Consider the following 53,151-nt stretch of genomic DNA (forward strand, 5'->3'; position numbering starts at 1 on the left):
GAAGGGGTCGCGGGAGAGCTTCCAGATGTGGTCGAGCTCGCGGGTGCGCGCGTCGACCGTCGAGGCGAGCTCCTTGTTGGCTTGCGCCAGCACCTCCTGGCTGCGCCGCAGGTCCGTGATATCCAGATTGACGCCGACCACCCGTTTGACCACGCCGTCGGCGTCCCGCAGGGGCATGCCATGGGATCTCAGCCACCGCGCCTCGCCGGTGTCGGCCCTGCGGATCTGCAGGTCCATGTCGATAGGCTCGCCGGTTAGGGCCCGCTCCACCGCGCGGGCGGCGGCCTCCTGGGAGTCCGGCAGCAACAGGCTCATCCAGAGGTCCAGCAGCTCCGGGCCTGGCGGCCGCGGCTCGGCTCCGACCAGCCGGAACAGCTCCGGGGACCACTCGACGACGTTGTCTTCCAGGTTCCAGTCCCAGAGTCCGGCCCCGGACGCGGCGAGCGCCAGCGCCTTGCGTGTCTCACTCTCGGCGAGCGCCGCCTCGCGGGCCTGCAGCCGGGCCACTGCGTCGGTGAAGGCCGTGGCGAGGGCGTCGGTCTCGCGCAGGCCCGCCACGCGCGGCGTCTCCAGCACGCCGGTTTCGGTCCAGCGGCGGGCGGCGTCCGCCCAGGCGGTGACCGGGCGTTCGATGCGCCGCGCGGCGGCGGCCGCCAGCGCCGCGCCAGCGCCCAGTATGAATAGCGCCAGGGCCGAGCCCCACAGCACCTGGGCCGCTGCGATGCTCATCTCCTGGCGTGGCACGCCGACGATGGCGGTCCAGCCGTAGCCCGGCAGCCGGCTGAAGGCGGAGTGGGTCTTCACCCCATCGAGCGTCTCGGTGGTCACAACGCCGGCAGGCTGATGCTCCATGGCCTGCAGCATGTCGGCCGACGCACGCCGGCCGCGCAGCTTGTCGCTGTCGCGGCTGCGGGCCATCAGCACGCCGCGGTCGTCGAGGATCGCGCCGGTCCAGCGGTCGGGCAGGCGCTGGTCGCGGAAGATCCGCTCGAAGTCCGCAGCCAGGGTGACGATGCTGAGCTCCACCTCCCGGCCGCTCGCCAGCGGCACGCGGCGCAGCACGGCGACCACCGGCTGCCGGGCCACCGGGCCGTAGAGCATGTTCGAGATGCGCACGCCGGGCTCTCGCGCGCCCGCCCAGTTCGGGCCGAAGGCGCCCGTGGGCGTGGAGGGCAGGGTCGCGCCCAGCGGGGCGCGGGTGTTGATCCGTTGCTGGCCGTCGATCTCGTTGACCACCACCCAGCTGTTCGGGCCGGCGACGGCTTCGCGGGCCTGCCGGTCGAATCCCGCCCAGTCCTCGCCGCGAAGCAGGCGCGAGGTGGAAAGCGCCCGCAGCAGGGCGGCGTGTTCGCCCACCTGCCGGTCGGCGACCAGGGACAGGGCGCGGGCGGTTTCGGTGAGCTGGCGTTGCTGGGCCTGCCGGGCCGCCGTCTCGGTCTGCCAAAGCAGCATGCCGGCCAGCAGCAGGGCTGGGATCAGCACCGCGAAGACGGTGAGCAGCAGCCGCCCGTGCACGGTGGACGGGCTCAGCCTGGCGACGGCGCGAGGCAGCGCGGCGGTCGGCCGTCCGGTCAAAACCTGCTCTCCTCGCGTGAAGAGGCAGTTCTACTCCGTCTTCGCGCCTGGCGCGAACCGAAACGGCGCCGCTTCGCGCAGACTCGCCATTCAGCCTTCGGTGTCGATCGACGCCTGCAGCGCCGGCGGGTAGCGGTGGCCGGCGACTGTCCCCTCGTTCACGACGGCGTCGACCTTATCCACCATCTCCGGCGCGAGGCGCACCTCGGCCGCGGCGGCGTTCTCGCGCATGTGGTCCGGGTTGGCCGTGCCGGGGATGGGCACCAGCGTCTCGTCCTTGGCGAGGAGCCAGGCCAGGCACAACTGGGCAGGCGTGCAGCCGGCCTCCCGCGCCAGGTCCTCGAACCGCGCCAGCAGCTGCAGGTTCTGCGCGAAGTTCTCGCCCTGGAAACGCGGCATGTTCAGCCGCAGGTCGCCGGCCTCCAGTTGGGCGGTGTCGCGCACCCCGCCAGCCAGGAAGCCGCGCGCCACCGGCGAGAAGGCGACGAAGGTCACGCCGAGCTCGCGGCACGCCTCCAGCACGGCGATCTCGGGATTGCGGGTCCAGGGGGAGTATTCGGTCTGCAGGGCGGTGATCGGGTGCGTGGCGTGCGCCCGGCGCAGGGTGTCGGCCGAGACTTCCGACAGGCCGATGGTGCGGATCTTGCCTTCCCGCACCAGGTCGGAAAGCGCGCCGACGCTCTCCTCGATCGGCACGGTCTTGTCCCAGCGGTGCAGGTAGTAGAGGTCGATCACCTCGGTCTGCAACCGGCGAAGGCTGGCCTCGCAGGTGGCCTTGAGAACCTCGGGGCGGCCATTGATCTCGCGCTTGTCGCCGTTGGTGAGGCCGCACTTCGACGCCAGGACGAAATCCGCGCGGCGATCCTTCAGCACCTCGCCGATCAGGGTCTCGTTGTGGCCCATGCCGTACACGGCGGCGGTGTCCAGAAAGGTGTAGCCGGCGTCCAGCGCCCCCTTCAGCACGGCCTCGGCCGTCTCCCGCGGCGGCGGCGTGCCGTAGGCATGGGACAGGCTCATGCAGCCCAGGCCGATGGCGGAGACCTCGAACGGGCCCAGGCGACGCGTGTCCATGTGCATTCCTCCGTGCGCCGCGGTCAAAGCCCGCGCCGGCCGGCGGGTCAAGCCGGGGAGGGAACGAAGCTCTACCTAAGTAGTTGTTCCTCCCGTGGGAGATGCCGCCATCGCCGACGCGAGGACGCACGCCGACCGGCGGGCGGGCCTTCGGCTGTGCGCATGCGCCTCCTTGGACAAGTCTAGCGTGAGGGTGGGGCGATGAGCGTGGCTGTGGCCGAAGAGCCTGTGATGCGGGCCGCCGTGCTGGCGGGACCGGGCAAGATCCAGCTGGACGAGGTGGCCCTGCCGCAGCCCGGCCCCGGCGAGGTGCGGGTGCGCCTGGAGGGATGCGGGGTCTGCGCCTCCAACCTCACGCCGTGGGAGGGTCCGGAGTGGATGACCTTCCCCACCGAGCCGGGCGCGCTCGGGCACGAGGGCTGGGGCGTGGTCGACGCCGTGGGCGAGGGGGTCGAGGGCCTGTCGGTCGGAGACCGGGTCGCGGCGCTGAGCCATAAGAGCTACGCCGAATGGGACATCGCCGACGTGGGCGCGGTGGTGAAGCTGCCGCCGCAGCTGGACGGCAAGCCCTTCCCTGGCGAGCCGCTGGGCTGCGCCATGAACATCTTCCGCCGGGCCGACATCCAGGCGGGGCAGACCGTCGCCATCGTCGGCATCGGCTTCCTGGGCGCCATCCTCACCCGCCTGGCCACGGACGCCGGCGCCCGGGTGATCGCCGTGTCGCGCCGGGAGTTCTCTCTCGACGTCGCGCGCCAGTTCGGGGCCGCCGAGGTGGTCCCGATGCTAGACCATTGGCAGATCATCGAGCGGGTCCGCGAGCTGACCGGCGGCGTCTTCTGCGACCGGGTCATCGAGGCGGTGGGCAAGCAGTGGCCCCTCGACCTGGCCGCTGAGCTCACCCGCGAGCGCGGCAAGCTGGTGATCGCCGGCTACCACCAGGACGGCCCCCGCCAGGTGAACATGCAGCTGTGGAACTGGCGCGGCCTCGACGTGATCAACGCCCACGAGCGCGATCCGGAGGTCTACGCCCAGGGAATCCGCGACGCCGTCGACGCCGTGGCCTCGGGAAGGCTCGATCCAGCCCCGCTTTACACTCACAGCTACCCGCTTGAACGCCTCGACGAGGCGCTGAACGCCACCCGCGACCGCCCCGACGGCTTCCTCAAGGCCCTGGTGACCTTCCGATGAGCGAGACCCTCGCCGCCCCGACCCCTCTCGTGAGTACGACGCCGAGGCCGCGCATCGGCTTCCTCGGCGTCGGCTGGATCGGCCGCCATCGCATGGAGGCCATCGCCGCCACCGGGGCCGTCGAGATCGCCGCGGTCGCTGACCCCTCCGCCGAGATGGCGGCCGAGGCGGGCAAGCTCGCCCCCGAGGCGGAGCAACTCTCCAACCTGGACGAGATCCTCGCCGCCGGCGTCGACGGGGTGGTCATCGCGACGCCCTCGGCCCTGCACGCGGAGCAGTCGATCAAGGCGCTCGCCGCCGGCGCAGCCGTCTTCTGCCAGAAGCCGCTCGGCCGCACCGCGGCCGAGGTGGAGGCCGTGGTGGACGCCGCCCGCGCCGCCGACCGCCTGCTGGCGGTGGATCTGTCCTACCGTTTCACCGAGGGCATGCGCCGGATCCGCGAGCTATTGCAGGCGGGCGAGCTGGGTCGGGTGCACGCCGTCGACCTCGTCTTCCACAACGCGTATGGCCCGGACAAGGCGTGGTTCTACGACCCCCAGTTCTCGGGCGGCGGCTGCGTCATGGACCTGGGCGTACACCTGGTCGACCTGGCGCTCTGGGCGCTGGACTTCCCCGAGGTGACGGAGGTCTCCAGCAAGCTGTTTGCGGGCGGCGAGCCCCTGGCGGGCCGGAACGACCGGGTGGAGGACTATGCCGTTGCGACGCTGGAGCTCGCCGGCGGAACGGCAGTGCGGCTGGCCTGCTCCTGGCGGCTGCAGGCCGGCTGCGACGCGATCATTGAGGCCAGCTTCTACGGGACCGGCGGCGGGGCGGCGATGAAGAACGTCGGGGGCTCGTTCTACGACTTCACGGCGGAGCGCTATCGCGGGACCGCACGCGAGACCCTCGCCACCCCGCCCGACGCCTGGGGCGGCCGGGCCGCGGCGGACTGGGCGGAGCGGCTGGCGGCGGGCCAACGGTTCGACCCGTCGGCCGAGCGGCTGGTCGACGGCGCCCGGGTGCTGGACCGCATCTACGGCCGATAGCCCCCATCACGGACAGCAAGACGCCCGGGGCCACGGCCCCGGGCGTTTTCTGTCTACCGACGTTCAGGCGGCGGAGCGGCCGCGGCGGAGGCGGTCGAAGTCGTCGATGATCGCCTCGAGGGGGGCCGCGGCGCTGGGCTGCGGCGTGGTCCGGCCCTCGAAAAGGATGGAGGTCAGTTCGTCGCGGGCGCGGCGGACCCGGCTCTTCACGGTGCCGACGGGGCAGCCGGCGATGTGGGCGACCTCCTCGTAGGACATGCCGCCGGCGCCGACCAGGATCAGGGCCTCGCGCTGGAAGTCGGGCAGCATGGACAGGGCGCGGCGGACGTCCTCGAGCTCGACGGTCACGGCGGGGTCGTCCGGGGCGACCAGGGTGCGCTCCATGGCCTCGGCGTCGTACTCGCCGCGCCAGCGGAGGCGGCGCTGACCGGAGTAGAAGCGGTTGCGCAGGATGGTGGAGAGCCAGGCGCGGAGGTTTGTACCCGGCTGAAATTGGTGGCGGCAGGCGAGGGCCTTCACCAGGGTCTCCTGGGCGAGGTCTTCGGCCTGGTCCGTGTCGTGGCAGAGCGTGCGGGCGAAGGCGCGCATGAACGGCACTGCGTCCAGCAGGGCAGCTTCGAAGTCGTCGCGGACTCGTCTTGTTGTCTGGCTCATCTGGCCCCCCTTTCGGGCGGCGTAACGCGCCATGGCCGAGCTTGGTTCCCGCCCGGGAACCGTTCTCATTTTGTTCTTGACGGCTGCGCGCGTTTGCGCGATGATCGGCGCAGGCTCCAGACCTGCGCCGATTGCGCAGCCGTCAGCTCTGGCCCATGCCCTGGCCGGAGGATTGCTGGCTGTCCTGGGCGATCTGGCGGCCGCCCTCGGACTCCCCGTCCTTGCGGTCGACCTGAGGGTTCAGGTGGCCGTCCTTGTCGGTCCCGCCGAGGTGGTTCGGCTCGCCGCGACGGCCGCCGCCGTCCTCGGACGACTGGGAATTGTTCTGGTCTGCGCCCTGGGTCATGACGATGCGAGCTCCCTTGTGTCGGTGTCCATGGCCAACGGGGGGCGAGGCGTGCGGGTTCCGGCGCGCCGGCCGGCTGCGGGAGAGGGCGACCGCAACCGGGCGCGGCGCCGGGAACCTTGGCTGTCAGCGACCGTTGAGCGTTTTCGCTAGACTAACATTTGACGGTGGTCCGTGGCGCCGCACATTCTCCTGGTGGAAGACCTGCCGAACGAGCGCGAGATGATCGCCGCCGCCCTTGAACAACGCGGCGCGAAGGTCACCGTCGCGGCCTCGGACGAGGAGGCCTACGCCGCCCTCCGCGGCTCGCCCGCCCGAACGTTCCAGGCGCTGGTCACCGACCTCAACCTGGGAGAGGGGACGACAGGCTTCGACGTGGCCCGCGCGGCGCGCGCCATGCAGCCCGGCCTGGCGGTCGTCTACATCACCGCCTACGACATGGAGACGCGGCCGCACGCGGTGCCGGACAGCCTCACGTTCCGCAAGCCGCTGCGGTGAGCGAACTGGCCCGGCGGATCCTCGACCACCTGGCGGGCGACGGGATGCTGTCCCGCGACTGGGAGAGCCCCGCCGGGCAGGCTTCGGCCGGCTAAACCCTTCGCCAGCTACCGATAGGAACGCGTTAACGCCGGTGTCTTACCCCTGGGCGCCAGTCGGGGGTGAGTGACAAGTGTCCGTCGTGTTCTGGGTCGGTTTGGCGTTTCCGGTGGTGATCACCGTCGTGGGCGCCGTCATCCTGGCCGCCCGTCCTGGCGATCGCCCTGAAGAGTAGCGGGCCGACGCCTCAAGCCCCTTTGCGCCGCCGGTAGACGCGCACGGACTCGCGCCAAAGCTCCACTTCATCGGCGAGCTCGAGCGCGGCGTCAGCCTGGGCGCGCGCCTCGTCGAAATCGGCGGCCAGCACCTCACGGCCGAACAGGACCTGGCCTTCCTCGCTGAGGCCGTAGAGCTTGTAGCTGTGCACGGTCGCCCTCCCGAGCGGCGCGAGGGCTTAGCATGAGGCCCGGCGGCGCATAGTCCGGCGCCCGACTTTGGGCCAATCGGTCGCACGCGCTGCGCGAGCGATCGGCAAGTCAGGCCCGTTGGGCGGCGTCAGGGCCGGAGGGCCAGGCGTCGACGGCTCTCCTCGAGGAGGAACTGGGCCGAACCAGCCAGATCGGGGGGAAGATCGGCGTGCCCGCCGCAGCCGTCGTTCGGACAAAGCAGCCGCGTCACGCCCGCGACCGTCGCCACCGGTGCGCGGCAGGCGGCTCCACAGGCGCGACAGCAGATCTCAACGAGCCAGTCCGACGCCATCGCTTCCTCAACCTCACGGTGTCGGGCGCAACCTCGCCGGGCGCGGGTGAAGAACCGGTGAAGGGCGAGGGTGAAGGAAGGGTGGAGGCGCCCGGACGGCCCCTGGTCCCTCGCTGGGCCCAGGGGCGCTATTCCAGACCTGCGGGACGACTGTTGGGCTCGTCATGACTCCCGCAGGCGACCAGGTATTCGGCATCCGTGTGTCGGTCGAATGCCTACCGGTAACGGCCGAGCTACTGTCGAGGTTCCGACAGTTCAAAAAAGGGGGGGAGCCACGGAAAACCCCCGGTCCGGGGGGGGAGGACCGGGGGCGGCTAGCTTCCGATGCTACGGCCGTGTCGCTCTAGCGCCGTTGGCAACCTGAGACTCACGGGCCGTCAGGATTGTTCCCGGCCCGCGAAGCGGGCGCTTCCTGCTGTGCGAGCTGGTCGGCGATATCGCGCAGCGCGGCGGCTCGGCGCAGCAGATCCTCTCGGTGATAGCCTTCCGGCGCCGCTTCGGCCTGTTGCTCGGCGGCTTCCGCCCGGCGCAGGTATTCGGCGCGATCCGGCATGATCAGGCTTCCGCGTTCTCGCCGGGGTCCTCGGGCCTGAGCCCTGCGGCGTGCAGCTGGAGGCGATGCTCCTCCATGCGCCGCTTCACTGTCTCGAGCTGCCGGCGCAGATTGGCCAGGGCGGCGTCGCCGCCGTCATCGTCGGCCCAGGATTGCGGTTCGTCGTGTGCGCCGGACATCGGGTGCGGAACGGCTGAACCTGACGTCGGGTTGCCGACGTGGTGTGTCGTTCCACGCAGGGTTGTGGCGGAAGGCGCGCGTTGCGGCGCTTGCCGTTCCCATCGCCCGCTCGGCGGTCACCTCGCCCACTGTGTGGGGAAAGGCGGGCGGGTTCAGCGGCGGGAACGGTCCGCCTGCTCGGCGGCGCGGCGGAGTTCGGCGGCGCGCTGGAGGAGAGCGTCCTTGTCCTTCTGGTAGCTGACCAGGGCCGCCATGCGTTCGGCCTCTTCGGCCTCGGCCAACAGCTGTTCGGGCGTCTTCATGCGGGCGGAGAGGGACAGGGCTTGGCTCCTGCGCGATCGATCCGGCGGCGAGATGCCGGATTCTGCCGTGCGCTGTCAAAAGACGGTGCGCAGGCGGCGAGTTCCTACAGCCACGCATGCGCGGCTGGCGCATAATGTACGAGATGAAAGATTTGATCGCGGCCAAGCTTGGACGTGCGGCGAAACGCCCATATGGGCGCACGCGCCGCACAACGCCGGCATCTGGGGCAAGGACTTGAGCATCTACACCTTCCACAGCCGCCGTCGCGACGGCTCGCCCGTGTCCATGGACGCGCAGGCGTTCGACGACGACGACACAGCGCTCGCCTGGTCGGCGAAGGTGGTGGCGGCGCACCCGAGCTGCGACCTGGTGGAGGTCTACCACGACGACCGGCTGGTGGGCGTGACCCGGCGCGAGACCGTCTGAGCCGAGGTCGGATCGTCATGGCTCGCGACACCGCCACCTCTCCGTCCTACCAGCTGCTCACCGAGATGGGGCGGCGCATGGAGGCCCACGACTGGGCCGCTTCGCCCGTTGGCCCGCGGCACGCGTGGCCGGAGTCGCTGAAGACGCTGGTGAGCGTCCTGCTGGGCTCCAACCAGCCGATGTTCGTTGTCTGGGGCGAGGCTCAGACGACGATCTACAACGACGCGTACATGGAGATCCTCGGCGACAAGCATCCGGCGGCGCTGGGGCGGCCGTTCTTCGAGGTCTGGTCCGAAATCCGCGACGCCCTGGAGCCGATTGTCGAGCGTGTGTACGGGGGCGAGCCGGTGCACATGACCGACATCGAACTCTGGATGAACCGCCGGGGCTTCGTGGAGGAGACGCACTTCGCCTTCTCCTACACGCCGGTCTTCGCGGAGGCCGGACGGGTGACAGGCTTCTTCTGCGCCTGCATCGAAACCACGGCCCAGGTCCTGGGCGAGCGCCGCCAACAGGAGGAGACCGCCCGGCAGCGGCGGCTCTTCGAGCAGGCGCCAGGCTTCGTCGCGATCCTGCGCGAGCCGACCCACACCTTCGAGTTCGTCAACGAGAGCTATCGCCGCCTGTTCGGCGACCGCGACTTCAAGGGCCGGGCGGCGAGGGACGTGTTCCCGGAATTGGAGGGCCAGGGCTTCTTCCGCCTGCTGGACCAGGTGTACGCCACGGGCGAGCGCTTCGTGGCCCACCACATGCCGGTTCGGCTGGAGCAGCCAGGCGGCGGGCTGCAGGAGCGGTTCGTGGACTTCATCTACGAACCGGTGAAGGACGAGGCTGGCCGCGTCACCGGCATCTTCTGCGAGGGGCATGACGTCACCGACGCCCACGCGGCGCAGCTGGCGTTGAGCGCGAGCGAAGCGCGGTTCCGCACCGCCCTGCAGATCCAGACCGTCGGGGCGATCTACTTCGACATGGACGGGCGCCTGACCGACGCCAACGACGCCTTCCTGCGGATGAGCGGGTACAGTCGCGAAGAGCTGGAGCGGGGCGACCTCACCTGGCAATCGCTCACGCCGGCGGAGTGGATGGAGCGGTCGGAGCAGGCGTTCGCCGAGCTCAAGGCGCGCGGGGAGACCACGCCCTACGAGAAGGAATACATCCGCAAGGACGGCAGCCGCTGGTGGGCGCTGTTCGCCGCCAAGCTGCAGCCAGACGGCACCGGCTTCGAATTCGTGCTCGACATCACCGATCGCAAGCGCGCCGAGGCGGCGCTCCGCGAGACGGAGACCCGGTTCCGGACCCTGGCGGACCTGAGCCCCGACGCCATCGTCATCAACAAGGACGGTCGCTACGTCTACGCCAACCGCGCGGCGCTGCGGGTCTATGGCGTGCCGCGCAGCGAGGACCTGATCGGCCGCTCGCCGTCCGAATTCCACCCGCCGGAAGACTACACGGTGGTGCAAGGCCGGGTGGACCGCCTGAAGCGCGGAGAGGACGTGGGACCGGCCGAGATCGACCTGGTGCGCCCCGACGGCAGCCGGCTGCATGTGGAGACCAAGGCGGGCCTGGTGGAGTGGGAAGGCGGCCCCGCGGTGCAGGTGCTGGTGCGCGACGTCACCGAACGCCGCGCGGCCGAGGCGGCGCTGCGCGAGAGCGAGGAGGACTACCGCCACGCCGCCGAACTGAACCCGCAGGTCGCCTGGACCGCGCGGCCCGACGGGCAGCTGGACCGTGTGGCGCAGCGCTGGATGGACTGGACTGGCCAGACGGGGCTGGGCTCGACCTATGCCGAGGGCCTGCATCCCGACGACGTGCCCCGGACCTTCGAGGTGTGGGGGCGGTCGGTGGCCACCGGCGAGCCCTACGACATCGTCCACCGGGTCCGGCGGCGCAGCGGCGAGTTCCGCTGGATCCGCTCGCGCGCGTTCGCCCGGCGGGACGCCGAGGGTCGGATCGTGCGCTGGTACGGCACTACCGAGGACATCCACGAGCAGAAGACCGCCGAGGACCACCTGAAGCTGATGGTCCTCGAGCTGAACCACCGGGTGAAGAACAACCTGGCGACGGTGCAGGCCATCGCCATGCAGACGCTGCGCGGCGCCGAGAACGCCCAGGTGCGCGAGGCTTTCCTGAACCGGATCAGCGCGCTGGCCGCGGCGCACGACATCCTGACCCGCGAGCAGTGGGAAGGCGCCGGCGTGGGCGAGATCGCGCACGGGGTGCTCGACGCCCTGACCGGGGCGGCCGGGCGGGTGCGGGCGGCAGGGCCGCGCCTGGCGCTATCCCCCAAGGCGGCGCTGGCGCTGTCCATGGCGTTCCACGAGCTGGGCACCAATGCGCTGAAATACGGCGCGCTGAGCCGGCCGGAAGGGGCCGTGGACCTGACCTGGACGCAGGTGGGCGGCGACCTCGAGCTCACCTGGACCGAGCGGGGCGGCCCGCCCGTGACGGCGCCGACGCAGCGCGGTTTCGGCTCGCGGCTGCTGGAGCGGGGCCTGGCGGCCGAGCTGCGCGGGCAGGTGCGGCTGCGCTACGACCCCGAGGGACTGGTCTGCTCGATCCGCGCGCCGCTGGCCGAGCCGGACGAGGGCTGAGCGGGTGGGGCGCGGGTGCGTCCGGCTGGGTGCGCCTGTTGCGGCTGGGATCAGATGAGCTGACTCAGCTTGGGTCCCGGCTTTCGCCGGGATGAGCGGGGTTTGGAGGGAGGGGGGAGGCTTGATCTTGGGTGTTTCCAGCCCCTTCTCCGCTCTTCCCGGCGAAAGCCGGGATCCAAGCGGCGGCTGGGCCGCGCACTAAGGCACGCTTTCCGCCCCTCGGACGGACGACCTCGGGACGGCTGCGAGCAACCGGAGACTCAGCTTGGGTCCCGGCTTTCGCCGGGATGAGCGGTGGGTGGTGAGGTCGAATGAAGGATGAGGTCGGCGGAGGTTTGATCTCGATTGTCCCAACCCTTCTCCGCTCTTCCCGGCGGAAGCCGGGACCCAAGCGGGGTCAGCGGCCCACGAACGGTAGGAGGTTGTTGAGATCCTGACCGAGGTCACGCCAGGTGGGGTTTTCGGCCTCGATCAGCTGGATCTTCCAGCGCCGTCGCCACTCCTTGATCTGCCGTTCCCGGCGAAAGGCGTTCTCGCGCAGCTCAAAGGTCTCGAACCACACGAGCTTGTCCACATCGTACTTCGCAGTGAAGCCCCGCCGCAGCTTCTCCTGGTGCTCGTAGACCCGGCGGGCGAGGTCATCCGTGTGGCCGGTGTAGAGCGTGCCGTAAGGCGCACTCGCCATGATGTAGACGAAGAAGCTCAATGGCGGCGGAGCCTCCGCTTGGGTCCCGGCTTTCGCCGGGATGAGCGGAGAATAAAATAGGAACATCAGAGGTCAAGCGAAGCCTTCACGGACAACCGCCTCGGCCCCTCGGAAGATAGGAGTAGGAGCCTAGCTGCGGGTGGGGGCGCGGAAGACGCAGACGGTTTCCTGCCAGAGTTCGACGCGGGGGAAGCGCTCCAGGCGGCGGTGGGCGACGGCCAGGGCGGCGTCGAGGTCGGGGACCACGATGTGCTCGGAGGAGAGCACCGCACCCGCCTCGTCGAGCCCGTAGAGCGTGAAGTCCTGCACCCGTCCGTCCGCGATGAGACCGCGGCCGCGCGTGCGGCCGCCCTGCAGGTGCAAACGCCCGCGGTGACGCAATCCATCCCTGATTGAACGGAGCGCCGCGGGGCCCGCGGCGGCGAACATCCATGCCGGCAAGGAAGAGAACGCGGCCGCCACGGCGGCCGCGCGCCAAGGGCTGTGTGATCCGCGCGCGCTACACGGCCGACCTCGGCCGCGAGATCTGCGTCCGCCTCGCCGCGGGAGAGCGGTGGGCGCACATGGCCGGCCGCGGCCGGATGCCCTCGCAATCGGAGCTCTACGCCTGGCGCGACCGCTATCCGGCCTTCGCCGAAGCGCTGGCCCAGGCGCGCGAGATCGCCGCCGAGGGCGGCGGAGACCTGCCCAGCAACCTGGACGACCTGGAAGGAGACCTGATGAAGGACGAACCCATGACCCCGGCCGCGCGGCGGCCGCGGGGGAAGGCGCCGCGCCCGGACGGCTCGGTGACCCACGTGCGGTACGGCAAGGACGTGGTCCGCAGGATTTGCGACCACCTGGCCGCCGGCAAGACGTGGCGCGCCGTCTGCAACCTGCCGAACATGCCCGCGCACAGCACCTTCTTCGAGTGGCGGAAGAAATACCCGGACTTCGAGCATGCCGTCCGGGCGTCTCGCGCCATGGCCGCGGAAGACCGTTTCGAGGAGGCCTATGAGCGCGCCATGGCGGCGGCGCCCGAGACGGTGCAGGCCGACAAGCTGAAGGTGGAGACGCTGATGAAGCAGGCCGCGGCGCTCGACCCGTCGCAGTTCAGCGAGCGGCGACGCGAGACCGGGCCCGGCGGCGCGACCCAGGTCCAGACCTTCATCATCCGCCGGTTCGACCGCATCGACCACCGGGACGGTTCCGTGGAGTTCGTGGCGATCGACCACGAGCAGGTGGTGGAGCGATGAGCGGTCGCAGGAAGGCCGCGGCGGCGGCGGATGGCGCAGATCCCAACGCCATCATGGTCGGCAGCGGCTGGCAGCCCCGGCCTCACCAGGACGAGCTTTGGCGCTACCTGCAGGCGGGCGGCCGGCGGGCCGACGTGGCGGCCCACCGGCGTTGGGGCAAGGACGAGGTGGCGCTGAACTGGGCCGCGGCGGCGGCCACCGCCAAGCAGGGGACCTACTGGCACCTGCTGCCTGAGGCGACCCAGGCGCGCAAGGCGATCTGGGACGCGGTGAACCCGCACAGCGGCAAGCGGCGGATCGACGAGGCGTTCAAGCGCGAGCACCGGCTGAGGCGCTGGGACAGCGACATGAAGATCGAGCTGAAGAACGGCTCGATCTGGCAGCTGGCGGGATCGGACAACTACAACTCCCTCGTGGGTTCGCCGCCGGTGGGGGTGGTGTTCTCGGAATGGTCGCTGGCCAAGCCCGACGCCTGGACCTACCTGCGGCCGATCCTGGCGGAGAACGGCGGCTGGGCGCTGTTCCTTTGGACCCCGCGGGGGCTGAACCACGCCACCCGGGCCTTCGAGAGCCGCAAGCTCAGGCCGGACGAATGGCTGACCATCCAGGCCTCGGCGCGGCACACCAACGTGTTCACGCCGGAGCAGCTGGAACGCGAGCGCACGGAGCTGATCGCCGAACTCGGCTCGCGGGAAGAAGGGGAGGCGAGGTTCGCCTCGGAGTACCTGGTGGACTTCAGCGCCGCCGTCCCGGGCAGCTATTTCGGCAGCGCGCTGCGCGAGGCGGAGGCGCAGGGCCGGATCGGCCGTGTGCCGTGGGACCCGGCGCTGAAGGTGGACACCGCCTGGGACCTGGGGGTGAACGACGCGACCGCCATCTGGTTCTTCCAGCAGGTGGGCCAGGAGGTGCGCGCCATCGACTACTTCGAGACCAGCGGCGAGGGGTTCGACGCGATCGTGCGCGAGGCGGTGCGCTCGAAGCCCTATGTGTACGGCCGCCACCACCTGCCGCACGACGTGGCGGTGCGGGAGATGGCCGTCGGCCGCAGCCGCTATGACACCCTGTGGAACCTGGGCGTCTCGCCGATCGAGGTGGGGGTCGCGATGAACCCGGAGGAGCGGGTCAACGCAGCCCGGCTGATGATCCCGATCACCTGGTTCGACGCCACGAAGTGCGCCCTGGGGCTGGACCGGCTGCGGGCCTACCGCAAGCGCTGGGTGAAGGCGACACGCACCTATGGCGGACCGATGCACGACGACGCCAGCCATGGGGCCGACGCCTTCGGCGAGTTCGCGGCGAACCGGCGCGGCGCGACCAAGCCGAACCCGCGCGGGCCGCGGCGGGAGCTGGGCGAGTTCAGCTGGATGGCGTGAGCTTGTCCCTCAGCCGCCCTCGGTAGGAGCGGGGGCCCCTTGGGCGATCCCGGCGCTGGCCCGGGACGGGAGCCGAGGTGGAGAGCGTCGCCGGGCAGCCGTGGCTTCTCTCCACCCGCCTGCGCTTCGGCGGGCGATCCCCCGCGCCCCGGGTCGCGCCACAGGAAGCGCCGGCATTGCCAAGCCGGCGGGGTTGGTGTGAGGTCGCCGGCCGTTCCGGAGCCTGCCAGTGACCTTTTCCGACGACGCCCTCCACAATCCGTGGACCGACGCCGGCGCCGCCGCCCTTCTGAAGGCCGTGTTCGAGGCCGCCGACGTGATGGCGGGGGTCTTCGAGCTGCTCGACGACGACTACCGCTATGTGATCGCCAACCGGAACGCGGCCGCCTTCTACGGCCTGCCGCCGGAGGGGCTGAACGGGCGTTGCGGCCGTGAGCTGGGCCTGAGCGAGGCGCAGATCGCCCAGCGGATGTCGACCCTGCGGCGCTGCTGGAAGAGCGGCGAGACGCTGACGCGGGAGTACGAGTTCACCGGGCCCGACGGCCGGCGGGGCTGGTTCCTGGGCACCTTCTCGCCGCTGGCCGGGCGGACGCCGCGGGTGTCGTTCGTGCTGATCGACGTGACCGCCCGCCGGGCGGCGCAGGAGGAGGCGGAGCGGCAGGGCGCGCGCCTGCAGCTGGCGCTCAGCGCGGCCGGGCTGGGGCTGTGGGAATACGATATCCGGGCCGACGCGGTGACCTGGGACGCCCGCACCCGCGAGCTGTTCGGCGTCGAGCCTGACGCCGCGATCGACTTCGCCAGCTACATGGCGCGGCTGCGGCCGGACGAGGCGCCCATGATGAGGGCCGCCTACCAGGCCGCCCTGCGCGGAGAGAATGGCGGCCGCTATTCGGTCGAGCACCGCACCCGGGCCCGGGACGGCAGCGAGCGCTGGGTGCGCAGCTGGGCGCAGGTGCTGTTCGGCGCCGACGGCCAGGCGACCCATGTGCTGGGCACGATCCAGGACATAAGTGAGGAGGTGGCCGCCCGCGAGCGCCAGGCGCTGATGGTCGCCGAGCTGAACCACCGGGTGAAGAACAACCTGGCCACGGTGCAGTCCATGGCCGCCCAGACGGCGCGGGGGGCGCGCGACCTGGCCAGCTTCAAGGCCGACTTCGAGGGGCGATTGGTGGCCCTAGCCCGGACCCATGACGTGCTGACCCAGAACGCCTGGACCGGGGCCGAGCTGTCGGTGCTGGCGGCGCGCGAGCTGGAGGCCTTCCGCGGGCGGGTGGGCGTCGAGGGCGGGGCGGTGCAGCTCACCGCCGGCCAGGCCCAGGCCATCGGCCTGATCCTGCACGAGCTAGCCACCAACGCGGCCAAGTACGGGGCGCTGAGCCGGCCCGCGGGGCGGGTGGAGGTGTCGTGGGGCGTGGCCGGCGGCGTGCTGCGGCTGACCTGGCGCGAGGCGGGCGGGCCGGCGGTGAGCGCGCCGGCCCGCACCGGCTTCGGCACGCGGCTGATGCAGAAGCTGGCCCGGGGCGACCTGCGGGGCGCCGCGCGCGCCGAGTGGGCGGCCGACGGTCTGCGGTTCGAGCTGGAGGCGCCGCTGTAGCGGCTAGACGCGGATGTCGACGAGGCGGCCGGTCGCCTGCCCGCCGAGTGGGCGGGCCGGGGCCTGGGCCGGGGCGGCCTCGGCGGCGCGGGACTTCTCCGGCAGCTGATCGCGGTCGAGCGCGATCGCCCGCACGGGCGGGACCGGGAAGAACGTCACGGGCTGGACGCTGAGCGACATGCTCCAGAGCCTGCCATGCGGAGGTTTAACTCCGCGTTACCGCGTGCAACCGGCGCAGCGCGGTTCGCATTTGTGGCCCAGCGACACCTTGAGGAGAGAGAAGATGAGTGGCGTTGGACTGATCATGGCGATCATCATCGGCATCCTGGCCGGGTGGATCGCCGAGAAGGTGATGCGGCGCAACCACGGCATCCTGACCAACCTGATCGTCGGCGTGGTCGGCGCCTTCCTGGGCGCCTTTATCGCCAACATGCTGGACATCGAATTCGGCGGCATCCTGGGCAGCCTGCTGGTGGCCACCGGCGGGGCGATCCTGCTGCTGTTCCTGCTGGGCCTGTTCACCGGCCGCCGGCGCGCCACGCACTGAGGCACGCGCGCGTTAGCGGGGCTCCTGCGTCCGCCCGGACGCGGGGGCCTTTCGCCGATTCACCGGCGATTCACTTCAGGTGGAGTAGACGAGGCCGTGCACCCGGCAGGGTAGCGGCCAGTAACGAAGTGTTCACCGTGAGCATTCGAGCTTAAGAAGCACGGTAAACGTCCTTGGCCGCAAAATAACTCGCTCGCTAACCTTGTTTGTTGGCGGGTTCGAAATCATGCCGGGCCTATCCCCCACCCAAAATAAGGTGGTGGGACTATCAAGATGGCTGTGGGATCTGCTCGGGTCGTGAACCCGATGGATGCGGCGTTGGCCGCGATCGAGGCGATCAAGGCGAAGAAGGCCAAGGCGGAGGCGGCGGCGAAGGCCGCCGCTGCGCCGGCGACCTCGCCGGTCAAGAGCAGCGGAACGCCCGCGACGGCGCCGGCCGTGGCGCCGGCCGCGACGCCGGCCCCGGCCGCGCCCCTGGCGCCGCCGACCATCGCCGCCCTGGCCGCCGAGGCTGGCAAGGCCGCCCAGGCGGTCGCCGGGCAGTTGAAGGACAAGGTGGAGGCGGCGCAGGCCAAGGCCGCCACGCCGGCCGCTCCCGCCGCCCCCGCGGCTGCGGCGGCGACCCCTGCGGTCCCGGCGCCTGCGACGCCTGCCGCGCCCGTGGTCTCGGCGACGCCACCCGCCGCCGCCGCCGCCGCTCCCGCCGCGCCGGCGCCGGCTGCGGCCGGCCGTCCTGCGGCGGCCAAGGCTGGACAGGAGAGCCGCAAGGCCAACGAGCGCTTGTCGCCGGCGCTGATGTCGATGCTTCTGAAGGTCCAGGAGGCGGCCAAGCAGGCTGCGGCGCACGACCCGAAGGGGCCGCTCGCCGAGGTGATGCACGCCATCCTGCACCTGGCCGAGCGCTACGGCCACGGCCCGGGGCACACCCCGGGCCAAGGGTCTGGCCAGACCCCGCCGCCGCCTCCGCCGCCTCCCCCTCCTCCGCCGCCGCCTCCGCCGCCGCCTCCGCCCGCTCCAGGCGCGGGCCAGGGTGCGGGTAATGGCGGCGGCAATGCGGGCGGCGGCGCCGGGAACGGCGCTCCGGGGCAGACCCCGCTTCCGGTCCCGCCGCTTCCGGTCCCGCCGCTGCCGGTCCCCGGGGTCGGCAACGGCCAGGGCGGCGGCAATGCGGGCGGCACCGGGAACGGCGCTCCGGGCCAGGCTCCGCTTCCAGTCCCGCCGCTGCCGGTCCCCGGGGCGGGCAACGGCCAGGGCGGCGGCAATGCGGGCGGCACCGGGAACGGCGTTCCGGGCCAGACTCCGCTTCCAGTCCCGCCGCTGCCGGTCCCTGGGGTCGGCAACGGCCAGGGGACCGGCAACGGGGGCGCAGGCAACGGGAACGGCTCGGGCCAGGCTCCGCTGCCGGTCCCGCCGCTGCCGATTCCTGGGGTCGGCAACGGCCAGGGGAACGGCAACGGGGGCGCAGGCGCCGGGAACGGCGCTCCGGGTCAGAACCCGCTCCCCATTCCGCCGCTGCCGATCCCGGGGTTGGGCAACGGCCAGGGCAACGGCAATGGCGGCGTCGGCAACGGGAACGGCAACGGCGCCGGCCACGGCCACAATCCGCCGGTTCCGGCTCCGCCTCCGCCGCCGCCGCCTCCGCCGCCGCCGCCGCCTCCGGTGGTGACGCCGCCGCGGCCCACCACGCCGCCGCCGGTCACCGCTCCGGCGCCGGCGACCCCGCGGCCGCCGGCAACCTCGGGTCCGGTGACGCCGCCGCCCTTCCTGTCGTTCGTGCGCGATCGGATCCGGGAGCAGCCGGCGCCGGTCTACCCGACCACGCCCTTCTCGAAGCGGCAGGCGGCGAGCGCGGCCAAGACGCGCCAGAACCTCCAGGTCCAGCGGGCGGCCAACCTGCAGAGCGCGGCGACGCGGACCGTGCTGAACAGCCAAGCCGCCCTGCCGCTGATGCAGATGCTGCAGGTGCAGTCGAACCAGTTCCAATCGACGTTCTCCGCGTCCGCCTACCGGACGCGGTTCACCAGCTTCGGCGGCGGACGGATCATCTGACCGCCTTCTGAACGGTCATCCGGCCAGCCCCGGCGCGCCCCGCGCGCCGGGGCTTCGCTTTTCCGGGAACCCCATAGCGGCGTTGCGGCTTTTCGGGCCGGAAGGTGGCCGGGCGCGTGATGCGTCCGGTCCAAGCGGCCACGCATGACACGCTTCGGAGACCCAGATGAGCAACATTGACCCGACCATGGGCGGCCAAGCCGGCGCGTCCCCGGACGAGGGCGGCGGCGCGACGAGCACCACCAAGGAGATGATCGGCAAGGCCCGCCAGGAGGCGGCGCACTTCGCCTCGCAAGCCCAGCAGCGCGCGGTGGGCGAGATCGAGAAGCACAAGTCGACCGCCACCGAGACGCTGGGCCAGTTCGCCAACGCGATCCGGCGGGCCGGCGACGAGCTGTCGGGCTCCGACCAGTCGATGGCGGCCCGCTTCGTGGGCCAGGCGGCCGACGGGCTCGAGAATTTCGCCCGCGCGCTCGGCGACAAGCGGCCCGAGGAACTGGTGGACACGGTGCGCGAGTTCAGCCGCCGCAACCCGACGGCCTTCGTGGCTGGCGCAGTGCTGGCGGGCCTCGCGCTCGGCCGCTTCCTGCGCAGCACCGAGACCGGCGGGCAGGTGGGCTTCGCCGACAACAGCGGCGGTGAAGACTGGGCCGTGAACGAGCCGGCGGTGTTCACCGGCGTCGGCGAGGACACCGGCGCGGTCGGCAGCGCCATGGCGGCGGACGACGTGGACGTCGGCGCGGCCGAGAGCCTCGAGACCCAGGTCTCCGGCGGCATCGGCGGCGTGGCCGGCGCCACGGACGAGACCCTGACCTCGGACATCGACGCCTCCGAGGACACTGCCCGCGGCGGCGACACCGACCGGTCGCGTTTCGGCGGCCCGGGGATCTGACGCCATGGACATGACCCCGCGCGAGGACCCGCGCAGCATCCCCGAGCTGATCTCGGCCCTGACCGGCGACCTCGCCAACCTGGTCCGCAAGGAGTCCGAGCTCGTCCGCACCGAGGTGGGGGAGAAGCTCTCCCACGCCGGCAAGGCGGGCGGGAAGATCGCCCTGGGCGCCGTGCTGCTGCTGGGCGCCCTGATGGTCCTGCTGCAGGCGGTGGTGATCCTGCTGTCGAAGGTGATGGACCCCTTCTGGGCGTCTCTGATCGTCGGCGTGCTGGTGGGCGTCGCGGGCCTGCTGCTCGTGAAGGCCGCCGTGGCCGCCTTCAAGCCCGAGAACATGGGCCCCAACCGCACCGTGCGTCAGCTCAAGCAGGACGCCGAGATCGTGAGGAAGACCTAGATGACGAAGTCCGCAGAGGACGTGGAGCGCGAGGTCGAGGCCTCGCGCATTGAGCTGGAGCGCACCGTCGAAGCGCTCAAGGAAAAGATGACCCCTGGCGAAATCTTCCGCGAAGCGAGCGGGGCCATGGGCGCAAGCGGGAACAGGATGATGATGAAAGTAAACGAACAGGCGAAAGAGAACCCGGTCCCGGTGGCGCTCATCGGGCTCGGGCTGGCCTGGCTGGCGGTAAACCAGTCGCGCAAGACGTCCGGCTACAGCGGCGCCTACGCCGCCGGGTACGGCATCGACCGGTCGGCCACCGACGGGGACTACTATGACGACGCCAGCCGCGGCCCAGGCCTGAAGACCCGCGTCTCCGACGCCGCCCACGGCATCGCGGACAAGGCATCGGGCCTGGTCGGCTCGGCCAAGGAACGGGTCGCCGGCGCCGCCAGCGGCGCCAAGGACACCACCCGCTCGGCCTTCATGGGCGCCAAGGACACCACGCGTTCCGCCTTCGCGGGCGCGCGGGACACCACCCGTTCGGCCATGGACGGCGTTTCGCAGCGCGCCGCCCAGGTCCGTGAGCGGGCCGGCGAAGTGGGCCAGCGGGTGAAGCAGCGGGCGACCGACGCCTATGAATCCGAGCCCCTGCTGCTCGGCGCGCTCGGCCTCGTGGTCGGCGTCGCCATCGGCGCTGCGCTGCCGGCCACCCCGGCGGAGGCTCGCGTCCTTGGCCCGACCCGCGACAAGCTGCTGGGCAAGGGTAAGGACCTCGCCCGCACCCAGGTGGACACCGTCAAGGGCGTCGCCCAGACGGCCTACGGGCGGGTGAAGGAAGAACTGCAGCGCGGCGACGGCGAGGGCGGCGACCTGGGCGAGCGCGTGGGTGCGGCGGCCACCGCTGGCATCCAGGCGGTGCGCGACGGCGTGCAGGACCAGACCGCCAACGGCGCGGGCACGACCCACTGACGCAAGGCGTGGCGGCGGCCTCCGGCCGCCGCCAGCGCTACTTTTGGTCGGGCTGGCGGACCTTGCACAACCGACCCTGGCAAGGCTGCAATCGCGAATGCGTTGCAGCGGCCGCCTTACGGCGTAGATTTCCCGGATGGATGCAAACGAACAGCAGGTGTTCGCCCTCGAGCTGATCGTCGCCTGCCGCCTGGCCATGGACCCGCCGGAGACGCGACGCCAGCTCGCCGATTTCATCGGCCGCGAGCCGCCCGAATGCGGAGAGGTGGAAGCCGCCATCCGCCGCCGCGCGGTGGAGATCATCCGAGGCGCCGACGGGCCCGATCTCGTCTGACGTCGAGAAGGGAAACGCCGGGTGGCGACCTTCTTCACGAGCGACACCCATTTCGGGGACCATCGCACCCTGAACCTCTACCCTCGGCCGTTCGCCACGGTGGCCGAGATGGACGCGGAGCTGGTTCGGCGCTGGAATGCGACGGTCGGCGCCGACGACGAAGTCTGGCACCTGGGCGACTTCGCCCGCACCACCCGTCGCGCCGCCGAGATCCTGGCCCAGCTCAACGGCCGCAAGCACCTGATCGTGGGCAACAACGATCCTGAGCCCGGCGCGGGCGCCGGCTGGGAGAGCGTGGCGCCCTACGCCGAGATCGAGCGTGATGGCAGGTTCCTGGTGCTCTGCCACTATCCGTTCCGCAGTTGGAACCGGCAGCACCGTGGCGGTCTCAACCTGCACGGCCACAGCCACGGGCGCATGAAGCCGTTGCCGCGGCAGTTCGACGTGGGCGTCGATGTGCGCGACTACCGCCCCGTCACCCTGGCGGATCTGCTGGGCCGGTAAGGGCGGAGATCACCCCTCCCACTTCGTAGACAGTAAAGGGGTCGGCTAGAGCAGCCGGCCCTGGGGCTCGTGGACGGTGAAGGCGTGCTGGGGGACGTCCGGGACGCGGACGGTGAAGACGGCGCCGCCTTCGCCGCTCACCTCCAGGCTGCCGCCGATCTGCTGGACCATGGAGCGGACCAGGCGCATGCCAAGCCCGGCGCCCGGCTCGCCGGGCAAGCCGCGCCCGCGGTCCGCCACGGACAACACCAGGGAGCGGTCAACCCGTTCGAGGCGGACGCTGATCTCGCCGGCGGCCGGAGGCGGATAGGCGTGCTTGGCCGCGTTGGTGACAAGCTCGTTGACCACCACCCCCACGGCCACCGCACGGTCGAGGGGTAGGACCGCGGGCTCGGCCAGGAGGCTGATGCGGATACGGTCATGCTCAAGCAGGGAGCTTTGGAGCCGCTGACAGAGGTCCCCGAGGTAGGCGGCGAAATCGACATCGTCCTTGCGGCTCGACCGGTAGAGGCTCGCATGGACGTCGGAAATGGCCTGGATCCGGTCGACCGCCTTCTGCAGGTGCCCGCGCACGTCGGGCGGCGCGGTGCGGGCCTGCAGCGCTAGGAGCGAGGAGACGAGCGCCAGATTGTTCTTCACCCGGTGGTTCAGCTCGTCGAACATCTCGGACTGGCGCGCCTCGGCCACCTTGCGGTGGGTGATCTCCTGGACCAGCTGGGCGAGCTGGTCGTCCGCGACGCGCGCGAGCTGGATCTCGAACCAGCGACTGCTGCCCGGGCTGTTGTACTCGAAGGTCAGCGGCTCGCCGTCCAGCGCGCGGCGGCAGGCCTCCATCCAGTTCGCTGGCGCGCTGGGGATCACCTCACTCTGGCGGCGGCCGATGATGGTCGCGTCGGTGTTGAGGATGCGGAGCATCGCGGGATTGGCCTCGAGGATCACATAGTCGACCAGGGCGCCCTCGGCGTTGCGTACGCCGCGCACGAGAGCGAAGCCCTCCGAGACCGTGTCGAACAGAGTGCGGTACCGCAGCTCACGTTCGGCCAGGCGGGCGGAGTTGAGGCGGAGGCGCCCGACGAGATCGCGCAGGTGCACGCCGCCCAGGGCGATGCACAGGCCCGACAGGCTATATAGCGCGAGATTGACCAGGGTGGCGGGGGAGGGGACGGCCAGCGCCCCCGCTGGGGGCAGGAAGAAGTACCAGCCCAGCAGACCGCCCCCCAGCAAGGTGAGCAGCGCCACAGGCCAGCCGCCCGCCAGGGCGGCGGCCATGATCACGGGATAGTAGAGGCTGAAGGCGACCAGGTTCTGGAAGGTCTCGCCGAGCTCCAGGCGGACGAGGGTGGCCAAGCCCAGGAGCGCCGCGGCCGCCAATTGTGCGAGCAGCCCCTGCAGGGCCGAGACGCGCGCCCCAGACGGACGGCCCTTCGAGCCTTCCATCACCCGCCCCACCTTTGTTGTTCACCTGTCAGGCGAATTGTTGGCGCCGATTTGAGGGAATGGCGACCCATGTTGTCACACGCCTAGGCAGTGTCCGAGGCCGCGCTTAACAAAAGAGCCGAGCGGGCGCCTGTGAACGCCCGCTGAGCGCGCGCCGCGGTCGAAAAGAAGACGCGCGAACACCCGGACCAGGCGACGGGTTCGCGCCTCGTTTGCCTTGCGAAGACTTCCTTCGGCTTCCCGTGGTGCGTGCGAATGGTCGCAGGGGCTGCGGCTACGCTTGAAAGCGAGAACGTCGGTCGTCTACAGCCGCAGCGAGAGTTCGGCGGCGCGCACGTCCAGTGCGCCAACCCGCCGGGGCCCTGGGGCGGCGACGGGCGCGGCGGCGGGCCGCCGCGCCCGCTTCCCCTGTGGGCGATCTCCGGGGTTGCGGCGCCGATGTTGCTGCCGTCCCGGGAGAAACGTCCGCGAGGCCCCACATGCGCCACATCGAGACAGAAACGCCCCTGTCGCAACAGCCGGATCCCGCGGTGATGCGCCTGGTGCGGCGCGAGATGCACGCCGGAGAGGCCATGGCCCTGGCGCTGCTGGCCCGTGACCACCTCCGTCGCCTCACGCCGGCGAACGACCCGCAGCCGCGCCAAATACAGGCCGCCTGAGCCCGCGGCCGCAGCTCTGCTCTTGCAGCCGAACCCGCCGGCGGCTTGTTGAGAGCCGAAGAGGAGGCGTGGCCCATGGATGAAGCGGGGAGGATCCTGTCGCTTGAAGCGCAGCTGGAGGACGTGAAGCGCACGCTGGTGGCGCACGATTTCCTGCTCCGCGCGTTGCTGACCCACCTGGCGCTCTCGGACCCGGAGGCGTTCGGCGGCCTGATCGGCGGCTTCACCCAGTCGGGGCTCTACCGGGCGGACATCTCGGCAGGGGACCTGACCCGGGAGGTCGCCCACGAGCTGACCGGCATGCTGGAGGAGGTGGCCGCGAGCGTCGAACGGCGGAGGTAGGCGATGCGACCCATGACCATGCTGCTGGTAACCCTGGCGGCGCTGGCCCTGACGGCGGTGATCTGGATGGCGAGCGGAGGCCGCGCCTTTGTCTTCGTCCTGCCGCTGGTGGCGCTGCCCTTTCTGATGCGGCGGCGTGGCTGATCACATCTGACTGTTACGTAGAAATCCTCGGAACGGCGATGGGCCCGTGGCGTTGGCCGAGAAAGCCTGGAACTCCCGCCATGATCGACCTGAACGCCGCCGCCGCGGACGACCTCGTCGCGTTGCCGACCGTAGGCTACGCCGCCGCCTACGACCTGATCCTCTACAGGCCCTACCTGACCTGGGAAGAGGTGGAGTACGTGCCGGGGTTCACGCCCGAGCGGGTGGACGAAATCCGGTGCGCCGGGGCGACATTGGGCGCCCCGCCGGCGCAGCAGCCGCTGGTGGAACGCGACCGCAAGGACCTGCTGGCCTGAGGCGGGCGGCGCCTCGGCGCCTCACCAATTGCAGTGGTTGTCGATCCACAGGGTGATGGATCCGACGGCGTCGGCGGCCTGGCGCTGGTGCATGCAATCCGCAAACGCGGTCCGGAACCGCGAGAAGCCGGCCGCGCCGCCGCCCAGCATCACGGGCGTGGTGGCCGTTTCGCCGGCTGCCGCGGCGCAGCTGCGGGCGGTCGCCACGAGGTGAGGCGCAGGGGCGGGGCTGAGGAACTCGCCGATCAGCTCGCCTCGGCGCTCTTCGACGGCATAGCGCTGGCGCGGCAGGAGGAGGCTCAGGGCGCGACGGCGCCGCGGCGAGACGCACTGCTCGGTGATCATGCTGCCGGTCCACAGGCGGTCCGCGGCGCCATGGAAGCCCACCTCGACCCTGGGCCTGGGCTGGAGCGGCGCGTCGGCAGCGTCAGCCGCGGTGGCGCAGCCGAGAGCCATGAGAGCTCCGACCCCCAAGGACCAGAAACGCATCGATATTCCCCCTACCGGCCGGCAGGGTCGCCAGAGCGTGGCTGTAGAGTCAACGAGATCTTAAGCCCGCAGGGTTAACGAGCGGGATGGATGTTCGCATTTTGTTCTTGACGTCCGCGCGCGTTTCTGGGTGCATATCTCCTTCGACCCGCGGATGCGGCGCCAGGTGCTGACGCGGCGGGCCGGGGGCTATGGCCTGGGGCTGCCGTCATGATCCCCCGCTGGTGGATGGCTGTGGCCGCCGTGCTGAGCCTGCTGGCGGCCGTGAGCCTGCTCTACTGGTCGGGGCGGAGGGACGGTGCGGCGGTTGAGCAGCGAAAGACCGCGGCCGCGAAGGCGGAGGCGGCGGTCTCCGCCCTGGAAACGGAGGGCGCGCGCGCCACCGTCCGGCGCGTGGACGTCATCGTGCGCCAGACGGCAGCGGCCACTCAAAGCGCCGCCCGCGCCACTCAAGAGGCCCTGAAAGCGGAGGACGCCCATGCGCCCCTGGATCCACACCGCGCTGACCGGCTGCGCGCTCATGATCGCGAGCTGTGCCTCGCTGCCCCCGAGCTCGCCGGCTGCGCCGCAGATTGAGATGCCGGCCCAGGCGGCCGCGCCGTGCAGCCTCTACGTGCTGCCGGAACGCCCGACCCAGGCTGACCTGGAGGCCGGCTACGCGACGCGCGGCGCACAGATCCTCGCCTGCGACGCAGCCCGCCGCCTAGCGGTGGAGACGCATGCGGCGGAGCATGCGCTGGAGGCGGAGCTCAGGCGTCCCACGCGCCGGCGCTAGAGGCGCGCGCCGCGCTCCACCGTCGCAAGCCGCTGCAGGTAGCTGCGAACCCCCTGCGGCCAGTCGGCGACCAGGCCGTCGAAGCGGACGTCGTCCCCGGCGAACAGGGCGCGCGACGCTTCCTCGAACCCGGGGAGATCGCCGGCCAGCGTGGACATGACGCGATAGAGCGCGTCGCGGGCGGTCCGGGCGCGGCTGGCGTCCTCGCTACTCCGGCGAGCCTCGTCGACCAAACGCCGCAGGGCCGCCGAGGCGCCCCCCGGCTGGGCGGCGAGCCAGTCCCAGTGGCGGGGCAGAAGCGTCACCTCCCGGGCGACCACCCCCAGCGTGGGGCGGCCGCGACCCTGCCGCGGGGGCTCCGGCGGGGGCGGCGCGCCCTCGATGGCAAGGGCAGGGGGATCGGCGAACGGATCGAGCTCGACCTGCCGACCCGTGGCGTCATCGAAAATAAGCACGGTCGAACCGGCCAGCGTTGCGGACCGGGCCGCCTCAGCGACCCGGTCAGCCGAACCGGAGGCGAGTTCTCGACCGCCCGACAGGACGGTGTAGGTCGGTTCAACGGACATGCCGACGGCGTAGCGCGCCGACGGCGCCAGGTCAAATTTGCCCGGGTGAAATCATTCAGCCGCCATGCTGGCCGCCGTGCCGCGCACCGAGATCGGGAACTGGGCGGTCGGGTTGCGGTGGCCGCCCAGGACGGTCGGCAGGGAGCTGGCCCCATCGTGCGCGGGAGTCAGGAGAAGCCCCCGCTCGGCGAAGGCGTCGCCGGTGCGGCGGCGGGAGGTCCAGACGGCGAGCGGCGCCGCGAACAGCAGCGGCAAGACGATCGGGGCGAAGCACAGGAACAGGTCCGGGCGGAAGCAGAGGCCCGCGGTGAAGCCCACGCCGGCGATCATCTGAGGCCGCATGGCGCGCCAGGCGTCCGCCCAGGAGATGCCGTCGGCGTCGCGCTGCTGCGGCCGCCAACCCACGTCACGGCCCCGAAGGATCTGGATCACGGCGTTGGTGTTGGCGACCATCAGGACGGGCGCCAGCACCGCCGAAAGCGCGACCTCGGTAGCGACGCTCTTGAGAACCGCGGTCGCGCCGCCAAAGGCGCGGCGCTCGCCCGGGCGGCTCAGCACGATGAAGGCGCCCATCAGCTTGGGACCGATGAGCAGGAAGGCTGCGAGCATCGAGCCCAGCATGAAGGGGGTGAACTCAGGCGCGAGGAAGTACCACAACGAACCCCAGTCGACCGGGTGCTGCAGCTGCAGGGCCATGCCGATGGCGAGCGCCGCCAGCCAGAGGGGCGAGGCGAGATACGCCAGGGCGCCCATCCCGAGTTGCAGACGGCTCATCGGGTGCAGGCCTGACGCGCCGAGGAGCTTGATGTGCTGCAGGTTGCCCTGGCACCAGCGGTGCTCGCGCCGGATGAAGTCGAGCAGAGTGGGCGGAGTCTCCTCGCAGCTGCCATCCAGGGCGGCCGTGACGTGCACGGCCCAGCCGGCGCGGCGCAGGAGGGCGGCCTCGACCACGTCGTGGCTGAGCACGTCGCCGCCGAACGGCTTTTCGCCCGGCAGGATCGGCAGACGGGCGCAAGCGGCGAACGCCTCCACCCGGACGATGGCGTTGTGGCCCCAGTAGCTGGACTCCGCGCCCGTCCACCAGCCGTAGCCCGCGGCGGCCACGCGACCGTACATGCGCACGCTGAACTGGGAGACGCGGGCGAACAGCGTCCTCGCGCCGACGATGACAGGGGCGGTCTGGATGAGGCCGACGCCGGGATTGCGCTCCATGGCGTCGACCAAGCGCAGGACGGTCTCGCCGGCCAACACGCTGTCGGCGTCGAGGACGATCATGCACTCGTAGGCGCCGCCGAAACGGCTAACCCAGTCGGCGATGTTTCCCGCCTTACGCTCGGTGTTGCGGACCCGGCGGCGCATGTAGACCCGGCTGTGGGCATGAGCGCGGAAAGCAAGGAACGCGGCTTCTTCGGCCGGAGCGACGCGATCGCTGGAGTCGCTGAGCACGTAGAAGTCGAAGGCGTGGGATGCGCCCAGCCGCGCAAGCGAGACGTCGATGGCGGCCAGCCTGCCGAAGGCCGCCGCGGCGTCCTCATTGCAAAGCGGCATCAGCAGAGCGGTGCGCGAGCCGGGCAGAACAGGGCGGGGCGAAAAAGAGAGATCGTCCTGCTCGCGGCCCTTCAGAAGGGCGACGAAGCCGAACAGCGCGCTGCAGAACCAGCAGGCGATCGGGGACGCGAGCAGCAGGAACACGCCTAGCCCGAGCACCTCGAACGGCTCGAAGCCGCGGCGTGCGTAGAGCACGTACGGGCCGATCGCCACCAGGACAGTGAAGAACAGGGTTCCGAGCGCCAGGGCGAAACGCCGGCGCGCGACGCCCGCCGGTGAGGTGGGGAGCACCTGCGAGATCGCAGGCGCGTCGGCGTCGAACGCCTGCCGCGGCATGGCGAGCGGGGACTCGTCCGGCAGCCAAGGGCGTGCGTCGAACTCGGCGGTCTCCAGAGGCGCCGCCAGCTGACGTGCAAGAATGCTCATTCCGCGTCCACCCCGCCCCGAAGGCCCCAGACCGGCTCCGCTGCAGGAGCAGAGTCAGCCTCGTGTCAGATTCCCCGCTGATCAATCACGGACTTGTGAATGCTGCAATAACGAGACGCGTCTGTGCGTCACTTAGGCGTCGCGTGCGTGTTCCGCTTGCACCTGTAGGCGGCGCTCCAGAACGATGGCGGCCACCGCCACCCAACCCACGAGCACAACGGCGTAGGCGCGTTCCCACCAGCCGACGTTCGCGTCGTTGACGGTGCCGGGGAACACCAGGTGCTTGGTGATCACGGTCAGCGTCGCCATCAGGATGAAAACGATGCCCAGGAACAGCTTCAGCCGGGGCAGGTCGCGCTGATGACGCAAGCCCCAAAGCAGCAGAAGCGGAGCAAGCTGAATCCCGAGGCCGAGGTTCACTGCGACGTGCCGCGGATCCGGCCAGGGATAGAGCGCCGCCGTCACCAGACCCGCCCCCGCGATCGCGAACGCTAGAGCGGTGAGGGCCGCGCTCACCCGCGCTCCGGTGATACCAGCCAACGCAAACCCGAACCCGGACCCGGCCAGGGCGGCCATAAGACCGGCGGCAAGCACGCCGCCGTTGAAGAAGATGGGAGCTGGCGAGCCGGCCCCGCCGAGTTCGCTGAGGAACTGGCGCGCGTGGTTGTAGTCGGGATAGGCAGCCATCGAAACCGTGACGCTTGCGAGCGCAACTACCGGGGCGGCCACCCCGAACCCTAGAAGCAGACGCCGCCGTGCAAAGCGCGTGCGTTCGCTGTCATCGGCTGAGGGCGCCTTCAGGCCCCAGAGGGTGCGGACCACCGGAAGGCGACGCACGGCCTCATAGGTCAGAAGGCTCCCGCCGAAGGTGGCGATGATCAGCAGCAACGCTTCGGCGAGGGCGGGCAGCTTTGCGGGCCGCACCAGCCAAACCGCCACCACGAGGATGGTCTGGTGAGCCAGGTAGCAGGGGAAGACAGCCTGGTTCAGATACGCGAGGCGTGGCCCCGACGCTCGCCGCAGGTAGCGGCCGGCGTAACCCAGGGCGGCTGCGATGGCCGTCCATTGAAAGAGGCCGAAGACTATCGCCCGCGGCACGCCCAACCAGGCGCCGCCGCCGGGATGGGCGTGCTGGATGACGACGATGGGGAAGGCCACGCAGGCGAGGGCGAGGCTGGTGCGCCGAAGGCCTTCGAGATCTTTCCACAGCGAGGCATGGCCCACCATGAGGTAGCCGAAGAGGAAGGCGGCGAAGGACTGCGCGTGATTGTACCAGTCGCCAGTCAGGTTGTTGGTGACCCCGAACAGCGGGAACAGCGTGATGCGGATAGCGATGAGGTAGGCGGCGGGGACGACGAGGGCGCGCCAGCCGTGCAGGTGGCGCGCAAGGTGATCGCCGAGGCGCCGGATCGAGGCGGAGGCGGTCAGCAGCGGGCTCGCCAGCACAGCGTAGACGGCGACGTACACAACGAACCAAAGATGATTGACCGGTACGCCATCGGCGAGACCTGCTGGACTGAACTCCCGTGCCGCCCACGGGATCAGGCCCCCAGTCCACGACCCCTTGTCCATGGCTTCGATCCAGGACTGGACGGGCACGAGCACAAGCACCCCGAAGATGAGCGGCGGCGCCAGCCGTCTCAGACGCTCCAGGGCGAGTTCTCCCGCCGAGCGGCCGGCGGCCACGAAACGTAGAGCAGCGCCGGACACCAGGAACAGGAGAGTGAGCCGCCACGGCCCGGTGGCCAGCAGCGCCTCTTCCATCCAAGGAAAGGTGTGGGTGCTCTGTACGTGCCAGTCCAGCGGACCATAGACGAGGCCTACGTGGAAAAGGATCAGCAGTGCGAACGCGATGATCCGGATCCAGTCCAGATCGTACCGGCGGCCGCCCTCGGGACGGTCGAGCCGGGCGCTGCCAGACCGCATAGCTCCGGGCGCACGCTCCGCGCCCCCGCCCAGATGGGCGCGGCGGGCCAGCACGGCGGCCGCCCATGACGCGGAACTCGGTGCGGTCATGTCCCCTCCGAACGAGCCGACCAAAAGCGCAACCGACGCCATTGCGCAATCGCGATCCGTGGAACACGGGCGCAATGCCGCAATCGCCTCAGGCGGCAGCGGGGGCGAAGGGTCTCGAGGGAGCGCCTGCAGGCCATGCCGTAGAGGCGGGTTTAGCTGGATTGGCGACCCCCTAAGCTCGTCCGAGCTTAGGGGGTCATGGTGCCGCCGGGCAGGATTGAACTGCCGACCTCAGCCTTACCAAGGATGCGCTCTACCACTGAGCTACGGCGGCGAAAGGCGAGGCGGGGCATATAGCGGGACGACTCGGACTCGGGAAGCCCCCATGGGCGGCAAATTTGCTTGACCCCCCAATCTGGTGGCTGCACCCCTCAAGCATGGCCCGTGACGAAAAGCCTGCCCTGTCACCTCCGAGCGACCGAGAAGCCAAGCTTGCCCAGGCGTTGCGGGCGAACCTGCGGCGCCGCAAGGCCGGCCCGCCGAACGCCTCCACGCCACCTGCACCGAATGAGGATCCGAACCCCTGAGCGTCGCCCTTTGCGCCGCCGGTCCCGCACGCTAGATAGCGCGCCGAAGGGCTGACCCCCGCGACTCCCCGCAACAGCGTCGCCTCGAAGGATTGGGATTGGACCGCATCGCCATCACCGGCGGCGCGCGCCTGAAGGGAGAGATCCCGATCAGCGGCGCCAAGAACTCGGCCATCAAGCTGATGGCCGCGAGCCTGCTCACGGACGAGCCGCTGCGGCTCACCAACATGCCACGCCTGGCGGACACCCGCTTCCTCGGCAAGCTCCTGCAGCGGCTGGGTACGGACGTAGTCGAGGCGGAGCCGCCGAGCGGCTCTGAAACCGTGCTCACCACCCGCGAGATCGTCTCCGGCTTCGCGCCGTACGACCTGGTCCGCCAGATGCGCGCATCGTTCAATGTGTTGGGCCCGCTGCTGGCCCGCAGCGGTCAGGCGAAGGTTTCGCTCCCCGGCGGGTGCACGATCGGCGCTCGTCCGGTGGACCTGCACCTGAAGGCGCTGGAGGCTCTGGGCGCAAAGATCGACCTGCACGAAGGGTACGTCTATGCCCAGGCCCCCCGCGGGCTGAGGGGCGGCGAGATCGACTTTCCATTCGTCTCGGTGGGCGCCACAGAGCACGCGCTCCTGGCCGCGGTGCTCGCGAACGGTGAGACCGTGATGACGAATGCGGCCCAGGAGCCGGAGATCGTCGACCTCGCCGACTGCCTCAACAAGATGGGAGCAAAGGTAAGCGGGGCTGGGACTTCGACGATCCGGGTGCAGGGCGTGACCAGCCTGACGGGCGCCACCCATGCCGTGCTGCCGGATCGAATCGAGACGGGCACCTACGCCCTGGCGGCCGCAATGGCCGGTGGCGAAGTCCGCCTGACCCGCACGCGTTGCGATTTCATCCAAGCGCTGATCGACAAGATGGTCGAAGCGGGCGTGGAAGTAACGTCGCACAATGATGGTTTGACCATCCGGCGCAACGGTGGGCGGCTCCGCGCCGTTGAGATCGGAACCGATCCCTATCCTGGGTTTGCGACTGACCTGCAGGCGCAGTTCATGGCCCTAATGACCCTTGCCGATGGCGAGAGCGTGATCCGCGAGACGATCTTCGAAAACCGCTTCATGCACGCGCCAGAGCTGAGCCGGCTCGGCGCCGACATCACGGTGCAAGGGGGCGAGGCCCGGGTGCGGGGGGTCGACGCCCTGGAAGGCGCTCAGGTGATGGCCACCGATCTCCGGGCTTCCGTGAGCCTGGTGATCGCCGGCCTTGCCGCCCGCGGCGAGACGGTGGTCAACCGCGTCTACCATCTCGATCGTGGTTTCGAACGCCTGGAAGAGAAGCTCGGCGCGTGCGGCGCCGAGATCCGTCGCATCAAGGGCGACAGCGAGGCGGAGGACTAGATTCTGAATGGCTGACCCCGCCCCGCTTCGCCTTCTGGCGCAGGACGAGCAGGATCTCGCGGTCATCTCGGCCGCGTTGCAGGACGCCGTCGCCAAGGTCGGCGACATCCAGTTCGAACCGAAGGCGCGGCGCTTGACCATCGCGTTCAACCGCTTCCGTTGGGAAGCCGGCAAGGGCGAGCGCGTTCGCGCAGCCCTGCAGCTGGGCGGCGTGCTCAAGGTGCAGACCCGCAAAATCCGACGGGATGCGCCGGGCGCCGTGATCGAGATCCTGGCGCTCACCTTCGAACCGGGCGAGGCGCCGGGCGGTGTCATCACGCTCAGTTGCGCGGGGGGCGGGGACCTGCGCGCGAGCGTGGAATGCATCGAGGCCGTGTTGGCGGATGTCTCGAAGCCTTGGCCCACGCCCAGAACGCCGACCCACGAAGTCTAGCCGCGGCATGGCGCCGAGCGCCGCTCGCCGGTAAAGAGCGCGCCATGCGCCGCTTCCACTTCTCTGATCCTGAATTCGAGACCGCGTTCGCCGCCTTCGTCGACGAGCGGCGCGACACGCCGGAGGAGGTCGACGCCATCGTGCGCGACGTCCTCGCCGCCGTTCGCGGTGAGGGCCTCGAGGCCCTGCTGAGGTTCGCCCGCGACTTCGATAAGGTCGAGCTCGACGCCGAGACCATCCGGGTTACCGAGGCGGAAATCTCGGAAGGCGCGGACGCATGCGCCGCCGATGTGCGCGACGCCATCGCCTTCGCGGCTGCCCGGATCCGCGCTTACCACGAGCGGCAGCGTCCCGCCGACCAGCGCTTCACCGACGAAGCGGGGGTCGAGCTCGGCTGGCGCTGGGGCCCTCTGGAAGCCGTCGGCATCTACGTGCCCGGAGGGCGCGCGGCCTATCCCTCCACCGTCCTGATGAACGCGGTGCCGGCCGCCGTCGCGGGCGTCTCACGCATCGCCATGGTCACCCCGCCAGGTCGGCTGCAGCCGGCGGTGCTCGCCGCCGCCCGGGCGGCCGGCGTCACGGAGATCTGGCGCGTTGGCGGCGCACAGGCTGTGGCGGCCCTGGCCTATGGCGCTGGCCCTATCAAGCCGGTGGACAAAATCGTCGGCCCTGGGAACGCCTTCGTCACCGCAGCCAAACGCCGGGTCTACGGCGTCGTGGGGATCGACGCGCTCGCCGGCCCGTCCGAGATCGTGGTCGTCGCGGACGGCGCCAACGAGCCGGACTGGATCGCGGCCGACCTGCTCTCCCAGGCCGAGCACGACCCCGCCGCTCAATCCATCCTCATCACAGATGACGAAGCCTTCGCGGCGCGCGTCGAAGCGGCTGTCGAGGCGCAACTCACCACACTCTCCACCGGCAAGGACGCGGCGTTGTCCTGGCGCGACCATGGGGCGGTGGTGATCGCTCCGCTCGACGAGTCGCCGCGGCTCGTGGACCTGATCGCGCCCGAGCACGTGGAGTTTGCGGTCGCCGCGCCGGAGCAACTTGCAGACCGGGTCCGCCACGCCGGGGCGATTTTCCTGGGACGGCACGCTCCGGAGGCGATCGGCGATTACGTGGCCGGCTCCAACCACGTGCTCCCGACGAGCCGCGCAGCCCGATTCTCCTCGGGCCTGTCCCTCTACGACTTCCTCAAGCGCACATCCTTCGTGAAGTGCGATGAAGCCGCCTTCGCCGTCTTGGCGCCTGCGACGGTCGCCCTGGCTGAAGCGGAGGGGTTGCCGGCGCACGCCCGTTCCGCCGCGATCCGACTGCGCCCGCGTTAGGCCGGCCACGTCGGAACCGCCGCATTGCAACCTTGTTTCTGGAGCACGGCACGCCACGCCGCCTCCATTGGATAGATTGATGCCTGCAGACGCGACGACCGCCAGCGCCTGGTCCAAGAAGCTTGCCCCCTACAAGACGCCGCAAACTGCGCGCAGCATCTTCGAGATCGTGATTACCGCTGCCCCGCTGCTGGCGCTCTGGGGCCTTGCCTGGTTCCTGCATGCTCGAGGGTTCTGGTGGGCGGCGCTGTTGCTAGCCATCCCTGCAGCGTTGTTCCTGGTCCGGCTGTTCCTGATCCAGCACGACTGCGGCCATCAGGCGTTCTTCGCCAACCGGCAGGCGAACGATTGGGTCGGCCGCATCATCGGCGTCTTCACCCTGACTCCCTATGACTATTGGCGGCAGACGCACGCGATCCACCACGCTACGTCAGGCAACCTCGACCGCCGGAGCCTCGGCGCGATCGAGATGCTCACCGTCGAAGAGTACCGGGCGCTGCCGGCGCACAAGCGGCTGGGCTACCGGCTCTACCGGCACCCTGCGGTGATGTTCGGGCTGGGGCCGGCCTTCGTCTTCTTCCTGATGAACCGGCTGCCCATCGGGATGATGCGCCAGGGCTGGCGCCCGTGGGCGAGCGTTCTCGGCAACACAGCTGCGGCTGCCGGAGGGCTGGCGGCTCTGGTCTGGCTGTTCGGGCCGATGCCGGTGCTGCTGGTCAATGCACTGACCATGCTGCTCGCGGCCACGATCGGGGTCTGGCTGTTCTATATCCAGCACCAGTTCGAGGGCGCCAGCTGGTCCCGCAACGGTGTCTGGAAGCGAGACGAGGCGGCCCTCGCGGGCAGCTCGCACTACGACCTGCCGCCTGTGCTGCGCTGGTTCACGGCCAACATCGGCATCCACCACGTGCACCACCTGTCGAGCCGCATCCCCTACTACCGCCTGCCCAAGGTGCTGCGGGACCATCCCGAACTGGCTCCGATGAGCCGGGTTGGGCTGCTCGAGAGCTTCCGCTGCGCGCGGCTGGCGCTCTGGGATGAATCGCAGGGGCGGCTAGTGTCCTTCCGCGAGGTCCGCGCCTGAAGCTGGCGGCGGAACCTCGCCTACGGTGAAGGCGTTCGCCGCCGGGGACGTAGTTCGACAGGCTCCGCATGCTTTCATCTCCCGCCGCCGCCGAAACGGCGGCGCCGGCCGCCGACGCGGTCCAGCCCTCCTTCGCCGAGCAGATCACCGCCTTCGGCCGAAACGCCTGGGCTCACTTGGTGCAGCTCGATCCACGCGAGACGGGGCTCAACTTCCTCGTCTCCGCTGCAGTGATCATCGGCGCGTTGGCCGCGATCTGGCTGCTCGGGCGGCTTTTCAACCGCTGGGTCCAGCGGTTCTCCGATAGCTGCAACGTCGAGGTGGCGCCCGAAGAGCAGCGGGCGTCTCGCGCAGCCGGCGTGACCTGGAGCCTGCTGCGTGTGTTCATCCTCGGCGCAGCCGCGCTGCTGATCCTAAGCGTGTGGGGCATCGATCCCTGGGCGTGGATCTCGCGCGGCGCCGGGGCGCGGCTGTTGCGGCTCGCGCTGATCCTGGTCCTGGTCACTGCCTTGGTGGAGGTCGCCGGGTTCGTCACACGGCGCTTCGTGGAAGGCTTCGCCAGGCGCAGCCGCGACGAGCGCCGCGCCAATCAGATCCGATCACTTGGACCGCTGCTCACGGGCTCCATCCAGGCCGTGCTGCTGGTGGTCGGGCTGCTCACCTTCCTGTCGGAGCTCGGTCTACAAGTCGGACCGCTCCTGGCCAGCGCCGGGGTGGTCGGCCTAGCCGTCGGCTTCGGGGCGCAGACCCTGGTGAAGGACTTCCTTACCGGCGTTTTCCTGATCGCCGAGGACGCGGTGTCGGTGGGCGACAACGTGCGGATCGGCGACGCCAGCGGCACGGTCGAGGCCATGACGCTCCGCACCATCCGCCTGCGCAACATGAACGGCACGCTGCACATCTTCCCGTACAGCGAGGCGCAGGTGATCCATAACCGCACGAAGATCTTCTCGTCTTATGTGGTCGCTCTGCCGGTCAGCTATGACGCAGACGTAGACCAGGCGCTGGCCATCATGCAGCGGGTTGGCGACGAGCTCGCGGCCGACCCCGCCTTCCGCGATCAGATCACCCGTCCCTACGAGCCGCTGGGCGTCGACCAGCTCAGCGAAAGCGCCGTCACTCTGAAGGGGCGGCTCACGACCCGGCCGAAGGACCAGTGGAAGGTCGGCCGCGAGTACAATCGCCGGATCAAGCGCGCCTTCGACGAGGCGGGGATCTCGAGCCCCTTCACCAGCGTCCAGATGCTGCCCATGGAGCAGGCGCCCTCCGACGACGATGCGCCGACGGCAGTGGCCCGGTCGGCGCGCGCCTTCCGCTCGCTGCAGGACCGTCCACAAAGCTGAACAGTTCCTGTCACGCCGGCCCAAAGGACGTTCAGGCTCGGCGCTCTACGTTCGGGACACACACCCACCGGGCGACGGGCTCAGGGTGACAATGTGAAACGACGGAGACCGAGATGCGCACTTCGAAGACCAACAAGCTGATCGGCGGCGGCGCGGCCGCGGCTGTTCTGGCGGGGGCGCTGGCCGTGGGCGTGGGCAGCGCCCAGGCTGCGGGCATCAACGGCGTGACCAACTGCTCGGCAAACGGCGGCAAGCAGGAAGCCGGCGCGGCCATCGGCGCGGTCGTCGGCGGCCTGATCGGCAACAAGGTGGGTGGCCGCCACCCCACCGGCGAGACGGTGCTGGGCGCCGCCGCTGGCGCCGCCGCTGGCTCGGCCATCGGGTGCCAGATGCAGAAGAACACGGCCCGGGAGCACGCCTACGGCTCGACCTACACCCGCGGCGGCTATCGCCTGTCCTCCTCGATCGCGCCGGCGAGCTACAGCCGCATCGGCGACACCTTCGTGGCGAACCGGACGGTGAACCTGCGGTCCGCGCCGACGACGGGCTCGGGCCGCGTGGGGAGCCTGCGGGCCGGCGAGCGCTTCCAGGCTCTGGCCCAGGTGCGCGGCTCCGACTGGATTCTGGTGGGGCAGGGCGGTGTCGGCGTGGGCTATGTCCATCAGGCCTATGTCCAGCCGGAAGGCTACCGCTACGCGCGCTACTAGCCGCGAGGCCATCGTGGAAAACGCCCGGCGCACCCCGCGCCGGGCGTTTTTTCGTATCCGCCGCGGCGTTCGCGTCGCGGCGGGATGACGTGCCCCCCCGGAATGCCATAAAGCTCCGCAAACCGGACCCATGGCCGCCGACGAACGCACCAAGCACCGCCTGCAAAGCGTCGAGCTCGACGAGGAGTCGCTCGCGGCGGTCTCGCGCGACCAGGAGCAGGAGCGCCAGATCGCGATCTTCGACCTCCTCGAAGAGAATTACTTCGTCCCGGAAGGCGCGGAGAGCGGGCCCTACGATCTGCGGATGGGCCTGGTTGAGAATCGCCTGGTCTTCGATGTGCGGGGTCCCGGCTACGAACGCCGGCACATCCTGTCGCTCTCGCCGTTCCGCACCCTCATCAAAGACTACTTCATGATCTGCGAGAGCTACTACCAGGCGATCCGGAACTCGACTCCGGCGCAGATCGAGGCGCTCGATATGGGCCGGCGGGGGCTGCACAACGAAGCCTCGGAGCTCCTGCAGGCGCGGCTGAAGGGCAAGGTCGAAACCGACCTCGACACGGCGCGGAGACTCTTCACCCTGATCTGCGCGCTGCACTGGCGGGGCTGAAGTGACGACCCAGGACGAGCGTTCCCCCTTGCCGGGCGCGGTGCTGTTCGCCTGCAACCTGAATCGGGTCCGCTCGCCCATGGCCGAGGCGATCCTGAAGCAGTTGCTGGGAGACCGGGTCTTTGTGGACAGCTGCGGACTGAAGCGCGAGGCCGGCCCCGGAGAATCCGACGTCGACCCCTTTGTCGAAGCGGTGATGGGCGAGATCGGGTGCGACCTGGCTAGGCACCGCGCCAAGACCTTCGACCAGCTGGAGGACGACTCCTTCGACCTGGTCATCTCGCTGACCCCGGAGGCGCAGCACCGGGCTGTCGAGATGACCCGAGGCCGGGCGGTGGAGATCGAGTACTGGCCGACTTTCGATCCGACCGTGGCGGAAGGTTCGCGCGAGGCAAGGCTCAGCGCCTACCGCGAAGTTCGCGACGCGCTGGCGCGCCGTATCGCCGAGCGCTTCGGCCGCTGAGCGGCGCCCATCGACCGGGCCCGCGCCTCTGCGCTATATTTCGCCGCTGTTCACGGCTCGCGGCCTCGTTTAAGGCGCGAGCCGTCGTTTTATCCTCCTCGCGGGAGCCGGCATGGCGAAGGAAGAGCTTCTGGAATTTCCGGGCACGGTCAGTGAAGTCCTGCCCAATGCGACATTCCGCGTGAAACTCGAAAACGACCACGAGATCATCGCCCACACGGCCGGCAAGATGCGCAAGAACCGCATCCGTGTGTCGGCGGGCGACAAGGTGCTCGTGGAGATGACGCCCTACGACCTGACCAAGGGCCGCATCACCTTCCGCGTCCGCTAGCCGGCCTTGACCGCCCAGCCGCAACGCCTGGTCCTTGCATCGGCCAGTCCCAGGCGGCTCGACCTCCTGCGCCAGATCGGCCTCGTCCCGGACGCCGTCTTCCCCGCAGAGCTCGACGAATCTCCCCTCAAAGACGAGACGCCACGCCAGCTCGCGCTGCGACTGGCGATGGCGAAATGCGCCCATGCCGCGGCCGCTGAGCCCGGCAGCTTCGTGATCGGCGCTGATACGGTCGTGGCTGTTGGCCGCCGCGTCCTGCCGAAGGCCGAGACCGAGGCCGAGGTCCGCGCCTGCCTCGAGCTGCTGTCAGGCCGCGCCCACCGTGTCCTCACGGGCGTGGCTGTCACGCGGCCCGGCGGGCGCACGGGTCAGCGGCTGGTGGAAACCAAGGTTCGGTTCAAGCGACTGTCGCACCAGGAGATCGAACGCTACCTGGCGAACGGCGAGGGGCTCGGCAAGGCAGGGGGCTACGCCATCCAAGGCCGCGCGGCGGCCTACGTGCTCAGCTTGCAGGGCTCCTATTCCGCGGTGGTTGGCCTGCCGCTCTACGAATCGGCCAGCCTGCTCGGCGGCCTGGGGTACGTCCTGCCATGAGCGAACGGCGGCTCTTCCTCGACCGCGGCGTGGGCGAGAGCCGGGGCGTGGTCACCCTCGACGGCCGCCCCGAGCGATTGATCATTCGTCGCCGCGGTGACGATCCGAAGCTTGTCGTCGGCGCACGCTGCGTCGCGCGGGTCGCCAGCGTCGAGCCGGCCCTTGCCACCGCCTTCCTCGACCTGGGCGGCGGTGCTGAGGCCATCCTGCCGTTCAAGCCTGACGCGCGACCGGTGCGCGGCCAGCCCGTCGAGATCGAGATCCGCAGCGAGCCACGCCGCGGCAAGCTCGCCATCGCCCGCTTGATCGGGCCCGCCGAGGGCGCGCCGCGGCTGCTGGGGGCGGCGCGCGACCTCGCCGACGAGCTGCGCGGCTATGCCCGCGACGCTGCGCTGGTGGAAGGCGCTGCGGCCCGGGACGTGGCCGATGAGGCTGAGGCGGAGGCGCTCGAGGTTCTTCACCCGATCCCCGGCGGCGGCGTGCTCGCCGTGGAGCCCACCCGCGCGCTGACCGCCATCGACGTCGATCTGGGAGAGCGGAAAGGCGCCGACGCCAAACGCGTGACCCGCGCCGCGAATCTCGCCGCGCTCGCCTTGGCGGCCCGGCTCCTTCGTCTGAAGGGGCTCGGCGGGATCGTGGTGATCGACCTCGTCGGGCGTGGCCACGACGGCGCCGCGCTCATGGCCGCCGCCCGGGCCGCTTTCGGCCCGGACAATCCTGGCGTCGCCATCGGTCCAGTCGGCCGCTTCGGGACCATGGAGCTCTCGCTCCCGCGACGGATCCAGCCGCTATCCGAGGTGCTCTGCGGCGAGGACGGCCAGCTCAGCGATCGCACCCTGGCCCACCGGTTGATCCGGCAGATCGAGCGCGAAGCGGCCGCCCAGGGCGGGGCGAGAATCACGGCGCGCTGCGCACCGGCGGTGGAGGCGGCGGCGGGGCCGCTGGCGCGCGAACTTGCCGGGCGCATCGGCGCACGATTCATCGTCGCCGCCGATCCGGCATTTCCGCGTGCACGGATCGAGGTCACGGCCACATGAGCACGCCCGCATGTGCGATCTGCGGCAAGCCAGCCACACCGGAATACCGGCCCTTCTGCTCCCGGCGATGCGCCGATGTCGACCTGCAGCGATGGCTGAGCGGGCGCTACGCAGTGCCTGCCGTGGAGAGCGAAGAGCCCTCTGATGAAGTCCCGCAGCCGGATTGAAAGGCTCGCTGGACTTCCGAAAAAGCCTCCCCTATAGACGCGGCTCCCGCGTCGGCGGCTTGCAGCGCCTGGGTAGCTCAGTTGGTAGAGCAGCGGATTGAAAATCCGCGTGTCGGTGGTTCGAATCCGCCCCCAGGCACCATCTCCCCCCGCCCTCCGAACGGCGGCGCGCAGCGCCCGCAACCGGTCCGCCACAGCAGATAAAGTCGGGAATGACTGCGCGGCGGCCAAGCAACGCGCTCGCCGCGCCTTTTTTCAGGTTCGCAGAGTCAGTTATTCCAGACCTGATCTTCGACAACGCGGTTCCGCAGAACATTGCTGCGGTGCAACAGCAAATTTCCCGGCAGAGTGGAAAAGGCTGCGTAGCTTCAGCGGGCGCCGATTGTGCGCTGCAGCGTCATAGGCGGGCGAAGAGATTTCACAAGTCTGTCTAAGCCTATCGCCCCTTGACGGCTTAATAAGGGGTTGCCAAAGGGTCGCAGCCGCACGTCTAAGATAGCGGTAAGACTTCGGGTTCCTTCGGGAGTTCGGGGTCGCCTCGCGCCTTCGAAACGCCAAGCTTCCACGAGCAGTTGGGAGTATGCGTTGCGGGTCGGGCGTAAGCGACAGCGGCTCTGTCGTTTCGGTCCGGTAACACGGGTCGGGACGGCGGGCTTGTTTCAACTAGGGTGGAGACGCTCTCGCGCGACGACCCTCCGGCCAATCGTGCTAGACCAACCAGGAACTGGCGACAGATGCTCGACAACAAACTGAAGACCCCTTTCATCGCTCTCGTCGGCGCGATCGCGCTGGCGGCGAGCGCGCCGGCGTTCGCCCAGGACGCCGCCGCCCCGGCCGCTCCGGCCGCTGACGCCGCCGCCGCTCCGGCCGCTGGTGGCGCCGCCCCCACCGCCGCTCCGGCTGGCGACCCCGCCGCCGCCGCTCCTGCGGCGGGCGCCGAAGGCGGCGATCCGCCGACCATGAAGCATGCCGGCAAGCTCGGCATCGGCACCATGTTCATGGACGCCGACCCGGTCGTGAAGGTGATCATGATCGGCCTCGTGCTGGCCTCGATCTTCTCGTGGACCCTGCTGCTCACGAAGATGCTCGAGTTCCGCAACCTGAACCGCGTGACCGACAACTTCCTTGAGCAATTCCGCGGCGCGAAGTCGATCAACGACATGAACCGCATCGCCCTCTCGGAAGAGTTCGACGGCAACCCGCTGGCCGATATGGCCGCCGCGGCCGCCCAGGAAATCGAACTGTCGCGTCAGGCTGGCCTGCAGATCGCCGGCGAGCACCGCGACACCACCGTGATGCGCGCCCAGGCCGCCGTCGGCGCCGTGCAGGCCTCCCTGGCCCGCCGTCTCTCCAGCGGCATGCAGTTCCTGGCCTCGGTCGGCTCCAACGGTCCGTTCATCGGTCTGTTCGGCACCGTCTACGGGATCATGAACTCGTTCATCGGGATCGCGAACACGAACACCACCAACCTGGCCGTCGTGGCGCCGGGTATCGCCGAAGCCCTCCTGGCCACCGGCCTGGGCCTCTTCGCCGCTATCCCGTCGGTTATCTTCTACAACTACTTCCAGACCCGCATCTCCGCCTACGGCGCGCGGACGGAAGGCTTTGTGGCTGAGCTGATGAACGCCATCTCCCGGCAGCTCGACAAGGGGGCGTAAGCCACATGGCAGCCAAACTCTCGGGCTCCGGGGGCGAAGGCAAATACCAAGAGGAGCAGAACGCCGAGATCAACGTCACGCCCTTCGTGGATGTGATGCTCGTGCTCCTGATCATCTTCATGGTGGCGGCCCCTATGGCGGCCGTCACTGTGAAGGTGGCCCTGCCCCCCGCGGTCGCGCCGCCTTCGACGAACCCGCCTAAGCCCGTCTACATCTCCCTCCAGGAGAACGGGCGGATCTTCATCCAGGACTTCCCGTCCGACCTCGCCACCCTCGGTGACGACCTGCGGACGAACCTGGGCGAGAGCCGCAATCCGACCAAGGAGCGGATCTTCATTCGGGCCGACAAGAACGTGCTCTACGGCGACTTCATGGGCGTTATGAACATGCTGCAGGACAATGGGTTCTACAGCGTGGCCCTCGTCGGCGAAGAGCAGTGAGGACGGTGACGCATGGCTGATACTCAGGAAGCCGTCCACGTCCGGCACAACCCGTTCGACGACCCGAAGCCGAAGCGCAGCAAGGGCGTCACGATCGCGATCATCATCTCGATCGTCGTCCACGCCGCGGTCGGTATCTACCTTTGGAAGACGCGGTTCGAGCCGAAGTACAAGGAGTACTCGGACGAGGTGACGGACGTGGCGATCATCAAGCCCGTTCCGCCGCCGCCGCCGCCGCCTCCGCCGCCGCCGCCGCCCAACACGCCGCCGCCGCCGCCGCCCAAGCTGCAGCCGCGTCCGCCTGTTGCGGTGCCGGACGTTCCGTCGATCCCGCCGCTGCCGGTTCCGCCGGTGGAGCGCCGGATCGAGGAGCCCAGGCCGCCGGCTCCGCCGCCGCCTGAGCCGCCGCGTCCGTCGGTGATCACCCAGCCGGATTGGCTGCGCCGCCCCTCGCCCGAGGACATGGCGCGGTACTATCCGGAGCGCGCCCAGCGGATGGAAGTCGACGGCCGGGCTACGCTCAGCTGCACGGTCAACGCCCGCGGCACGCTCGACAACTGCTCGGTCTCGTCGGAAGACCCGGCGGACATGGGCTTCGGCGACGCAGCGATGCGTCTGGCGCGTCTGTTCAAGATGCGGCCGCAGACCAAGGACGGACAGCCCGTCGACGGCGGCACGGTGCGGATCCCGATCCGCTTCCAGCTGCCGAAGGGCTGATCGCTCGCAGACCTGACGACGAAGGCCCCGGAAGCGCCTGCTTCCGGGGCCTTTTTCTTTCCTGCGCAGCCGCTTGATCCGGAGCGACGGCGCGACTAGAACCGGCCCTCGCGATGCGCCGCCCTAGCTCAGTTGGTTAGAGCGCCAGATTGTGGCTCTGGAGGTCTCCCGTTCGATCCGGGAGGGCGGTACCATCGCAAGCCCCTTGAAAGGACCGGGAAATTTCTCGGTCCTTTTTCGTTGGCGGCTCGCGTTTTTCCACTTTTTTCCACTTCGTTTTCCACTTTTCCGCTCCGCCTCCGTTCACGCGCGGTCGCGAGCCGGTCAGCGGCCGTGTCGGAAAGGCGCACGCGATCGGCCTGGCGGCGGTACTGGGCGAAGCTGTGGGCGCTCTGGTGACCCATCATCGCCGCCCCTTCCGCGTCGCTGCAGCCGGCCAGCGCGAGCTCGACGCCGCGGGTGTGGCGAAGGCCGTGAAGGTCGTACCGGTCGCTGTCCAGGCGCCCGCGCGCGTGCAGGGCGCCCACGAGCTTGGCGAGCTCCTGGCCGATCCCGTCTTCGGTGTAGGGACGGCCGGCCAGGTTGTAGACGAGCGTCGCCGTCGGCGCGGGGGGCGCGCCCGTGGCGATCTTCCGCCCCCGCCGGGCGCCGGACGGCGCCTCGTCGGGCGTGGCGTCCAGCCAGCGGGAGAGCGCCGGATCCTCCGGGATGTCGACGCGCACGCCGCGTTTGCCGGAGTGGAAACGGAAGCGGCCGTCCTGGCGGGCCGAACGCGGCAAGCGGACCAGGTCCCCCCGCCGCGCGCCGGTGTAGCGGGCGATCGCCACCGCCCGGGCAAGGCCCGGACGCCCCGCCCCAAGCGCGGCCTCGATGACGGTCGCCAGGACCTCGTCGGACCAGATCAGGTGCGGCTCGCGCAGCGTCCTGGGCCGCCGGACCTGTCCCACCAGCGGGAAGGGGTCCTGCCGCAGCGTTCCGGCCACGAGGCAGGGCTTCAGGACGTTCCTGAGCACCTGCAGGCGCAGGTTGGCCGCCCGGTGACCGCGCCGCGCCCAGAGCGTCTTCAGGCGGTCCACGTAGGCCGGCGTGAAGGCGGCGATCGCCACCCGGCCCAGGTCCTCCTCGAACTCCTTCAGCAGCAGGCGGTACTCGTACTTCGTGGAGGGCGCGAGCCCGTTGAACTCGGCGCTCTCCAGCTCGTAGGCGCGCACGGCGGCGCCGAGGGTCGCCGGGGTTGGCGGCAGGAGAGGGGAGGCGCCGGCCACAAGCGCATCCACGTGCGCCTTCAGGGCAGGCTCCGTGAGGCCGGCGGGCAGCCGCAGGCGGGGATAGCCGCGGCGGCTCAGGTACAGGTAGGTGGATCCGTCCGCGCCGCGGACCTGCTTGACGTACTTCATGGCCGTCCAGACGCGCCGGGGCGCCGGCGACCCTCGCGGCGGGCGACGCAGGCGAGCGCGTCCTCGGCGGCGGCGGCCTGGCCGGCGTAGGGCCCCGCGCCGAGGCGTTCCGCCACCGCGTCCAGGTCCGTCCGCCGCCACCTGAGGGTTCGTGGACCGAGAACCACCGGCGCCACCCGTTCCCTGAGCAGCAGCCGCCGGGCCGCGCGCGGCGAGAGCTGCAGATAGGCCGCCGCCGTGTGGCGGGCCATCAGGGCGGGCCAGGAGGCCAGGGTGTCGGGCGTGGGCGAGGCGTCATGCACGGCTGAGCATGGAAGCGCTGCGGGCGGCCCGCCGGCAAGGCGTAGGCCAACCCTCGCGGGGGACGACCTACCAGATCGGTCGGAGCTCCGCCTTGGCCAGGGTGCGCACCGTTCGTGGCCGCGACAGCTCAGCCAGGCTCCGGGAGACCGGTCGCCAGCCTCTGCTGCCGGTCGGGCGCATAGCCGGCCTGGGCGTAGACGGCCGCCATGCCGCCGAACCGCTTGCGATAGACGTCGGCGGAGAGGAGCTCCGGGTCCGCGTTGATCAGCGCAACACTGATGCGCCCCTCCCTGGCCAGCAGGCGCCGCAGGCCCTGGATCAGCGCCTCGTCGGTGGGTGTTGGAGCGTGCGCCGGGCGCGCATCGCACGGACGCACGCGCCGCGCGCCGGCGGCCGCGGCGCGCTGTTGTGCGGAGGCGGCATAGCCGATGCGCTCGTACGCGCGGGTAAGCCCGCCGAAGCGCCGGATGTAGACGGACCTGGCATGCGCGGCCGGATGGGCGTCGATCAGGGCTGCGCTCAAGCGGCCATGATCGGCGAGGACGGCGCGCAGCTCGGCGAGCAGGCCTTCCTCGTTGGTATGGGCCTTGCGCCGTCGCATGCACTGCTGGGCGAGCGCGAAGGTCGCCGGGGAGACGATCGCCGCGTACCCGGCGGTTGCACGGACCCAGGTGGTCTGGGGCTGCGGCCGGGCCCTGCGGAACCGGTGCGCGAACCGCCCGAACACCAGCACGCCCACATAGGCGCGGTTTGTGAGCAGGCCGCGCACGCGCGCCTCTGTCCAGCGCGCGCCGCGGGCGGCGGGCGCCCCCCTGGCGTTCAGCTGCCGGGCGATCTCGCGCCGGGACATGCCGCCGGCCACGAACTGGCGGAAGATGTCCCGGACAAGGTCGAGTTCATCCGCCGGACCCGGGACGAGGATGATGCGGTCGCCCTGGATGGCCTTGCGCTCGCCCGCCTGAAGCACGGTGCGCCGCGCGCCATCCGGGGAGACCGCCACCCGGCGCAGGGCAAGGCGCGTCTCCGGCGGGGCGGAAACCCTTCGCGGCGAGGCCCCGCATGGCGGCGGAGACCTTGGCCGACAGCTCGCGGCTGTACTCGGCGGCCATGGCCCGTTTCAGGTGCTTCACGAGCGTGGAGGCGAGGGCGTCGTCGTTCTGGAAAGGCTCGGCGCAGTACTCGATCCTGACACCCGCGTCGCGGCAGACGAACTCGTAGTGGGCGCCCTGGTCGGGGTCCTGGAAGCGGCCCCAACGGCTGACGTCATAGACCAGGACCACCTTGAAGTCGGCCCGGCCGCTCAGCACGTCCGCAAGCAGGGCCTGGAGGGCCTCGCGGCCGTCCAGCCGCACCCCGCTGACGCCGGCGTCCCGGTACGTCCGCACGATCCTGTAACCGTGATCGGCGGCGTAGCCGCCGATCGCCCGGGCCTGCATTTCCAGGGAGTAGTTCTGGTGTTCCGTGGACATGCGCAGGTACTGCGCGACGGGTATGGTGGAGCTCATCGGGCCACCTCCGCTGCGCATAGGAGCAGAAGCCGGCGAGGCTGGCGAGGCCGGCGGGCGAGATGCGGGCCCGTGTGGCCGGGCATCTGCGCCGGGTTCATGCGGCGGGCGCCCGGCCCGCCGCGTTCCGGGCGCACGTGCGGGCTGACCGTGAGCGCGGCGTGGTCTACCCCGCAGCTCAGCGAAACGCTCGATTTGCGACCGTTTCTGTCGCAGGCGGGCCGTACCATCGGAGCGTGACGGCGACCGATCTGACGGAGCAACTCCTGCGCCTGGCGAGCCCGGCTATTGCGGTGCTCAGCCTTGGGCTGAACGCCTTCCTGTTCGCCTACGGTCGTACACGGCGATCGACGGTGGAAAGGCAGGCGCTCCTGCGCAGCGCCCTGTCTGCGGTGGTCAGCCAGCTGGAGATCTGCCCGGTCGGGAGCTTCAGGCCGGCGTCGCGGGAGGACCTGGTCCTCCTGCAGCGTCGCCTGGCGGACCTCGACGCCGTGCTGGTCGGGGCCTGCGGCGTCCCGCCCGTGGTGATCGCCGTGGTGACCCGGCTGCTGCTCGACAGCTCGGCGGCCCTGTCGCTGGGCCGAGAATTCGACGACTTCTGCGAGGCGGCCGGCTCGCCGGCGAAGACCGCCTACGCAGCCTGGGACCGCCGCATCGAGGCGGAGGCGGTCGCATCGCGACTGTCCGCGGCGGCCGCGGACTACGCCGGGGACCTGCGGTCCTATCTCCATCTCCTGAGCCGGTGAGGCGGCTCCTGGGCCCGGACGCCGCCCCGCGCCCGAGCGGGGCTGCCCGCGCGCGGGCGGAGACGGGAGAGCTTCCCGAGACCTGTCGCGTCTTGTGGAGTCCGGCGCCGGCGGGCCGCTGCGGCTCGGCCGAACCGCCCGCGCCCAAGCCTTGGCGTCCGAATGGCTCGGATCGGCATCCGCGCCGCGCTGCAAGGCGCGTCGCTGATGTGGCGGGTGGGCGCCCGTGCGCCCAGGAGGCGGCCCAGGAGGGGAAGGTCTTCCCCTGCGGCCGAGCCGCTCGTCTCGGCCGACCCCTTCGAGCGGGGCCGCGCCCCGCAACGCCCCGTGGGAGGCGGAGAAAGGGCGGTAGGGGTGATCACGCCTATTCGGAGTCCGTCCATGCCCCGCTCGCCAACGACCCTGCTCGGTGTGGTGCGCGCCTTAGGCGGCGACCTCTATGATGGCGGTCGCCGCGCGAATGTCCCGGCGCCCGGGCACAGCCCTGCCGACCGTTCCGTGTCGCTCTGGCTGAGTGGCGACAGGGTGATCGTCCATGGGTTCGGCGCGTGCGGATGGCGCGAGGTCCTCGACCACCTGCGTGGGCTGGGCCTTGTGGATGCGTCGGGGCGTCTGGTCGGCGCGCCGGGCGCGTCACAGGCCCGGGACGACCCGCCGCCGAGCGACCGGAAGAGGCAGGACGCCGCTGCGGCCCTGTGGGCCGGGGGTCGTCCGGTGCGGGCCGGCTCGCCCGCTGCGCTATACGCCCTGCGCCGCGCCGTGCGACGCGACCTCGCAGCTGTGGAGGCCCTGCGGTTCCACCCGGGGGCGCCGCTCTCCGTGTATCGGGGGACGGGGGGGCCCTGGCCGGCCCTGCTCGCCGCGGTCCGCGGCGCGGACGGCGGCCTCTGCGCCGTGGAAGTGACCTACCTTACCGCCGCCGGCCGGCGGGCCGAGGGCCTGCGGCTCCCGCGCAAGACCGTGGGCAGGCTGCCGCCTGCGGCGGCGGTGCGGCTCGATCCGGCCGCGCCGGAACTCCTGGTGGCGGAAGGAATCTGGACCGCTTTGTCGGCGGGCGAGCGCTTCGGCGCTCCGGCCTGGGCCCTGCTGTCGGCCGCGCGGCTGGCGCGCTGGACGCCCCCTTCCGGCGTGCGGCGGCTCCTGATCGCCGCCGACCCGGGAAAGGCGGGGGAGCGCGCGGCCGCGGCCCTGGCCGCCCGCGCTGCGGGTGCGGGGCTGTCGGCGGCAGTGCGGCTGCCGCCCCCGGGGGTCGGGGACTGGAACGACCTGGCCGTCATGGAGGCGGAGGAAGGACGAAGAGGGGTGGTCGGTGCGCGGGGGAGGTCCCTCGCGGCCGGCCCGGAGAGGCCCCATGAACCAGATCCCCCCCACGCCGGCGGCCGCGCCGCCGGAGCGCGTAAGGCGGACCTTTCGCCTCGATGAGCTCGGGATCGCCCCCGAGAACCTCCGGGCGGCCGAGCCGCCCGACGAGGGCGTGGCGGGTCTCGCCGAAACCATCGCCGCGGCGGGCGTACTCCAGCCCCTGACCGTGCGTCCCGGCCGCGGGCGCAAGGAGATGGCGGCCATGGTCCTCGACGGCCGACGCCGGCTGCTCGCGCTCCGGCGGCTCCGCTCCGAGGGACGGCTCGCCGGCGACTACCCGGTGGACGCCTATGTGGAGACCGATCCCGCCCGCCACGCGGCCGCCGTCCTGCTCACCAACACCGCCTTGCCCGTGCATGTGGCCGATGTGATTACGACGATCGGCAGGATGCTGAGGGCGAAACTGACTCCGCGGCAGGTCTCCGCCGCCCTGGGCTATGCCGAGGTCGAGGTCCGGCGGCTGGCGGCGCTGGCCGCGCTGCCGGACGCCGCGCTCGAGGCCCTGCGGCATGGGCGCCTCAACACTCGCCAACTGCGGCTGCTCGCCCGCCTGACGGACCGGAAGCAGCAGGCGGAGATCGCCCAGGCCGCCCTGGATGGCTTCGGCTTCCAGGAATGGCGGGTCGCCGAGCAGCTCGACCGCGGCCGGGTGAGCGAGCGTGACCCGCGCTTCGCCCTGGTGGGCGCCGCCGCCTACGCGGAGGCCGGAGGCCGCACCGAGACGGACCTCTTCGGCGAACGGCCCGCCGTGCTCCAGGACCCCGCCATCCTGCAGGCGGTCTGGGCGGACCGGGCCGTGGGGATCGCAGAGACCCTGGCGGCCGACGGTCGGGTCGTGCAGGTCTGCGGCGAGGCCGTCGCGCCTGACCCGGCCTTGCAGCCGCTGGGCCACCCCTGGGGCATGGGTCTCGACGCGGCCGGACTGGAGGCGTGGCGCGCCTCCACTGCGGCGGCGCAGAGGGCGCGGGACGGCCTCGAGGGCGTTGACCTCGCCGCGGCGGAAGGGCGGGCCGCCGTGTCGGCCTTCCTCGCCGCCAGGCTGGCCGCCGACCAGGCGGCCGAACCCGGCCGCAGGGCGACCCTCGTGCAGTTGACGCCGGACGAGCGGACGGGGCTCGCGTTGACCGCCTGGGGACCGGCGGCCGAGGGGCAGGATGACGAGGGCGGCGAGCCTCCGGGCGAGGCCGACAGCGCTGCGGCGGCGGGCGACGCCTGTGACCCCCGCTTCGCGGCCGCGGCCCCGACCGGCGCGCCGATCGCCGCGGCCCCCGACGCGCAGCTCGCCGGCGTGGGGCACGCGCTCCATGCGGTGCGCACCGACGTGGCGACCCGCGCCCTGGTGCGTGGACTTGCCGACGACCCGGAGGCCGCCCTGGTGGCGCTTGCGGCGCGGCTCTTCTGCGTCGTGGTGCTCCGCAGCGGCTGCAGCCGCGGCGGCGGCGCCCTGGCCATCGACGCCGTCCCGTACAGCCGGTTGGGGACTGCGCCGATCGAGGCCCTGGACGGCGACGTCCGCCGAAGGCTCGCGGACCGGCGCGCCGCGTGGGAGATGTCGGGCCTGAGCCCCATCGCCTGGGTGGCGCGGCTCGACGCCGACAGCCGCCTCGCCCTGCTCGCCGAGCTGGTCGGCCTCAGCCTCGACCTGCGGGAGGAACGCACGAGCGCCCTGCGGCGCCAGGCCCGGGCGGAGGCCGCCGAGATCGCGGCTTTGTGTGGCCTGGACGTGGGTCGGCGATGGACGCCTGACGTGGGCTTCCTCTCAGCCCACCCCAAGGGCCTGCTCCTGGCGATGCTGGACGACATGGGCGCGCCGGCGGCTGGCCTCGCGGCCCTGCGCAAGCCGGAACTCGTGGAGGCGGTGGCCAGGGCCGCCGCCGAGCGTTGTTGGGCGCCGGCCTTCCTCTCGTGGAAGAGGCTCGGCGAGCCCGCGGCCGGGCCAGAAGGGGAAGACGCCGCGGCTGCGGCCCTGTCGCAGGCCGCGCGCTAAGGACCGGCCTGACGGGCGCCGACCCTTCCGGAACGCCGGGCTGACCTGCGCCGAGGAGCCGGCGCGGCCCGGCGTGGGCACGTCTCTGAGGCTCCGCGGCGCGCTTCGGCGGCCGCCTCGCACCTGTGCGCCCGTCGGGCTGGCGGCGCCGTTCCCGGTCGCTCCGGGGCGGCGCCGCAGTCGTGGAGCGGAAGGAAGGGACGGGACGGGGCGGGTCGCGCGGACCCGTGGCGAGGAGCTCCACCATGTCTTCCCTGTCCTGGACCGACGAGCGCGTAGCGCGCCTGGAACGCCTCTGGCTCGCCGGCTGCAGCGGCGCAGAGATCGCCCGTGCGCTCGGCGTGAGCCGCTGCGCCGTGCTGGGCAAGGTTCACCGCCTGGGCCTGCAGCGCAAGGCGCCGCGGGCGCCGGCCTCGACGGCGGCGCGGGAGGCCGCCCCTGGGTCCCGGGTGCGGGCGCGCCCCGCCAAGTGCGCGGCGCCGTCGGCGGCTCCGCGTTCGGCCGCCACCCGGGCTGCTGTCCTCGCCCTGACGTCGGCCGAGCCCGCGACCGGCGCCGAGACCGTGCTGAGCGTGCGGCGCGATCACTGTCGCTGGCCGTACGGCGACCCGCGGGCCGACGAGTTCCGGCTCTGCGGCGACCCCGTGGTGCGGGGCGCCTACTGCGGACCGCACGCGGCCCGGGCCTACGTCGGCCCCTCGTCGGATCGACAAAGGACGCCGTGATAGGCTCGTGGACTGGAGCGCAGGTCCATCGCCACCTCGGTTGGTGAACTCTGGCCGCGGGGGCGACCGGTGTTCGAACCTCGGTGGGCCCTGAGCATCGCCGGCGCCTTCGCCGTTCGGCGTATGCACGCCCTGCCCAGGCTGCCGCCCGGATGCGCAGTCCCCTTCGGACATATCCCGGGCGACCACTGCCCAGATCTCGCCGAGCAATCCGTACCGGCAGACGTGCGCGCTTGGCGTCTGGCCGCCGCGCCAGAGGACCGGGACAACCACCACCCGATCCGGCGCGAGGCCGCCAGAGGCGGCCCGCACGCCTGCATGCTGTGAGGGCAAGGAGCGGCGCGTCAGCCTGGCGGATCTTGCCACGTCACCCGGGAGGTCAACGGCCTGACGGCCGTTCCCCGGCCGCCTTTCGAGGCGGCCGGTGACATCCCGGGGCCCGACGTGGGGGCGGGTGGGACGCTGCGCGCGGTGCGCAGCGCATGAACCCTGCGCGGGAGCCCCACCATGACTCTGTCCCTGCACGCCTTCTCCGACGGCGATACCGCCTTCGACGTCCGGAGCGCCGCCCTCGAGGATCCGCGGCCACATCCCACCGAAGCGGCCCTTGTGCAGCTGGGCTGCGCCTTGATGACCGAGCTCCTCGACCTCCTTGCAGAGACCGCCCTGGAAGACGTCCAGACGATCCTCGGGGAGAGCCTGATCGGCGCCTTCCATTCGGCCGCGGGCCGGATCGAGCGTGAGGCGGACCGTGCACGCGACCGCATTCGCCTCCTGGAGCAGGGCTTCGATGGCTCCGAACCGGCCGACACCGAGCTGCAGGAGGCGATACGGGCGGCGCGGGCCGCCGACGTCGCCCAGGCGGCGGCCGAACTCGTGCGCGACGCCGCGGCCGAGGCCTATTCGGTCGGGACCGGCGAAGCGTGGACGCCATGGCGGGGCGGGCGGCGGGCCAGCGCGCTCACGGCCGCCCAGCTCGACGCCCGCGCCGCCATCCGGGCGGCCGAACGCCGGCGCTCTGCAGAGGCGCCGGGGCCGGTGGTGGCGTTCCGCGGCTCTCCAGCCGCCGTGACGGAAGTGGACGCCAACCGCATCTTCGACGCCCTCAACTGGGCCCGAGGCGAGTGGCCGGAGATGGCGCTGGCGACCACCGGCGCGAAGGGGGCCGAACGGCTGGCCGTCCGGTGGGCCCAGCAGAAGGGGGTGACCCTTGTGCTGGCGCGGGCGGACTTCGACCGGCACGGCCGCGCCGCCCCGTTCCGCGCCAACCAGGAGCTCATGGCCCTGGCCCCGGTGTGCTGCCTGACCCTGAGCCGCTCGCTCGATCCCGGCCAGGCCATGTCCGAGCGCGCCTTCGGGCCCGCCTTGAACCTGGCGGAGCTGGCGCATCGACAGGCGGTCCGCTGCGTCCGGATCGGCCCCAAGGCCTGACCACCATCCGATGGCCGGCGCACGCCGGGTCCTCCGGGCCCGGCGCGCAACGCTCTTGCGCATATTGCGAATATGGCCGGCGGGACCTGGCGTAGCCCTGCGCCTGCGGAAATATCCCCGTTGCCACCCCGTGGGGGCGCCGCCCCATCTTCCGGCCTCGCGCCGTGCGGGGCTGGCCCGGCGGCGTTCCGGAGCCCTGCATGGCCGCCGCCCGGCCCCGATCCTATTCGACCGCCATCCAGGCGCTCCGCGCCCGGCTCCGCGAGGGGAGCTATCCTCCGGGGCAGCGGATCTGCGCGGTGGAAGTGGCCGACGAGCTTGGGCTCAGCGCCACGCCCGTGCGCGAAGCCCTCTGT

Annotated in this window: 61 protein-coding genes and 3 tRNA genes (2 of these 64 only partly in view); 44 read left to right on the plus strand and 20 right to left on the minus strand. The window is 71.1% G+C overall.

The genetic code is table 11. The features are described 5' to 3' along the window. A protein-coding gene (locus VIL67_RS07215) for a PAS domain-containing protein (RefSeq protein WP_332048197.1) crosses the window boundary here: on the minus strand, positions 1–1,575 show its 5' portion. The gene continues 1,467 nt to the left of window position 1, outside the view; only the first 1,575 of its 3,042 coding nucleotides appear in the window; the start codon lies at positions 1,573–1,575; the stop codon falls past the left edge of the window. A gap of 90 nt (positions 1,576–1,665) precedes the next feature. Then, a complete protein-coding gene (locus VIL67_RS07220) occupies positions 1,666–2,646 on the minus strand; it encodes an aldo/keto reductase (RefSeq protein ID WP_332048198.1) in 981 nt (326 codons plus the stop codon). Between the two features lie 201 nt (positions 2,647–2,847). Between VIL67_RS07220 and VIL67_RS07225 the strand changes: the two genes are divergently transcribed. Together VIL67_RS07225 and VIL67_RS07230 are read left to right on the plus strand one after the other, a co-directional pair. After that, complete coding sequence (locus VIL67_RS07225; protein ID WP_332048199.1) at positions 2,848–3,834, plus strand: MDR/zinc-dependent alcohol dehydrogenase-like family protein; 987 nt, start codon at positions 2,848–2,850, stop codon at positions 3,832–3,834. Continuing rightward, positions 3,831–4,859: a Gfo/Idh/MocA family protein gene (locus VIL67_RS07230; RefSeq protein ID WP_332048200.1), complete on the plus strand. Its 1,029-nt coding sequence runs from the start codon at positions 3,831–3,833 to the stop codon at positions 4,857–4,859. The genes VIL67_RS07225 and VIL67_RS07230 overlap by 4 nt, the downstream gene beginning before the upstream one ends. Positions 4,860–4,922: 63 nt before the next feature. On the opposite strand, the gene VIL67_RS07235 is transcribed toward VIL67_RS07230, so the two are convergent. After that, the gene (locus VIL67_RS07235; RefSeq protein WP_332048201.1) at positions 4,923–5,513 is read right to left on the minus strand and encodes a sigma-70 family RNA polymerase sigma factor; all 591 of its coding nucleotides are present in this window, start codon (positions 5,511–5,513) and stop codon (positions 4,923–4,925) included. A 142-nt stretch (positions 5,514–5,655) separates the two neighbouring features. Further along, on the minus strand, positions 5,656–5,859 hold the full coding sequence (locus VIL67_RS07240; protein ID WP_332048202.1) for a hypothetical protein: 204 nt from the start codon (positions 5,857–5,859) through the stop codon (positions 5,656–5,658). 174 nt (positions 5,860–6,033) lie between these two features. On the opposite strand from VIL67_RS07240, the gene VIL67_RS07245 reads away from it, so the two are divergent. Next, entirely contained in the window at positions 6,034–6,357 is a 324-nt protein-coding gene (locus tag VIL67_RS07245) for a response regulator (protein WP_332048203.1), read from the plus strand. Between the two features lie 286 nt (positions 6,358–6,643). Here the strand turns inward: VIL67_RS07245 and VIL67_RS07250 are convergent, their stop codons facing one another. The 4 genes from VIL67_RS07250 to VIL67_RS07265 form a co-directional block, all read right to left on the minus strand. Beyond that, positions 6,644–6,823, minus strand: a complete 180-nt coding sequence (locus VIL67_RS07250) for a hypothetical protein (protein ID WP_332048204.1) — start codon at positions 6,821–6,823, stop codon at positions 6,644–6,646. 699 nt (positions 6,824–7,522) lie between these two features. Continuing rightward, the gene (locus tag VIL67_RS07255) at positions 7,523–7,708 is read right to left on the minus strand and encodes a hypothetical protein (protein WP_332048205.1); all 186 of its coding nucleotides are present in this window, start codon (positions 7,706–7,708) and stop codon (positions 7,523–7,525) included. Positions 7,709–7,710: 2 nt separating this feature from the next. Then, positions 7,711–7,887: a hypothetical protein gene (locus VIL67_RS07260; RefSeq protein ID WP_332048206.1), complete on the minus strand. Its 177-nt coding sequence runs from the start codon at positions 7,885–7,887 to the stop codon at positions 7,711–7,713. Between the two features lie 153 nt (positions 7,888–8,040). Then, the gene (locus VIL67_RS07265) at positions 8,041–8,190 is read right to left on the minus strand and encodes a hypothetical protein (protein ID WP_332048207.1); all 150 of its coding nucleotides are present in this window, start codon (positions 8,188–8,190) and stop codon (positions 8,041–8,043) included. A gap of 235 nt (positions 8,191–8,425) precedes the next feature. Between VIL67_RS07265 and VIL67_RS07270 the strand changes: the two genes are divergently transcribed. Together VIL67_RS07270 and VIL67_RS07275 are read left to right on the plus strand one after the other, a co-directional pair. Continuing rightward, positions 8,426–8,617, plus strand: coding sequence for a hypothetical protein (locus VIL67_RS07270; RefSeq protein ID WP_332048208.1), 192 nt, complete (start codon positions 8,426–8,428; stop codon positions 8,615–8,617). 17 nt (positions 8,618–8,634) lie between these two features. Next, positions 8,635–11,208, plus strand: a complete 2,574-nt coding sequence (locus VIL67_RS07275) for a PAS domain S-box protein (RefSeq protein ID WP_332048209.1) — start codon at positions 8,635–8,637, stop codon at positions 11,206–11,208. Positions 11,209–11,605: 397 nt separating this feature from the next. Here VIL67_RS07275 and VIL67_RS07280 read toward each other — a convergent pair whose 3' ends face one another. Both VIL67_RS07280 and VIL67_RS07285 read right to left on the minus strand, forming a co-directional pair. After that, entirely contained in the window at positions 11,606–11,914 is a 309-nt protein-coding gene (locus VIL67_RS07280; protein WP_332048210.1) for a GIY-YIG nuclease family protein, read from the minus strand. A 129-nt stretch (positions 11,915–12,043) separates the two neighbouring features. Continuing rightward, positions 12,044–12,223 carry a hypothetical protein gene (locus VIL67_RS07285; protein ID WP_332048211.1) on the minus strand — a complete coding sequence of 60 codons (180 nt, stop codon included), beginning with the start codon at positions 12,221–12,223 and terminating at the stop codon, positions 12,044–12,046. 176 nt (positions 12,224–12,399) lie between these two features. Here VIL67_RS07285 and VIL67_RS07290 point away from each other — a divergent pair, with 176 nt between their 5' ends. The 3 genes from VIL67_RS07290 (at position 12,400) to VIL67_RS07300 (ending at position 16,116) form a co-directional block, all read left to right on the plus strand. Then, positions 12,400–13,149, plus strand: a complete 750-nt coding sequence (locus tag VIL67_RS07290; RefSeq protein WP_332048212.1) for a terminase small subunit-like protein — start codon at positions 12,400–12,402, stop codon at positions 13,147–13,149. Beyond that, positions 13,146–14,522: a hypothetical protein gene (locus VIL67_RS07295; protein WP_332048213.1), complete on the plus strand. Its 1,377-nt coding sequence runs from the start codon at positions 13,146–13,148 to the stop codon at positions 14,520–14,522. Before VIL67_RS07290 ends, VIL67_RS07295 begins: the two co-directional genes overlap by 4 nt. 229 nt (positions 14,523–14,751) lie before the next feature. Next, positions 14,752–16,116, plus strand: a complete 1,365-nt coding sequence (locus VIL67_RS07300) for a sensor histidine kinase (RefSeq protein ID WP_332048214.1) — start codon at positions 14,752–14,754, stop codon at positions 16,114–16,116. Between the two features lie 3 nt (positions 16,117–16,119). Here VIL67_RS07300 and VIL67_RS07305 read toward each other — a convergent pair whose 3' ends face one another. Then, a complete protein-coding gene (locus VIL67_RS07305) occupies positions 16,120–16,296 on the minus strand; it encodes a hypothetical protein (RefSeq protein ID WP_332048215.1) in 177 nt (58 codons plus the stop codon). 103 nt (positions 16,297–16,399) lie between these two features. On the opposite strand from VIL67_RS07305, the gene VIL67_RS07310 reads away from it, so the two are divergent. From VIL67_RS07310 to VIL67_RS07340, 7 genes are all read left to right on the plus strand, one after another. Continuing rightward, positions 16,400–16,663, plus strand: coding sequence for a GlsB/YeaQ/YmgE family stress response membrane protein (locus tag VIL67_RS07310; RefSeq protein ID WP_332048216.1), 264 nt, complete (start codon positions 16,400–16,402; stop codon positions 16,661–16,663). Positions 16,664–16,936: 273 nt separating this feature from the next. After that, positions 16,937–18,712, plus strand: coding sequence for a hypothetical protein (locus VIL67_RS07315; RefSeq protein ID WP_332048217.1), 1,776 nt, complete (start codon positions 16,937–16,939; stop codon positions 18,710–18,712). Positions 18,713–18,878: 166 nt separating this feature from the next. Next, entirely contained in the window at positions 18,879–19,604 is a 726-nt protein-coding gene (locus VIL67_RS07320; RefSeq protein WP_332048218.1) for a hypothetical protein, read from the plus strand. A gap of 4 nt (positions 19,605–19,608) precedes the next feature. Then, positions 19,609–20,001 (plus strand): phage holin family protein, encoded by a 393-nt coding sequence (locus VIL67_RS07325; RefSeq protein WP_332048219.1) that lies wholly within the window; start codon positions 19,609–19,611, stop codon positions 19,999–20,001. Continuing rightward, on the plus strand, positions 20,002–20,955 hold the full coding sequence (locus VIL67_RS07330; protein ID WP_332048220.1) for a DUF3618 domain-containing protein: 954 nt from the start codon (positions 20,002–20,004) through the stop codon (positions 20,953–20,955). Between the two features lie 136 nt (positions 20,956–21,091). Next, positions 21,092–21,289 carry a hypothetical protein gene (locus tag VIL67_RS07335; RefSeq protein ID WP_332048221.1) on the plus strand — a complete coding sequence of 66 codons (198 nt, stop codon included), beginning with the start codon at positions 21,092–21,094 and terminating at the stop codon, positions 21,287–21,289. Positions 21,290–21,310: 21 nt separating this feature from the next. Next, positions 21,311–21,793 (plus strand): metallophosphoesterase family protein, encoded by a 483-nt coding sequence (locus tag VIL67_RS07340; protein ID WP_332048222.1) that lies wholly within the window; start codon positions 21,311–21,313, stop codon positions 21,791–21,793. A 45-nt stretch (positions 21,794–21,838) separates the two neighbouring features. Here the strand turns inward: VIL67_RS07340 and VIL67_RS07345 are convergent, their stop codons facing one another. Continuing rightward, the gene (locus VIL67_RS07345; protein ID WP_332048223.1) at positions 21,839–23,230 is read right to left on the minus strand and encodes a sensor histidine kinase; all 1,392 of its coding nucleotides are present in this window, start codon (positions 23,228–23,230) and stop codon (positions 21,839–21,841) included. A 479-nt stretch (positions 23,231–23,709) separates the two neighbouring features. On the opposite strand from VIL67_RS07345, the gene VIL67_RS07350 reads away from it, so the two are divergent. The 4 genes from VIL67_RS07350 to VIL67_RS07365 all read left to right on the plus strand — a co-directional run bounded on the left by VIL67_RS07350 (position 23,710) and on the right by VIL67_RS07365 (position 24,692). Beyond that, positions 23,710–23,889, plus strand: a complete 180-nt coding sequence (locus VIL67_RS07350) for a hypothetical protein (protein ID WP_332048224.1) — start codon at positions 23,710–23,712, stop codon at positions 23,887–23,889. Positions 23,890–23,964: 75 nt separating this feature from the next. Next, positions 23,965–24,231: a hypothetical protein gene (locus tag VIL67_RS07355; RefSeq protein ID WP_332048225.1), complete on the plus strand. Its 267-nt coding sequence runs from the start codon at positions 23,965–23,967 to the stop codon at positions 24,229–24,231. Positions 24,232–24,234: 3 nt separating this feature from the next. Continuing rightward, positions 24,235–24,375: a hypothetical protein gene (locus tag VIL67_RS07360; RefSeq protein WP_332048226.1), complete on the plus strand. Its 141-nt coding sequence runs from the start codon at positions 24,235–24,237 to the stop codon at positions 24,373–24,375. Between the two features lie 80 nt (positions 24,376–24,455). Next, positions 24,456–24,692, plus strand: coding sequence for a hypothetical protein (locus tag VIL67_RS07365; protein WP_332048227.1), 237 nt, complete (start codon positions 24,456–24,458; stop codon positions 24,690–24,692). Between the two features lie 21 nt (positions 24,693–24,713). Here the strand turns inward: VIL67_RS07365 and VIL67_RS07370 are convergent, their stop codons facing one another. Next, the gene (locus VIL67_RS07370) at positions 24,714–25,148 is read right to left on the minus strand and encodes a hypothetical protein (protein ID WP_332048228.1); all 435 of its coding nucleotides are present in this window, start codon (positions 25,146–25,148) and stop codon (positions 24,714–24,716) included. Positions 25,149–25,391: 243 nt separating this feature from the next. Between VIL67_RS07370 and VIL67_RS07375 the strand changes: the two genes are divergently transcribed. Next, positions 25,392–25,757: a hypothetical protein gene (locus VIL67_RS07375; protein ID WP_332048229.1), complete on the plus strand. Its 366-nt coding sequence runs from the start codon at positions 25,392–25,394 to the stop codon at positions 25,755–25,757. Between the two features lies 1 nt (position 25,758). Further along, positions 25,759–25,956: a hypothetical protein gene (locus VIL67_RS07380; protein ID WP_332048230.1), complete on the plus strand. Its 198-nt coding sequence runs from the start codon at positions 25,759–25,761 to the stop codon at positions 25,954–25,956. On the opposite strand, the gene VIL67_RS07385 is transcribed toward VIL67_RS07380, so the two are convergent. The 4 genes from VIL67_RS07385 to VIL67_RS07400 form a co-directional block, all read right to left on the minus strand. Continuing rightward, entirely contained in the window at positions 25,953–26,522 is a 570-nt protein-coding gene (locus tag VIL67_RS07385; protein WP_332048231.1) for a DUF2239 family protein, read from the minus strand. The genes VIL67_RS07380 and VIL67_RS07385 overlap by 4 nt on opposite strands. Before the next feature lie 51 nt (positions 26,523–26,573). Then, entirely contained in the window at positions 26,574–28,496 is a 1,923-nt protein-coding gene (gene mdoH, locus VIL67_RS07390; RefSeq protein WP_332048232.1) for a glucans biosynthesis glucosyltransferase MdoH, read from the minus strand. Positions 28,497–28,628: 132 nt separating this feature from the next. Then, entirely contained in the window at positions 28,629–30,512 is a 1,884-nt protein-coding gene (locus VIL67_RS07395; protein ID WP_332048233.1) for an acyltransferase family protein, read from the minus strand. A gap of 199 nt (positions 30,513–30,711) precedes the next feature. Beyond that, a tRNA-Thr gene (locus tag VIL67_RS07400) sits at positions 30,712–30,786 on the minus strand. Positions 30,787–31,137: 351 nt separating this feature from the next. On the opposite strand from VIL67_RS07400, the gene murA reads away from it, so the two are divergent. The 17 genes from murA to VIL67_RS07485 all read left to right on the plus strand — a co-directional run bounded on the left by murA (position 31,138) and on the right by VIL67_RS07485 (position 43,533). Next, entirely contained in the window at positions 31,138–32,427 is a 1,290-nt protein-coding gene (gene murA, locus VIL67_RS07405; RefSeq protein WP_332048234.1) for a UDP-N-acetylglucosamine 1-carboxyvinyltransferase, read from the plus strand. Positions 32,428–32,434: 7 nt separating this feature from the next. Beyond that, positions 32,435–32,860 (plus strand): DUF2948 family protein, encoded by a 426-nt coding sequence (locus VIL67_RS07410; RefSeq protein ID WP_332048235.1) that lies wholly within the window; start codon positions 32,435–32,437, stop codon positions 32,858–32,860. A 44-nt stretch (positions 32,861–32,904) separates the two neighbouring features. Continuing rightward, positions 32,905–34,188: a histidinol dehydrogenase gene (gene hisD, locus VIL67_RS07415; protein WP_332048236.1), complete on the plus strand. Its 1,284-nt coding sequence runs from the start codon at positions 32,905–32,907 to the stop codon at positions 34,186–34,188. 79 nt (positions 34,189–34,267) lie between these two features. Further along, complete coding sequence (locus tag VIL67_RS07420; RefSeq protein ID WP_332048237.1) at positions 34,268–35,272, plus strand: fatty acid desaturase; 1,005 nt, start codon at positions 34,268–34,270, stop codon at positions 35,270–35,272. 68 nt (positions 35,273–35,340) lie between these two features. After that, entirely contained in the window at positions 35,341–36,615 is a 1,275-nt protein-coding gene (locus VIL67_RS07425) for a mechanosensitive ion channel family protein (RefSeq protein ID WP_332048238.1), read from the plus strand. 113 nt (positions 36,616–36,728) lie between these two features. After that, entirely contained in the window at positions 36,729–37,322 is a 594-nt protein-coding gene (locus tag VIL67_RS07430; RefSeq protein ID WP_332048239.1) for an SH3 domain-containing protein, read from the plus strand. Positions 37,323–37,452: 130 nt separating this feature from the next. Beyond that, a complete protein-coding gene (locus VIL67_RS07435; protein ID WP_332048240.1) occupies positions 37,453–37,932 on the plus strand; it encodes a UPF0262 family protein in 480 nt (159 codons plus the stop codon). Position 37,933: 1 nt separating this feature from the next. Beyond that, entirely contained in the window at positions 37,934–38,395 is a 462-nt protein-coding gene (locus tag VIL67_RS07440) for an arsenate-mycothiol transferase ArsC (protein WP_332048241.1), read from the plus strand. Positions 38,396–38,507: 112 nt separating this feature from the next. After that, positions 38,508–38,726 carry a translation initiation factor IF-1 gene (gene infA, locus VIL67_RS07445; RefSeq protein ID WP_111458197.1) on the plus strand — a complete coding sequence of 73 codons (219 nt, stop codon included), beginning with the start codon at positions 38,508–38,510 and terminating at the stop codon, positions 38,724–38,726. A 6-nt stretch (positions 38,727–38,732) separates the two neighbouring features. Next, positions 38,733–39,320 (plus strand): Maf family protein, encoded by a 588-nt coding sequence (locus tag VIL67_RS07450; protein ID WP_332048242.1) that lies wholly within the window; start codon positions 38,733–38,735, stop codon positions 39,318–39,320. Further along, positions 39,317–40,357 (plus strand): ribonuclease E/G, encoded by a 1,041-nt coding sequence (locus VIL67_RS07455; protein ID WP_332048243.1) that lies wholly within the window; start codon positions 39,317–39,319, stop codon positions 40,355–40,357. The genes VIL67_RS07450 and VIL67_RS07455 overlap by 4 nt, the downstream gene beginning before the upstream one ends. Next, positions 40,354–40,524 carry a DNA gyrase inhibitor YacG gene (locus VIL67_RS07460; protein WP_332048244.1) on the plus strand — a complete coding sequence of 57 codons (171 nt, stop codon included), beginning with the start codon at positions 40,354–40,356 and terminating at the stop codon, positions 40,522–40,524. The genes VIL67_RS07455 and VIL67_RS07460 overlap by 4 nt, the downstream gene beginning before the upstream one ends. 66 nt (positions 40,525–40,590) lie before the next feature. After that, a tRNA-Phe gene (locus VIL67_RS07465) sits at positions 40,591–40,666 on the plus strand. Positions 40,667–41,258: 592 nt separating this feature from the next. Continuing rightward, positions 41,259–42,182 (plus strand): MotA/TolQ/ExbB proton channel family protein, encoded by a 924-nt coding sequence (locus tag VIL67_RS07470; protein ID WP_332048245.1) that lies wholly within the window; start codon positions 41,259–41,261, stop codon positions 42,180–42,182. A 5-nt stretch (positions 42,183–42,187) separates the two neighbouring features. Beyond that, a complete protein-coding gene (locus VIL67_RS07475) occupies positions 42,188–42,622 on the plus strand; it encodes an ExbD/TolR family protein (RefSeq protein WP_332048246.1) in 435 nt (144 codons plus the stop codon). A 12-nt stretch (positions 42,623–42,634) separates the two neighbouring features. Further along, positions 42,635–43,339: an energy transducer TonB gene (locus VIL67_RS07480; protein WP_332048247.1), complete on the plus strand. Its 705-nt coding sequence runs from the start codon at positions 42,635–42,637 to the stop codon at positions 43,337–43,339. Between the two features lie 117 nt (positions 43,340–43,456). After that, positions 43,457–43,533 (plus strand) — tRNA-His (locus VIL67_RS07485). A 1,199-nt stretch (positions 43,534–44,732) separates the two neighbouring features. On the opposite strand, the gene VIL67_RS07490 is transcribed toward VIL67_RS07485, so the two are convergent. From VIL67_RS07490 to VIL67_RS07500, 3 genes are all read right to left on the minus strand, one after another. Then, the gene (locus VIL67_RS07490) at positions 44,733–45,038 is read right to left on the minus strand and encodes a hypothetical protein (RefSeq protein ID WP_332048248.1); all 306 of its coding nucleotides are present in this window, start codon (positions 45,036–45,038) and stop codon (positions 44,733–44,735) included. 128 nt (positions 45,039–45,166) lie between these two features. Continuing rightward, on the minus strand, positions 45,167–46,006 hold the full coding sequence (locus VIL67_RS07495; protein ID WP_332048249.1) for a recombinase family protein: 840 nt from the start codon (positions 46,004–46,006) through the stop codon (positions 45,167–45,169). Beyond that, positions 45,936–46,544 carry a recombinase family protein gene (locus VIL67_RS07500; protein ID WP_332048250.1) on the minus strand — a complete coding sequence of 203 codons (609 nt, stop codon included), beginning with the start codon at positions 46,542–46,544 and terminating at the stop codon, positions 45,936–45,938. The genes VIL67_RS07495 and VIL67_RS07500 overlap by 71 nt, the downstream gene beginning before the upstream one ends. A 236-nt stretch (positions 46,545–46,780) precedes the next feature. Here VIL67_RS07500 and VIL67_RS07505 point away from each other — a divergent pair, with 236 nt between their 5' ends. The 6 genes from VIL67_RS07505 to VIL67_RS07530 all read left to right on the plus strand — a co-directional run. After that, positions 46,781–47,290: a hypothetical protein gene (locus tag VIL67_RS07505; protein WP_332048251.1), complete on the plus strand. Its 510-nt coding sequence runs from the start codon at positions 46,781–46,783 to the stop codon at positions 47,288–47,290. Between the two features lie 381 nt (positions 47,291–47,671). Further along, positions 47,672–48,712 (plus strand): toprim domain-containing protein, encoded by a 1,041-nt coding sequence (locus tag VIL67_RS07510; RefSeq protein ID WP_332048252.1) that lies wholly within the window; start codon positions 47,672–47,674, stop codon positions 48,710–48,712. Next, a complete protein-coding gene (locus VIL67_RS07515) occupies positions 48,642–50,639 on the plus strand; it encodes a ParB N-terminal domain-containing protein (protein ID WP_332048253.1) in 1,998 nt (665 codons plus the stop codon). The genes VIL67_RS07510 and VIL67_RS07515 overlap by 71 nt, the downstream gene beginning before the upstream one ends. Before the next feature lie 245 nt (positions 50,640–50,884). After that, the gene (locus tag VIL67_RS07520) at positions 50,885–51,364 is read left to right on the plus strand and encodes a GcrA family cell cycle regulator (RefSeq protein WP_332048254.1); all 480 of its coding nucleotides are present in this window, start codon (positions 50,885–50,887) and stop codon (positions 51,362–51,364) included. Positions 51,365–51,871: 507 nt separating this feature from the next. Next, positions 51,872–52,795: a DUF2493 domain-containing protein gene (locus tag VIL67_RS07525; RefSeq protein ID WP_332048255.1), complete on the plus strand. Its 924-nt coding sequence runs from the start codon at positions 51,872–51,874 to the stop codon at positions 52,793–52,795. Between the two features lie 200 nt (positions 52,796–52,995). Further along, positions 52,996–53,151, plus strand: the beginning of a protein-coding gene (locus tag VIL67_RS07530) for a GntR family transcriptional regulator (RefSeq protein WP_332048256.1). Its footprint extends 477 nt past the window's final position; only the first 156 of its 633 coding nucleotides appear in the window; it begins with the start codon at positions 52,996–52,998; the stop codon falls past the right edge of the window.

Origin of the sequence: Phenylobacterium sp., from assembly GCF_036563385.1 — a bacterium.
Classification (GTDB): domain Bacteria; phylum Pseudomonadota; class Alphaproteobacteria; order Caulobacterales; family Caulobacteraceae; genus Phenylobacterium.

What these genes read in the sequence shown, in the direction of transcription:
- VIL67_RS07360 (WP_332048226.1), top strand. Translation starts at nt 24,235, where the DNA reads ATGCGACCCATGACCATGCTGCTGGTAACCCTGGCGGCGCTGGCCCTG.
- VIL67_RS07315 (WP_332048217.1), top strand. Translation starts at nt 16,937, where the DNA reads ATGGCTGTGGGATCTGCTCGGGTCGTGAACCCGATGGATGCGGCGTTG.
- VIL67_RS07345 (WP_332048223.1), bottom strand. Translation starts at nt 23,230, where the DNA reads ATGGAAGGCTCGAAGGGCCGTCCGTCTGGGGCGCGCGTCTCGGCCCTG.
- VIL67_RS07410 (WP_332048235.1), top strand. Translation starts at nt 32,435, where the DNA reads ATGGCTGACCCCGCCCCGCTTCGCCTTCTGGCGCAGGACGAGCAGGAT.
- VIL67_RS07325 (WP_332048219.1), top strand. Translation starts at nt 19,609, where the DNA reads ATGGACATGACCCCGCGCGAGGACCCGCGCAGCATCCCCGAGCTGATC.
- VIL67_RS07475 (WP_332048246.1), top strand. Translation starts at nt 42,188, where the DNA reads ATGGCAGCCAAACTCTCGGGCTCCGGGGGCGAAGGCAAATACCAAGAG.
- VIL67_RS07510 (WP_332048252.1), top strand. Translation starts at nt 47,672, where the DNA reads ATGCCCCGCTCGCCAACGACCCTGCTCGGTGTGGTGCGCGCCTTAGGC.
- VIL67_RS07275 (WP_332048209.1), top strand. Translation starts at nt 8,635, where the DNA reads ATGGCTCGCGACACCGCCACCTCTCCGTCCTACCAGCTGCTCACCGAG.
- VIL67_RS07320 (WP_332048218.1), top strand. Translation starts at nt 18,879, where the DNA reads ATGAGCAACATTGACCCGACCATGGGCGGCCAAGCCGGCGCGTCCCCG.
- VIL67_RS07370 (WP_332048228.1), bottom strand. Translation starts at nt 25,148, where the DNA reads ATGGCTCTCGGCTGCGCCACCGCGGCTGACGCTGCCGACGCGCCGCTC.
- VIL67_RS07435 (WP_332048240.1), top strand. Translation starts at nt 37,453, where the DNA reads ATGGCCGCCGACGAACGCACCAAGCACCGCCTGCAAAGCGTCGAGCTC.
- VIL67_RS07255 (WP_332048205.1), bottom strand. Translation starts at nt 7,708, where the DNA reads ATGCCGGATCGCGCCGAATACCTGCGCCGGGCGGAAGCCGCCGAGCAA.
- VIL67_RS07425 (WP_332048238.1), top strand. Translation starts at nt 35,341, where the DNA reads ATGCTTTCATCTCCCGCCGCCGCCGAAACGGCGGCGCCGGCCGCCGAC.
- VIL67_RS07500 (WP_332048250.1), bottom strand. Translation starts at nt 46,544, where the DNA reads ATGAGCTCCACCATACCCGTCGCGCAGTACCTGCGCATGTCCACGGAA.
- VIL67_RS07385 (WP_332048231.1), bottom strand. Translation starts at nt 26,522, where the DNA reads ATGTCCGTTGAACCGACCTACACCGTCCTGTCGGGCGGTCGAGAACTC.
- mdoH (WP_332048232.1), bottom strand. Translation starts at nt 28,496, where the DNA reads ATGAGCATTCTTGCACGTCAGCTGGCGGCGCCTCTGGAGACCGCCGAG.
- VIL67_RS07525 (WP_332048255.1), top strand. Translation starts at nt 51,872, where the DNA reads ATGACTCTGTCCCTGCACGCCTTCTCCGACGGCGATACCGCCTTCGAC.
- VIL67_RS07335 (WP_332048221.1), top strand. Translation starts at nt 21,092, where the DNA reads ATGGATGCAAACGAACAGCAGGTGTTCGCCCTCGAGCTGATCGTCGCC.
- VIL67_RS07310 (WP_332048216.1), top strand. Translation starts at nt 16,400, where the DNA reads ATGAGTGGCGTTGGACTGATCATGGCGATCATCATCGGCATCCTGGCC.
- VIL67_RS07515 (WP_332048253.1), top strand. Translation starts at nt 48,642, where the DNA reads ATGAACCAGATCCCCCCCACGCCGGCGGCCGCGCCGCCGGAGCGCGTA.
- VIL67_RS07420 (WP_332048237.1), top strand. Translation starts at nt 34,268, where the DNA reads ATGCCTGCAGACGCGACGACCGCCAGCGCCTGGTCCAAGAAGCTTGCC.
- VIL67_RS07265 (WP_332048207.1), bottom strand. Translation starts at nt 8,190, where the DNA reads ATGAAGACGCCCGAACAGCTGTTGGCCGAGGCCGAAGAGGCCGAACGC.
- VIL67_RS07350 (WP_332048224.1), top strand. Translation starts at nt 23,710, where the DNA reads ATGCGCCACATCGAGACAGAAACGCCCCTGTCGCAACAGCCGGATCCC.
- VIL67_RS07460 (WP_332048244.1), top strand. Translation starts at nt 40,354, where the DNA reads ATGAGCACGCCCGCATGTGCGATCTGCGGCAAGCCAGCCACACCGGAA.
- VIL67_RS07235 (WP_332048201.1), bottom strand. Translation starts at nt 5,513, where the DNA reads ATGAGCCAGACAACAAGACGAGTCCGCGACGACTTCGAAGCTGCCCTG.
- infA (WP_111458197.1), top strand. Translation starts at nt 38,508, where the DNA reads ATGGCGAAGGAAGAGCTTCTGGAATTTCCGGGCACGGTCAGTGAAGTC.
- VIL67_RS07395 (WP_332048233.1), bottom strand. Translation starts at nt 30,512, where the DNA reads ATGACCGCACCGAGTTCCGCGTCATGGGCGGCCGCCGTGCTGGCCCGC.
- VIL67_RS07295 (WP_332048213.1), top strand. Translation starts at nt 13,146, where the DNA reads ATGAGCGGTCGCAGGAAGGCCGCGGCGGCGGCGGATGGCGCAGATCCC.
- VIL67_RS07430 (WP_332048239.1), top strand. Translation starts at nt 36,729, where the DNA reads ATGCGCACTTCGAAGACCAACAAGCTGATCGGCGGCGGCGCGGCCGCG.
- VIL67_RS07225 (WP_332048199.1), top strand. Translation starts at nt 2,848, where the DNA reads ATGAGCGTGGCTGTGGCCGAAGAGCCTGTGATGCGGGCCGCCGTGCTG.
- VIL67_RS07240 (WP_332048202.1), bottom strand. Translation starts at nt 5,859, where the DNA reads ATGACCCAGGGCGCAGACCAGAACAATTCCCAGTCGTCCGAGGACGGC.
- VIL67_RS07230 (WP_332048200.1), top strand. Translation starts at nt 3,831, where the DNA reads ATGAGCGAGACCCTCGCCGCCCCGACCCCTCTCGTGAGTACGACGCCG.
- VIL67_RS07375 (WP_332048229.1), top strand. Translation starts at nt 25,392, where the DNA reads ATGATCCCCCGCTGGTGGATGGCTGTGGCCGCCGTGCTGAGCCTGCTG.
- VIL67_RS07480 (WP_332048247.1), top strand. Translation starts at nt 42,635, where the DNA reads ATGGCTGATACTCAGGAAGCCGTCCACGTCCGGCACAACCCGTTCGAC.
- VIL67_RS07455 (WP_332048243.1), top strand. Translation starts at nt 39,317, where the DNA reads ATGAGCGAACGGCGGCTCTTCCTCGACCGCGGCGTGGGCGAGAGCCGG.
- VIL67_RS07470 (WP_332048245.1), top strand. Translation starts at nt 41,259, where the DNA reads ATGCTCGACAACAAACTGAAGACCCCTTTCATCGCTCTCGTCGGCGCG.
- VIL67_RS07365 (WP_332048227.1), top strand. Translation starts at nt 24,456, where the DNA reads ATGATCGACCTGAACGCCGCCGCCGCGGACGACCTCGTCGCGTTGCCG.
- VIL67_RS07260 (WP_332048206.1), bottom strand. Translation starts at nt 7,887, where the DNA reads ATGTCCGGCGCACACGACGAACCGCAATCCTGGGCCGACGATGACGGC.
- hisD (WP_332048236.1), top strand. Translation starts at nt 32,905, where the DNA reads ATGCGCCGCTTCCACTTCTCTGATCCTGAATTCGAGACCGCGTTCGCC.
- VIL67_RS07380 (WP_332048230.1), top strand. Translation starts at nt 25,759, where the DNA reads ATGCCGGCCCAGGCGGCCGCGCCGTGCAGCCTCTACGTGCTGCCGGAA.
- VIL67_RS07355 (WP_332048225.1), top strand. Translation starts at nt 23,965, where the DNA reads ATGGATGAAGCGGGGAGGATCCTGTCGCTTGAAGCGCAGCTGGAGGAC.
- VIL67_RS07330 (WP_332048220.1), top strand. Translation starts at nt 20,002, where the DNA reads ATGACGAAGTCCGCAGAGGACGTGGAGCGCGAGGTCGAGGCCTCGCGC.
- VIL67_RS07520 (WP_332048254.1), top strand. Translation starts at nt 50,885, where the DNA reads ATGTCTTCCCTGTCCTGGACCGACGAGCGCGTAGCGCGCCTGGAACGC.
- VIL67_RS07305 (WP_332048215.1), bottom strand. Translation starts at nt 16,296, where the DNA reads ATGTCGCTCAGCGTCCAGCCCGTGACGTTCTTCCCGGTCCCGCCCGTG.
- VIL67_RS07220 (WP_332048198.1), bottom strand. Translation starts at nt 2,646, where the DNA reads ATGGACACGCGTCGCCTGGGCCCGTTCGAGGTCTCCGCCATCGGCCTG.